Origin of the sequence: Alcanivorax nanhaiticus, from assembly GCF_000756665.1 — a bacterium.
In the GTDB taxonomy this organism is placed as follows: domain Bacteria; phylum Pseudomonadota; class Gammaproteobacteria; order Pseudomonadales; family Alcanivoracaceae; genus Alcanivorax; species Alcanivorax nanhaiticus.
The window spans coordinates 171,221-228,891 of record NZ_ARXV01000006.1 but is presented as its reverse complement, the minus strand read 5'-3'; the positions used below and the strand labels follow the sequence as shown (position 1 = coordinate 228,891).

Below are 57,671 nucleotides of genomic sequence, written 5' to 3'. Positions count from 1 at the left end.
GGGCCAGTGCATTCATAAGGGCGAAGTCTAGCGCATTGAAAACCTAAATCAAAATAAATTGATATAGGTTTTGGCGTTACCTCAACCCGCTGCACGCCCCACGCATCACGCAAAACCGGCGGGCCTTGCTGCTTCCTGGTGCGTGGAATGGGAGGGGCGAGTGACGAGAAGCGAGTTTCGAAAGGCAAAATGCGGGTTTGGGATCTTCGAAACTCGTCTCTCGCAACTCGAAACTGGCTTTTGTAAGGGCTTACTTCTCCCCAGCCGACAGATAGCGGAGTTCAGCATTTGCCCGCGGCCAGAGCATGAGGGACAATAGCGCCCCTTTTCAGCCACCAGTCAGTTTGGAGCCCTGCATGTCCAGTGCCCCCGCCAGCCGTGATCTCGCCAATGCCATCCGTGCCCTGAGCATGGATGCGGTCCAGAAAGCCAACTCCGGTCACCCCGGCGCCCCCATGGGGATGGCCGATATTGCCGAGGTGCTGTGGCGCGGTTTCCTGAAACATAACCCCCAGGATCCCAAATGGGCCGATCGTGATCGCTTTGTGCTGTCCAACGGCCACGGCTCCATGCTGCTGTACTCCCTGCTGCACCTGTCCGGTTACGGCGTCAGCATTGAGGACATCAAGAACTTCCGTCAGCTGGGCAGCCCCACTGCCGGTCACCCGGAATACGGCGATGCGCCTGGCATCGAGACCACCACTGGTCCGCTGGGTCAGGGTATTGCCAATGCTGTCGGCATGGCGCTGGCGGAAAAAATGCTGGCGGGTCAGTTCAACCGTGACGGCCACACCATCGTGGATCACAACACCTACTGCTTCCTGGGTGATGGCTGCATGATGGAGGGGATCTCCCATGAGGTGGCATCTCTGGCTGGTACCCTTGGCCTCGGCAAGCTGGTGGCTTTCTATGATGACAACGGCATTTCCATTGATGGTGAGGTGGAAGGCTGGTTCACCGATGACACCGTAGAACGTTTCCGCGCCTACGGCTGGCAGGTCATTCCCAATGTGGACGGCCACGACCCGGTAGAAATCCGCACTGCCATCGAAACCGCCCGTGCCAACCCGGATCAGCCTACCCTGATCTGCTGCAAGACCATCATTGGTTTTGGCAGCCCTAACAAGCAGGGCAAGGAAGAATGTCATGGTGCGGCTCTGGGTGATGAAGAAATCGCCCTGACCCGCAAGCAGCTGGGTTGGGAATATGGCCCATTCGAAATCCCGGCGGACATCAAGAATGCCTGGGATGCCTGCGATGCCGGTGCTGCCGCCCAGAGCGAATGGCAACAGCGTTTCGATGCCTACAAGGCGGCCTACCCGGAACTGGCTGCCGAGTTCGAGCGCCGTATGGCCAGTGAGCTGCCAGCTGATTTCGCTGAAAAAGCCGACGCCTATATCCGCGAGTGTCAGGAAAAAGGCGAGAAGGTCGCCACCCGTAAGGCCAGCCAGAACGCGCTGGATGCATTTGGCCCGCTGTTGCCGGAACTGGCGGGTGGCTCTGCGGACTTGGCCGGCTCCAACAACACCATCTGGAAAGGCTGCAAGTCCATTACCGCAGACGACGCCAACGGCAACTATATCCACTATGGCGTTCGCGAATTCGGCATGACCGCGGTACAGAACGGTCTTTGTCTGCATGGCGGCCTGCGCCCTTACGGTGGCACTTTCCTGGTGTTCATGGAGTACGCCCGTAACGCTGTGCGCATGGCGGCACTGATGCACCAGCCCAACATTCTGGTCTATACCCACGACTCTATTGGTCTGGGTGAAGATGGCCCGACTCACCAGCCCATTGAGCAGATGGCCAACCTGCGCCTGACGCCGAACATGCGCACCTGGCGCCCCTGTGACACGGTGGAATCCGCCGTCTCCTGGAAAAAAGCGATTCTGCGTCAGGAAGGTCCGTCTTCCCTGATCTTCTCCCGTCAGGGCCTGCCCTGCATGGAGCGTGGCAGCGAGCAGCTGGCCGAGATCGAAAAAGGGGGCTACACCCTGCTGCAGACCGGTGAAGGCACCCCCGACGCGATCATCATTGCCACCGGTTCCGAAGTGGAGCTGGCGGTGAATGCGGCCCAGGCACTGAGCGGCAAGAACATCCGCGTGGTGTCCATGCCCTGCGTGGAAGAGTTTCTGGCCCAGGATGCGGCCTACCAGGAAAGCGTGCTGCCATCTTCTGTACGCGCCCGTGTGGCGGTGGAAGCGGCCATTGCCGATTACTGGTACCGCTTTGTGGGGCTCGACGGCAAAGTGGTCGGCATGACCAGCTTTGGCGCCTCGGCTCCGGCCGGCGATCTGTTCAAGCACTTCAACATTACTGCCGAAGCGGTACAGCAGGCAGTAGAGAGCCTTCTGTAATGAAAGGCGGTTTTACCACAGAGGGCACAGAGGTCACCGAGATAAACAGCCGGCACTGCGGTCGGCATCAGCAATGTTTTTACTCTGTGTTCTCCGTGACCTCTGTGGTGAAAATGCTTTTGGCTGAGCGCCTATGAGAGTGGCTATCAACGGCTACGGCCGGATCGGTCGCTCCTTTGTCCGTGCCCTTGCCGAGCGCGAGGGCGCTGGCTGGCAGGCACCTTTCAGTCTGGTGGCAATCAACGACAAGGGCCGGCCGGAAGACCTGCTCTACCTGACCCGCTACGACACCACCCATGGGCGGTTGGCGGAGCCGGCGGAACTGATCGAGGGCATGCTGCGTATCGGTCAGCAGGCGCCGCGTCTGTTGGAGCAGCCGAAGCCGGAGCTGCTGCCCTGGGGTGAGATGGATGTGGATCTGGTGCTGGAATGCTCCGGCCATTTCCGGAGCCATGCCGGTGCATCGCGCCACCTTCAGGCAGGCGCCAAAAAAGTCATTATTGGTGCCGTGCCGTTTGATCAGGCGGATCAAGTGGTGGTGTACGGCGTGAACCATAAAACGGTTTCCGCCGACCATAAGGTATTGTCGGCGGGCTCCTGTACCACCCATTGTATTGCCCCGCTGCTCTCGCGACTGGATGACAGCTTCGGGGTGCAGCAGGTGTTGATGAAAGAAATCCATGCCTATACCTCGGACCAGACCCTGCTGGATCATGTCCACCGGGATCCGCGCCGGGGGCGGGCTGGAGCGCAGAACATCGTGCCTACCACCAGCAGTGCTATCGGCGCGGTGCAGCAAGTGCTGCCGCAGTTGGAAGGCAAGATCAGCGGCAGCTCGATCCGCGTGCCGACGCTGAACGTGGCCATGGTGGAACTGACCCTGCGTCTGGAACAGACCCCGGATGCCAAGGGTCTCAATGAATGGTTATACCAGCAGGCAACAGCGTCCGATGGCCTGATTGGCTACAATGACGCCCCGCTGGTGAGTGTGGATTTCAACCACCGCCCTGAATCCGCCATCGTCGATGTGACCCAGACCCGGGTGCAGGGCGATATGGTTCAGGTGGTGGCCTGGTATGACAACGAATGGGGCTATGCCTGCCGCCTGCTCGACTGGGTGGCTGCCATGGCCGAATCAAAGCAACACTGATCGACATACAGCTACCCCCGTGGGTGGCCTGAATGAGGTAAGAGAACGATGAACTTCAAGCGCATGACCGACCTGGATCTGGCAGGCAAACGCGTTCTGATCCGTGAAGACCTGAACGTGCCGGTGAAAGGCGGCAAGGTCACCAGCGATGCCCGTATCCGTGCCTCCCTGCCGACCATTGAGCATGCCCTCAAGGCCGGCGCCAAGGTGATGCTGATGTCTCATCTGGGTCGCCCCACGGAAGGGGAATACGCTGAAGAATTCTCTCTCAAGCCGGTGGCAGAGCACCTGGGTCAGTTGCTGGGCCGTGAAGTGCCGCTGGTAAAAGACTGGCTGGACGGTGTTGACGTCGACGCCGGTCAGGTGGTGCTGTGCGAGAACGTTCGCTTCAATAACGGCGAAAAGAAAGATGATGAGGCGCTGTCACAAAAGATGGCGGCGCTGTGTGATATCTATGTAATGGATGCTTTCGGCACCGCACACCGTGCCCAGGCCTCTACCCATGGGGTTGGCAAGTTTGCGCCGGTGGCCTGTGCTGGCCCTCTGTTGGCCAACGAACTGGATGCACTGGGCAAGGCGCTGCAGAACCCGGAGAAACCCCTGGTCGCCATCGTTGGTGGTTCCAAGGTGTCCACCAAGCTGGAAGTGCTGGAAGCGTTGTCTGACAAAGTGGATCAGCTGGTAGTGGGTGGCGGTATTGCCAACACCTTCCTGGCGGCAGCCGGTCACCCGGTGGGCAAGTCCCTGTACGAAGCTGATCTGATTGAGGCGGCAAACAAGATTGCCGAGAAGGTACACATCCCGATTCCGGTGGATGTTGTCACCGCCAAGGAATTTGCCGAGTCAGCCGAAGCCGTTACCAAGAAGGTAGATGAAGTGGCTGAGGATGACATGATCCTCGACATCGGTCCGCAGACAGCACACATCGTTGCCGCGCTGATGAAAGAGGCCAAGACCATCATCTGGAACGGTCCGGTGGGCGTATTCGAATTCGATCAGTTTGGCGAAGGCACCCGTGAAATGGCGGAAGCCATTGCCGATTCCGATGCCTTCTCCATCGCTGGCGGTGGTGACACCCTGGCCGCCGTGGACAAGTACGGCATCAGCGACAAGATCAGCTACATCTCCACCGGTGGTGGTGCCTTCCTGGAATTCGTGGAAGGCAAGGTGCTGCCGGCGGTAGCCATGCTGGAAGCACGGGCGAAAGATTGATTCAAGGTCGGACGCCTGAAGTCGGACGTTTGACGGGTTTTCAAGGCAGGGCGTAGTCGTCCTGCACAGGAATAGACGAAGGGGAAACGAAAATGGCATTAGTAAGCATGCGTCAGCTGTTGGATCACGCAGCCGAGTTTGGCTACGGCGTTCCGGCTTTCAACGTGAATAACCTGGAACAGATGCGCGCCATCATGGAAGCGGCAGACAAGACCGATTCCCCGGTGATCGTGCAAGCCTCTGCCGGCGCGCGTAAATATGCTGGTGCTCCCTTCCTGCGTCACCTGATCCTGGCTGCAGTGGAAGAGTTTCCGCATATCCCTGTGGTCATGCATCAGGATCACGGTACCAGCCCGGCCGTGTGCCAGCGTTCTATCCAGCTGGGTTTTTCATCAGTCATGATGGACGGCTCTCTCGGTGAAGATGGCAAGACGCCCACCGATTATGAGTACAACGTAGACGTGACCCGTCGCACCGTAGAAATGGCTCACGCCTGTGGCGTATCCGTGGAAGGCGAGCTGGGTTGTCTGGGTTCCCTGGAAACCGGTGAAGCCGGCGAAGAAGACGGTATCGGTGCCGCGGGCAAACTGACCCACGACCAGATGCTCACCGATCCGGAAGAAGCGGCTGACTTCGTACAGAAGACCAAGGTAGATGCCCTGGCCATCGCCATTGGTACCTCCCACGGTGCCTACAAGTTCACCCGTCCGCCCACCGGCGACATCCTGGCCATCGACCAGATCAAGGCGATCCACCAGCGTATTCCGGACACCCACCTGGTAATGCACGGTTCTTCTTCTGTGCCGCAGGAATGGCTGGCCATCATCAACGAGTTCGGTGGCGAGATTCCGGAAACCTACGGGGTGCCGGTGGAAGAAATTGTGGAAGGTATCAAGCACGGCGTGCGCAAGGTGAACATCGACACTGACCTGCGTCTGGCCTCTACCGGTGCGATTCGTCGCTTCCTGGCAGGTAACACCGCCGAGTTCGATCCGCGCAAATACCTGAAGGAATCGGTCACTGCCATGCGCGATATCTGTATCGCCCGTTATGAAGCTTTCGGTACCGCCGGCAACGCCAGCAAGATCAAGCCGATCAACCTGGAGACCATGTTCGAGCGTTACGCTGCCGGCGATCTGGACCCCCGCGTCAAGTAAGCCACGCAGAAGGGCACCACGCACCTTGCAATAGCGCGGTTGAGGTGGTTGCCAGCGAACAACAAAAAGGCCGCGCCCGAATATGGGTGCGGCCTTTTTTGTTGCGGAGGTAAACCAGGAAGAGGTTGGTTCGGAGCCGCTGTAGGAACGTAGCGTAGCGGAGTAACGCACGGAGTGCGGCCCCGGAGGGGTGAGCGCAGCGAATCACGAGCGTGGTCGCGATCCGAGCCTAAGCGAGGTAAGGATTCCAGAGACGAGTTTCGAGTACCGAGTTTCGAAAATCAAAAAACCTGACCCTGGCGCGAGATTTGGAGTTTGGCCTTTCGAAACTCGGTACTCGCAACTCAAAACTATTACCGCGTCGCCTTGATCTCCACCCCTTCACCACTCAGTACCAGCTCACCCAGATCATTCAAGACCGCGGTGTCGACACCTTTCAAGGCATCCATGAACTGCGATTCCAGTTCCATCAGTGGAGGCATACAGGCCTTCATGGTCATGCCGCCGGGCTGGATGGTGAACTGCTGGCCATCGTCGCTATAGGTAGCCATGTAATTGTTGCAGGCGGCGCGCCCGGCAAGCTTGCCGGCCTCGGGAAAGACCAGAGTCACGGTGGCATTGCCGACAGGTTTGCTGTTCAGGCTCTGTACCTGCCACGGCTCACCGCTGAGTTGTTCGAAGCTGGGCATGGCTTGAGCTCCTGTTTCGTTGCCGATCCCGTTGGAGCAGGCCGCAATAAGAGTAACGCTGGCTGCCAGCAGCCCCGAGCGAAGCAAATCTTTCATGGTCTTTCCCTTGTATCAATTCACCTGGTAGCGGGTTAGAGGTTGATGGCCAGAGAAAGTTTCTTTTTCCTGTGGTTCTTTGATGCAGCGCAAGACGAACGCCTGCTGATATTGACCCACAGCGAACAGCGCGGAGAATATGGCCAAGTGTCATGAATCAGGAATTTCCATGCTGAACGTCTTCCTCGAGTTTTATACCCAGCATCAATGGGTCGCCCTGCCGTTGGCCATGCTCTCGGCGGTAGGCGTCGGGTTGATGTGGATGGGGTGGCTGACACTGATGATTACTGCCTTTGGGCAGCGATTGTGGGTATGGGGCTTTGCCATCTTGCTGTTGCCGGTGCCCGCCTCGCAGTGTTTTGCGCTCAGCCATCGCGAGCTCAATCCGTGGGCCAACCGGTTGGTGCTGTGGGGGCTGTTGTTGTCCTTGCCGATTCTGGCATTGACTGCCTGGTGGGCCGCGCTGGCGTTACAGCAGCCGATGCCGGAGCCCATGTTCACTCATTGATTCTCTGTGGCGTGCGGTCGGGTTTGGCATAGCGCCAGCGCCCTTGTCTCCTTGTGAGGTGATAGCTGTCCAGACCTGACAGTGTGACAGTGCCCGCTTGTTCTACATCCACATAGCCATCCTCACCCATCAATCCCGTGGGTAACAGCACATGCTCGATGGTACCGATGACCAGCACCGTGCCATTCACCGCCAGATCCTGAATCTCCACCACTTTCATGCCCAGCCGAATCCTTGCTTCCTGCACAAAGGGCGCCGGAAAATCGTGGTGGTAGTCTGCCGTCAGTCCGGTAGCCTCAAATTCGGAAACCTCACGGGAATAGCGGGCGGAGGTTTGATGGGCGGCAGCGATGATTCCTTCATGTACGTGGTTGATGGTGTAGCAACCCGTTTCCTGCAGATATTCGAGGGTGTGCCGGTCAACTGAGTGGGGACGGATGATCATACCCATCAAGGCCGGGTCTGCACCCAGATGGAAGCAGGAGCTGACGATGCACAGGTTTTCCTGGCCGCTGCCGCTGCGGGTGCCCACCAGATTGGCGCTTTTGAAACCGGAAAGACTATTGATCAGGTTTGTCCGGGTTCGCTTTGGCAGTGCGTCCAGCGTCTGACTGGTGAAGTGCATGGTATGGCCCTGTATGGATCTTCGAATGGCGGCTGAGTAGGTCACCGCGTCATTCCTTGTCCTTTCGGCTATGCGGCTGGGGCCGTATTATCAGGAAACGCCGTGAGCAAACCGTGGAGACCCTGGCCTCACATGGACAACCCTTTTGATCGAGAGCACATCCAGCAGCACTGGACACCGCTGAACTGGGAAGCGTTTGACCCGCTGGATGAGTCAAGCCAGCGCTATATTGCCTACTATGGGCTGAACTTTGCCGAGAGTCTGCCGAGCCTGGAGCATGGCTTTGGTTATTTTGAAGCCGCAGGCCACCAGATCTCAGTGCATGCGTGGCGCCCCCCTGCCCCCCGTGGGACGGTGTTGGTATGTCATGGTTACTTTGATCACGTTGGGTTGTACCGGCATGTTATTGGCCACGTATTGGAGCTGGGCTACGCCGTGCTGGCCTATGATTTGCCTGGTCATGGGTTAAGTTCTGGCCCGCAGGCAGTGATTGACGATTTCCTCACTTACCGAAGTGTGCTTGAGCAGTGTCTGTCATTGGCGGGCAACCACTTTCCTCATCCCTGGAACGTTATTGCGCAGAGCACCGGTGGTGCCATCGTGATGGATTATCTGGCCAGCAGAGGAGAAGGGGAAGACAACCCCTTCGAGCACGTTATCCTGTTGGCACCGCTGGTGCGGCCATTCAAATGGGGCACGGGCCGCTGGCTGCATACGCTGATCAGTCCTTTTGCCAATAGCATCAAGCGGGTGTTTTCGATCAATTCCAATGATCCTGACTTTCTGGATTTTCTGGAAAACAAGGACCCTTTGCAGGCGCGTCGTGTCTCGGCGATCTGGGTGAGTGCGCTGAAAAAATGGCTTCCCGGTTTTGAAAAGGTGTCACACATTCATGTCTCGCCAATTGTGATTCAGGGGGATTTGGATGAGACGGTGGATTGGCGGTACAACCTGAATGTGATCCGAAGCAAGTTCAATGAGCCGCGGATTCACATATTACCCGGTGCACGACACCAGCTTGCCAATGAACATGCAGATTTCCGTGAGAAGATCTTTGCCATTATTGATCAGTATTTAGGCTGATGCTGACCTGGTTCCCGATTTTACTGTTTGTTACTTGAGGTGAATCGGGGTTTGGCACATGGTATTTGGCGAGGATTGAACCACAACATTTGCGTCATTCAGGCGTGAATCAAGGAGAGAAAAGCATGGATAAGAAAATATGGCTGGCAATGACTGCCGGTGCAGCAATGATGAGCCAGGTTGCCGTTGCTGATTTGAATGCGGGGATCAATGCAGCGGTCAATGCTGATGCGGATGCCAAGGCGGCAGAGCAGGAAGTGCGTGACAAGCGTGATGCAGCCAAGGCCGATGCCAAAGCTCAGAAAAAGGCCATGGAAGAAAAGCATGAAAAAATGAAAGACGATGCCAAGGCCAAGCGCGATGAAATGATGGACGATGCGGAAGCGCATGGCGAAGAAATGAAAGGCCATGGCAAGCGCATGGAAGATGAGGCTCGCGGCAAACGTGATGCCGCTATGGAAAAAATGGAAGAAAACAAGGCTGCTGCCAAGCAGCGTCATGAAGACGCCAAGCAGCGCGCCAGCGAAGCTGGTGCTCAAGCGGAAGTGGACGCTCAGGCTGAAGTCGATGCGGAAGAAGCGGAAGTGAAAGCCAAGGCTAATGCCAAAGCCAAGCCGTGGTATAACTTCTGGGATTAATTCCCAGGAAGCATAATAAAGGCCGCTTGTTAGCGGCCTTTTTTATGCTTCCTGCATAGCGGCGAACGAGAAAGCAGCGGCAAGGAGAGACATCCGAAAGAGCAGTGGCTGGCCTCACGTGTTGACGACGCTGTTATGGCATAGTGGGGTGAGCGATAACTGCGGGGCGGCGTTCCCGCGCTGGCATGCAAAGTGTTATTCAGAGTCTCCTTTATGACTGTGATCCGGGAGGACGTCATGGAAGTGAACAGAAATATTCCGTTCATTGCTGCGAGCTTGTTGGTGGCAGCTTTGGTTGTGTCGCCTGTTAGCGCGGCAGAATCGGAGACGGAGAAAGGGCGTTCGAACACTTCTGAAACTGCTGACTACTTGCGGCAGGAACAGTGGGATCGTGAGCAGCAGCAGTTACAAGATCATCGGGATGCCCAGCGTGAACAATCCAATGCTCGCCAACAGGATCTGCATAATCGCATCCAGCAGCGCCGTGACGACATGATCCGTGATCTGAATAAAAAGCCGTAAGCTACGAGCTACGAGCTACGAGCTACGCTCGATTGGATTAAGAAAGGTCGAAAAGTTCCGCAGATTCCGGAGTTTCTACGAAGCCGCTGTAGGAGCACCGCTTGAGGTGCGAACCGTGCGAAGCACGGAATCGACCGCAGGGCGATCAGGCATTTCCGGGCTCGACGGGTCTGTGAAGAAACCATCTCCCTTCGGTCGCCTCGCTCCGCGAGGTTCGCACCTCAAGCGGTGCTCCTACAGCGGGTTATAGAGAGTGTTTTGCTGAAGCCAAGGGGGGGCCTTTTTGTGTCAGGCGTGTTGCGTCGCTTTAATACTGATTCACGCTGCCGTTTTCGCCTACCAGCACTACATTGGCCGGACGCTTGGCGAACAGGCCGTTGGTGACCACGCCGACAATGTTGTTGATTTTCTCTTCCAGCTCGATGGGGTTGAGAATATCAAGGTTGTGAACATCGAGGATGATGTTGCCGTTATCGGTGACAAAACCATCGCGATATTGCGGCTGGCCACCCAGTGCGACCAGTTTGCGCGCTACATGGGAGCGAGCCATGGGGATGACTTCCACCGGCAGCGGGAACTTGCCCAGGCGTTTCACTTGCTTGGAACCGTCCACGATGCAGATGAATTGATCGGCTACTGCAGCAACAATCTTTTCGCGGGTCAGTGCGCCGCCGCCGCCCTTGATCATCTCCCGGTGGGCATTCACTTCGTCAGCACCGTCCACATACACGGGCAGGCGGTCTACGTCGTTCAGAGATACCACCTCGATGCCATGGCCCTTGAGGCGTTCGGCAGTCGCTTCAGAGCTGGCAACAGCGCCCTTGATGCGGTCTTTCATGGTGGCCAGGCCATCAATAAAAAAGTTGGCGGTGGAGCCGGTGCCGACACCAATGTATTCGCCTTCGGGCACAAAGCGCAGGGCCGCTTCGGCCACCTGCTTCTTCAGCGCATCCTGATCCATGAGCCTGTCCTGTCATGCTGATGAGTGTGTGATGAGCCGGAATTATAGGGCAGCAAGGGCGTGGACTCGACCCCGACCTATCGCAATTCCCCATGCCAAGCCCTAGACTATGACGCTTCTGTCATCCTTGTGCACTGACCAACCCGGAAGCCTACATGCTGGACAAATACGTCAAACGGATACTGCAATCACGCGTTTACGACGTGGCGGTGGAAACGCCCATTCATGCAGCGCCGTTGATTTCCAAGCGAATTGGCAACCGGGTACTGCTCAAGCGGGAAGACCTGCAGCCGGTGTTCTCCTTCAAGTTGCGTGGTGCTTATAACAAGCTGTGTCAGCTCAGCCAGGAGCAGCTGGACCGTGGCGTGATTTGTGCCTCAGCCGGTAATCATGCTCAGGGCATGGCGCTGGCCGCTACCTCCATGGGGGTCAAGGCCACTATCGTGATGCCGCGTACCACGCCGGACATCAAGGTGAATTCGGTGCGCAATCATGGTGGCAAGGCGGTACTGCATGGCGATAGCTTCGATGAGGCGCTGGCTCATGCTCGGGTGTTGGAGGAAAAAGGGGGGCTGACCTTTGTGCACCCTTATGATGACCCCGATGTTATTGCGGGCCAGGGAACGGTGGGCATGGAATTGCTGCGACAGCTCAGCGGCGATCTGGATGCCATCTTCATTCCGGTGGGTGGTGGTGGCCTGGCGGCGGGCATCGCCGCCTACGTAAAGTACGTGCGTCCGGATGTGAAGATCATCGCGGTGGAGCCGGAAGATGCGGCTTGTCTGAAGGCGGCGATGGATAACAAGCGCCGCGTGATTCTCAAGGAAGTAGGCTTGTTTGCCGATGGCGTTGCAGTAAAGCAAATCGGCAAGGAAACCTACAAGATCCTCAAGGACAATGTGGACGAGGTGGTCACCGCCACCACCGATGAGATCTGTGCATCGATCAAGGACTCCTTCGAAGATACCCGAGCCATCTGTGAGCCTGCCGGGGCGCTGGCGCTGGCGGGTCTGAAAAACTGGGTGGCGAAACATGGCGTGAAGGACAAGACGCTGGTGGCGATCCAGAGTGGGGCGAATGTGAACTTTGATCGTTTGCGCCATGTCTCCGAGCGCGCCGAGCTGGGTGAGCAGCGTGAGGCCCTGTTGGGCGTCACCATTCCCGAGAAACCGGGAGCCTTCCGCGCCTTCTGCCAAGCCCTCGGGCGCCGTGGTATCACCGAGTTCAACTATCGCTATAGTGATGATCGGCAGGCCAACATCTTTGTGGGGATTCAGCTCAAGCCCGGAGGAAAGGCGCTGCAGGCGTTGCTGCAGGAGCTGACCGACAAGGGTTATCCGGTGGTGGATATGAGCGGCAACGAGATGGCCAAGCTGCATATTCGCCATCTGGTCGGGGGGCATACTTCCCGGCAGGATCTGCACGAGCGGCTGTTCCGGGTGGAATTCCCGGAGCGTCCGGGAGCCCTGATGGCGTTCCTGCAGTCGCTGGGCGGCAAATGGAATATCAGCCTGTTCCATTACCGCAATCACGGTGCAGCCTACGGCCGGGTGCTGGTGGGTTTCCAGGTGGAAGAGGGTAAAGGTGGCCAGTTGTTGGCCGACTTGAAGAAAGTGCCTTATCCCATGGTGGAAGAGAGCGACAATCCAGCCTATCGACTTTTTCTTAATTAAACGCGGTTTCCTCGGGAACCGGGTAGGCAGTGGGTGGTCACACACCCCCGGGCACGCTGTTTTTCACGCCTTGGCTGTTCATGACTATGCATCTAGATGCATTTTGTGAACCAGTTGACCAAGGGTTATGACGTAGTTCTGTTAAGAAGCGTCAACAGAAGCGGGTAACTACTTGACTTTACTTGTTTGAATGGTCAAATTTTGACCCGGTTGGCATTTTCTGACGGTCATTACGATTACAGTGACTGTCCTGTTAATACTTTTAGGTCAGATTTTTCTGACAGCTGTACCACTTTGGGGAATAGAAAAATGAAAAAGAAGCCGGACGCCCTGGTGCTACTGGCAATCGTTTTCGGGCTGGGAGTGCTGGTCAGCAGCATTACCCACGGTGGCAATGAGCCTGATTATCAGCATTACGCTGACAGTGCAGGCATTGTGGTCACTCAGAGCCAGCAGTAACGATCTGATCTACCGGCTGGTCCCACGGGGCCAGCGGTAGCGCGCCTTCCTCTACACACTGAAAATCATAACCTACCGCCAACAGTCTGGGACGACGCGGTCGTCTTGCCAGATCCGCTAGCGTGCGGTCGTAATATCCTCCTCCCATTCCCATTCGATACCCTGCACGGTCAAAGGCCACCGCCGGTAGCAAAATCACGTCCAGCGCCCAGAGGGCTCGGCCTCGCTTGAGCAGGGCGGGTTCAGCAATGCCGTATTGGTTGGGGCGCATGGGGTGACGTGTTTGCCAGAGGCGAAAACGCAGATGCCCCGGACGCAGCGGGTCCAGCCAGGGAAGATAAGTGCTGGAGTGGTGCAGACGTGGATGGCTCATGGCTGGCATCAGATCCAGCTCACCTTCATTTGCCAGATACAGGGCAATGTGGTGGGCAGGACGGTGCTGCAGGGCGCGGGCAAGGGCGGGACCAGTGCGCAGGGACGCGCGACGGCGCTGGCCTGCGGTCAGTTGCCGGCGACGCTGACGTAGTTGTCGGCGCAACTGCTGACGCTGCTGTCGTTGTGCTGGCGAGAGTGGCTGTTGTTCAGGCATCCGGCCTCGAGCGTCAGGCATCTGGCAAAGAAATAAAGGGTGCTTCCCGGTCCGCCGCTGCGGGCTTGACCCTTGAACCGTATGGTTCAAGGTGGCGGCATCAACCTTGCCCTCAGGCTTTCCGCTCATTGGGCGGACATGCACACGGACACGGCAATATTTGCCTCCGGGTATTACGTTATCGGCTCAGGGACATGGCCCTCTGGCGTACGAGCCAGGAAACACTCGAAGTCATTATAACAGTGGTGTGAGTGGGCGACAGTCTTGACAGGGCAGAAAGGCAGTTAACAGTTAATAGTGAATAGTTAACAGCTGAATTCAAAAGCGGAACCCCTGCTACGAAGCCGCGCAGGTTGGAAATTGCCGAAAGGCAATCTCCGACATGGCGTTAAAGGGTGGCAAAGGATTGGTTTCGAGAAACGAGTCGCGAGTTTCGAAAGGCGACAGCCGTGGGCAGAATGTGAGGTTTTCGCAACTCGAAACTCGTTACTCGCTTCTGAGATTCGGTTGAAGCCAGCGATGGGGCGGTTACAGCTTGCGGCGGGCGTCTTCGAAGGCCTGGATTTCGTCTTCCAGGCGGCCTAGCAAGGCTTGCACGCGGGCTTCGCTCTCGGAATCCTGACCAGCATTCTTGCGGGCATTGAGCAATTCGTGGCTCATGTTCAGGGCGGTCATGATCGCGATCCGCTCCAGACCGATCACATTGGCATCACGGACTTCGCGCAGCTGGGTATCCAGATAGCGGGCGGCCGCCAGCAGGTTGTCCTGCTCGCCTTCCGGGCAGGCAACACGATACTCCTTGTCGAGAAGGTGGATCACCAGGGAGTTTTCGTTAGACATGTTCCAAGGCACCGCGATTGCTAGATGGGTAAGAAGTGGCAGGATGCCACGCTCAGGATTCCTGCTCCAGGGATTTCAGGCGAGAAATGATCGCCTCGACCTTGTTACGGGCTACGTCGTTCTTCTTCAGCAGCTGGGCGCGTTCTTCCACCAGTTTGGCCTCCCGTTCATGAAGGGCCAGATTTTCCTGACGCAGCCGCGAACTGATTCGCAACAGTTCATCGACGCGGGTTTCCAGTTGCTTTAGTTGTTGTTCCGTCGTCATGGCAAAATGGTCGTGGTTCGCCTAAGGTGTGGGCCGGTTACAGGCCCGCGTCCCCTGCACCTCACCGGGAATTGCCAAAAGCTGGCACCCCCTCCCGATTGACAGGCTGTTTCAACTATAGGTGTGGGGTTGACACGGGTCAACGAAATTGAATGCTGATAGCCACTTAGCGCACACTTTTCATGGCTTTCTTCAGGAAGCCCGAGATGCCTGCAGATAACGGAACATCCCATGTCCAACCAGATTGATTTCGAGGTACTGGCCCAGTCCCTGGCGGCGGCCGGTATCGCTCACTCTCCCAGTGAACTACAGGGGCTGGCTGCCGGCTTGTTGGCCACCGGCCATGGCGGGCGCGATGAAGAGTTGCTGGGGGTGCTGGCTTCCCATGTGGATTTTGAGCCGGGCCAGCAATTTTCCACCGAACTGGGTGCCATGCTGGTGGGGGTTCGTGACGAGCTGGCGGGCGGGTTTGCCGGCACCGGGCTGGAGCTTCACCTGCTATTGCCGGGTGATGAGGAAGATCTGGGGCTGCGGGTAGCCGCTATTGCCCAATGGTGCGAGGGCTTTCTGGTCGGCTTTGGTACCGGATCTGCCAATACCCATGACAAGGATCTGTCGCAGGGCATTCAAGAGGCTTTGTCCGATCTGGCTGCCATCAGCCAGGTGGAAACGCCGGATGAATCCGGGGACGAGGAAGAGGACATGTTCGAGCAAGTGGCCGAGCATTGCCGCATGGCGGCACTGATGATTTACACTGAGCTTGTCATGCGCCCGCAAGCCAAGTCAGGCGAGACACCGCCGGCGCCACCGACCAAGCACTGATTACATCGTCTCCCGCATATTCAGGAGGGATTTTGAGCATCAATCGCCAGGAATTTGCCCGTCGCCGTCAGGAATTGATGGGCATCATGGGCCCCAACAGTATTGCCATTCTGCCGGCTGCACCGGAACACATCCGTAACCGGGATGTGGAGTATCCCTACCGTCCCAGTAGTGATTTCTGGTATCTCACCGGCTTTGATGAGCCGGAAGCGGTGATGGTACTGATGCCGGGCCGGGAGCACGGCGAGTACGTGATGTTCTGCCGGGAGCGGGACCGCACCATGGAAATCTGGAATGGCTATCGTTCCGGGCCGGAAGGGGTGGTGAATGACTTCGACGCGGATGATGCCTTCCCCATCGGAGATATCGACGAAATTTTGCCGGGGCTGCTGGAAGGCCGTGAGCGGGTCTACTACGACCTGGGCATGGATGCGGAATTTGATCGCCGTCTGATGGGCTGGGTGAACAGTATCCGTGACCGGGTACGTTCCGGTGCCCAGCCGCCGGGTGAATTTGTGGCGCTGGCGCACCATCTGCATGACATGCGTTTGTTCAAGTCGGCGGCTGAAATCAAGCTGATGCGCAAAGCCGCAAGCATTTCTGCCGGGGCCCATGTGCGAGCGATGCAGGCGGTGAAGCCGGGCATGATGGAATATCAGCTGGAGGCGGAATATATCCACGAGTTCATGCGTCACGGCTCGCGCAGCCCGGCCTACCCGAGCATTGTGGGGGGCGGGGCCAATGGCTGCATCCTGCATTACATTGATAACCGTCAGAAGCTGAAAGAGGGCGATCTGGTATTGGTGGACGCAGGTTGTGAACTGGAGATGTACGCTTCGGACATTACCCGTACCTTTCCGGTGAATGGTTCCTTCAGCAAGCCCCAGCAAGCGCTTTATGAACTGGTGCTGGCCAGCCAGTATGCCGCGATTGAAGCGACCCACCCGGACAATCACTGGAATGTGCCCCACGAGCAGGTGGTGAACATTCTTACCCAGGGCTTGCTGGATCTGGGCTTGCTCAAGGGTGAGTTCAACGAACTGGTCGAAACCGAAGGCTACCGTCGTTTCTTCATGCATCGCACCGGGCACTGGCTGGGGCTGGATGTGCATGATGTGGGCGATTACCGGGTGCAGGATCAGTGGCGCCAGCTGGAGCCGGGTATGGCTTTGACGGTGGAGCCGGGCCTGTATGTGGCGCCGGATGACGACACAGTGGATGAGCAGTGGCGCGGCATCGGCATTCGCATCGAAGACGATGTGGTCGTCACCAAGGACGGCTGTGAGGTGTTGACTCACGAGGTGCCGAAGGATGTGGCGGAGATTGAGCGCTTGATGAAAGGCGGTTGAGGGTAGTTAACAGTTAATAGTGAACAGTTAACAGCTAACTTCAAAAGCGAAAACCCTGCTACGAAGCCGCGTCGGAGTGGCGGGGTTGCATAGCCTGTTTCGAGTAACGAGTCGCGAGTTTCGAAAAGCGGAGCTTTTAGCCTTTCGTTACTCGGTACTCGCAACTAGTAACTCGCCCTTCGGGTTCGCGCCTCAGGCGGCGCTCCTACAGTAAAAGTGGACATTGAAATGACGCAACAACCTCTGGTGATCGTTGGCGGCGGGATGGCGGGGGCCATGCTGGCGTTGTTGTTGCGTCGCCATGGCGCAGGCAGTGTGGTGCTGGTGGAAAGTCATCCGCTGACGTTGCCTGAAGCGCCGCCGTTGACTCCCAGCTTTGATGCGCGCAGTACTGCGCTGTCGGCGGGCACATTGGCGGTATTGGATGATCTTGGTCTGGGTCAGGCCATTCGTGAACACGCCGCTGGGATTGGCACGGTGCATGTGTCCCGACAATCCCGGCTCGGGTTGACCCGTATGTCTGCACAGGAAGAAGGCGTCGACCAGCTTGGGGTGGTGGTGGAAAACCGCTGGCTGGGTTTTGTGTTGCTGGGGGCGCTGTTCGGTGATGACGCCATTACCGTGCGTGCACCGGATACCTTGTCCGGCATTCGTCGCCTGGAGCATGGCTATCAGGTTTCCCTTTCCAGTGGTGATGTCCTGGAAACGCCCTTGCTGATCGCGGCCGATGGTGCCCGTTCGAAGACCCGTGAGTGGCTGGGTATCAGCGCCCGCGATCATGACACCGGGCATGATGCCCTGATTGCCAACCTGTCCCTGGCAGGCCCCCATAGCGGCATTGCTTACGAACGTTTCCTCAACGATGGTCCGCTAGCCCTTTTGCCCCTGCCAGATCAGCGTTTCGCTCTGGTGTGGACCGGTCCGCGTTCGCAAGTAGAGCAGTGGATGGCCATGGGAGAGGCAGAAGTAATGGCAGAGTTGCAGTCCCGTTGTCCGGCGGAGGCACCGCGCCTCACCGGTATCGGCGAGCGGCAGCGTTATCCGCTGGTGCTGACAGAGGCGTGTGCGCAAGTGGTTCCTCACGCAGTAGTGGTGGGCAATGCGGCTCATACCCTGCACCCGGTAGCCGGGCAGGGATTCAATCTGACCGTGCGAGATCTGCTGGCGCTGGCACAGACTGTCGGCGGCAGTGACCAGCCCGGCAGCCTGACCACCCTGCAGGCCTATGCGCAAAAACGGGAAAAGGATCAGGCCCTGATCAGTCAGGCATCCCGTTGGGTGCCGGAATTGTTCCGTGTACAGCAACCGCTGTTTGCCCATAGTCGGCAGTTGGGGTTGGTGGCGCTGGATATTCTGCCGGGGCTGCGGAGTGGGTTTGCGAAACGGGCGATGGGGCTTTGAAAAGCAGTTAATAGTTAACAGTGAATAGCGAATAGCTGAATTCAAAAGCGGAAACCTTGCTACGGAGAGGCGTCGGCGTTGCGGGGTGGAACAACAGTTTCGAGTTATGAGAAACGAGTTTCGAAAATCTGAAAAACGGTTTTGCTTTTCGCAACTCGAAACTCGCTTCTCGTGACTTGGTTTAGCAATAGCTGAATGGCGGAGGTTGCCTGATGGCGTCTGCGTGTGTTGGAAAGGATCTATGACGGGCGTTAACGAACAACACATCATTATCGTTGGCGGTGGCATGACCGGTGGGTTGCTGGCGGTGCTGTTGGCGGAGGCCGGGTTGCGGGTGACGGTGCTGGATGGGGCGCCGGTGCCGGTGATGCCAACGGGGGATGCCCAGTTGCGGGTGTCCACCCTGACCGAAGCCAGCTACTGGTTACTGCGTAACACCGGTGTCTGGGATTGTCTGGATCCGGGCCGGGTGCAACCCTACAGCGCCATGCAGGTGTGGGATCAGGACGGTACCGGTGAGGTGTGTTTCAGCGCCGAGGAAGCGGGTGCCGAGACACTGGGTTGGCTGTTGGAAAATGGCCATTTGACGGCGGCGTTGTATCAACGGGCACAAGCACTGCCGAATCTGGACTGGCGTTGCGGTGCTGCGGTTGAGGGCGCGCGCCGCGGTGAAACGGGTTGGGACGTAATCTGCGGCAATGAACGTCTGCAGGCGGATCTGCTGGTGGGTGCCGACGGTGCCCGCTCACAGGTGCGTGACTGGGCGGGAATCAGTGGCGGCGCTTCCGACAGCGGTCATCATGCTCTGGTCGCCACCATTGGCACGGCTTTGCCGCACGGTGGGTGCGCCCGTCAGGTGTTTATGGAATCCGGGCCGCTGGCCCTGCTGCCCCTGTACAGTGATCCGGCCCAGGGTGAGCAACGACAGTGCTCGATTGTCTGGTCTGGCTGGCCTGAGCGTATTCGTGAATTGCAGCAGTGCGATGCGGCACGTTTTGCCATGGAGCTGCAGGCGAGCGTCGCGGATACGCTGGGTGAGGTGACCCTGTTGAGTGAGCGTGCGGTGTTCCCGATCCAGCCGCGCCACGCCAGTCAGTATGTGGCTGCTGGCCTTGCGCTGGTGGGCGATGCTGCCCATGTGATTCACCCGCTGGCAGGGCAGGGTGTGAATCTTGGCTTGCTGGATGCGGCGGTGCTGGCAGAAGAAGTACGACAGGCCTGTGAAAAGGGGCTGGGTTGTGCGGATGCTCATGCGCTGGCGCGCTATCAACGCCGTCGCCGCGGCGAAAATCTGGTCATGCAAAATGCCATGCGTGGCTTCCAGCAGCTGTTCGAGCAGCGTGCCCTGCCGCTGCGTTGGTTGCGTAATGCCGGCATGCGCATGGTGAATCAGGGAGGGCCGGTGAAGGGGTTCTTCGTTAACCGGGCGCTGGGAAGAAGCGCGGACCTGCCGGTGCTGGCCCGGGCTCCGCATCTGGCGAAAAATTCTGGCTAGAGCTTGGCGTAGAGACCTGCCATACTGCGAGACCAATTAAGAATCATTCTTGTTTGAATTCCCCGGACTGGAGTTAAGGGATATGCGTGTTATCGGTGTCGTAGCTGGTGCTGTTGTGGCGCTGGCGGGCCTGTGGGGCTGTTCAGAACCTGCCTCCGAGAACGAACTGGTGGTCTATACCTCCCGCAATGACCATCTGATCAAACCGGTGTTTGATGCCTATACAGAAGAGACGGGCATCACCATTCGCTATATCACGGACAATGCCTCCGCTCTGGCAGCGCGGCTGCAGGCGGAAGGTGAGCGTACCCCGGCAGATCTGTTGATCACCGTGGATGCCGGCAACCTGTGGAATGCGGCACAAATGGAACTGTTGCAGCCGGTGGAATCGGTGGTGCTGGATGCCAACGTGCCGGATAGCTTCACCGACCCGAACAAGCAGTGGTTTGGTCTGACCAAACGGGCTCGTACCATTGTCTATTCCACTGAGCGGGTGAACCCGGAAAACCTGTCCAGCTATGAAGCGCTGGCGGAGCCCGAGTGGAAAGGGCGTCTTTGTCTGCGCACTTCCAAGAAGGTCTACAACCAGTCTCTGGTTGCCACCATGATTGAGCGCCTGGGCGCTGAGCAGGCGGAAGCCGTGGTCAGTGGCTGGGTGGGCAACCTGGCCACCGATGTGTTCTCCAACGATACCGCCCTGATGGAAGCTATCGTCGCTGGGCAGTGCGATGTGGGCATAGTGAATACTTACTATTTTGGCCGCATGAAGCGTGATAACCCGCAGCTGCCGCTGTCCCTGTTCTGGGCCAACCAGGAGGTGAGTGGTGTGCACATCAATATTTCCGGTGGCGCGGTGACCAAATACGCCCCGCATCCGGAGCAGGCCAAGGCCCTGCTGGAATGGATGACCCAGCCGCAAGCCCAGCATCTGCTGGCGGAAATCAATCTGGAATACCCGGTGAATCCCACTGTGGAACCGGCAGAAGAAGTGCGCTCCTGGGGTGATTTCCGTGAAGACGACCTCAATGTCAGTGTGGCCGGAGCCCTGCAGGTTGAGGCGGTGAAGCTGATGGATCGGGCGGGGTATCGCTAACCGGTGAGGTCCCGCTTTTTGTCAACGCGTCGCTTCCCTGGAATCAGTAGCGCCAGTGCGGTAGCACTGGCGTTGCTGGTTCTGGTGCCGATCCTGGTGCTGTTGAGTGCCTGGCACCAGCAGCAATGGGAGACCTGGCAGCACCTGTTGGATACGGTGTTGTGGCGGCTGGTGGGCAACACCCTGCTGTTGATGGTGGGGGTGACGGTGGGCGTGCTGGCGCTGGGGGTCTCGCTGGCCTGGTGCGTTGCCACGCTGGATTTCCCCGGCCGTCGCTGGCTGGAATGGGCCTTGTTTCTGCCCATGGCCATGCCGGCCTATGTGCTGGCCTTCGTCATGGTGGACTTGCTGGATTATGCCGGACCGATCCAGAGTCAGCTGCGTGACTGGTGGCCCGCTCTGTCAGGGTTTAGTGCACGACACCCGTTCTGGGTAGTGGTGACCCTGACACTGGTGCTCTATCCCTATGTGTACATGCTGGCGCGGCTGGCTTTTCTGGCCCAGGGCCGGGCTGTGCTGGAGCAGGCCCGGATTCTGGGCGACAGCTCGCTGCGAGCCTTTTTCAAGGTGGCGCTACCGATGGCGCGCCCCGGTATTGCGGCAGGGCTGGCGCTGGCATTGATGGAAACCCTGGCCGATTTCGGCGCAGTGTCGGTGTTCAATTTCGATACCTTTACCACCGCCATCTACAAAAGCTGGTACGGCCTGTTCAACCTGCAGGCAGCGGCGCAGCTGGCATCGCTACTACTGTTGTTTGTGCTGGTGGCGCTGATGCTGGAGCGGCGTGGGCGTCGCCGTGCCCGTTACGGTGAATTGGGTGGTCGGCGGGTAATGCGGGTTCGGCCCCGGCTCGCCTGGTTGATCAGTGGCTTTGCATTCACGGTGCTTTTCCTGGCGTTTCTGTTGCCGGTCTCCCGGTTGCTGTACTGGGTGATTGGCACCAGTTTGCAGGGGGTGGATCTGCGCTTTGCCAATCTGGTGTGGCGCACCTTCCTGCTCGGTGCCATGGCGTCGTCGTTGGTGCTGGTGCTGGCCGGGTGGCTGGCGTGGGTGAAACGCCATCAACCTTCGCGGATGGTGTCGGCCTCGGTGCAGCTGGCCACGTTGGGCTATGCGTTGCCGGGCTCGGTGCTGGCAGTGGGCATCATGGTAAGTTTCAGTGCAGTGCAGGACGGCTTGCATCAGTTGGGATGGTCCGTGCCATTGGTAGGCGGGTTGATGGCGCTGGTGCTGGCCTATGTGGTGCGCTTTCTGGCAGTGGCCTTCGGCCCCGTGGAGAATGCCTTGCAGCAGGTGAAGCCTGGCCTGGTAGAGGCGGCCCGCACGTTGGGGGCCACGTCCGCAGAGGTGGGGCGGCGGGTGTACCTGCCAATGATGCTGCCCGGCCTGTTCACGGCGCTGTTGATGGTCGGTATCGATGTGATGAAGGAAATGCCGGCGACTTTGCTGTTGCGTCCCTTCGGCTGGGATACCCTGGCGGTCAGAATCTATGAATTGACGGCGGAAGGGGAGTGGCAGCGTGCCGCTGCCCCATCGTTAACCCTGGTCCTGCTTGGGCTGCTGCCGGTTATCTTGCTGACCCGGAAACGCTAACGCGGTTCGGGCCTGTTTCTGTATGTTCTCTCCTTTGATGTGTATGCGTGTGCATACTGGCTTTTTCTGAATCAAGTTCGCTCCTCTAATGCCTCTTTATTATTCGACTAATGCCAATGCATTAGCTTTTTGCATCTACTGCGTTTATTTATGTGAATATATGTAATTTTGGGGGTGAATTGAGACTTGGTTGTAAGGTAATGTTTCGGGAAAGTGGTACGTTAATACCATGTTTTGGGCAATTTTCTGCCTAGCTATTTGATGAAAAATAATAAAGCCCGTTCGGGTGAGTCTCTGGAGAGCTACATGACAAACAAGAAAGTGCTGCCCGCCATTCTGGCCGGGTTGGGGGTTGTGTCTGCGTTGCCGGCCATGGCAAGCATGGGGAATATCGGTACCACCTATGGTGTGCTGCCTTCGGATGTGGCCTCTGCCCAGGCGCTGTCTCTGTTCAATGGTCAGGTATCTGCGACTTACTACAACCCCGCCAATCTGGCCCGCGAGAGCCAGGGGGTACTGACCTCCGGTCTGATGCACGCCGACCATGAACTGCGTGCCAGCCCGGTGAGTGGCAGCCCTTTCATGACCACCCGTGATGGGGACGTACTTCAGGATGCGCCCTCCCAGCAAGTGCTGCTGGGGATGAAGACCGATCTCTCGAATCTTACCCAGTATGACCATCCGCTCTATCTGGGTTTCATGCTCGGGGTAGAGAAATACGGCGATGAAATGATGGCGTTTTCTTCCGGCACGGAACCCGGTGGCCAGTACCTGGAATATGGTCGCCAGCCCCTGTTTCTGAATCTGGGCGGTGGCACCCAGATCTGGCGTGGTCTGGATATGGGCTTTGCTGCCCGGATCACGTTGCACTCGGAAGCCGAGCTGATTGCCAGCTCCACCCTTGGCGGCAAGACCAGCTATGAAACCCTGAATGTCTCTGCGGTGCCGTCATTGCGACCGATTTTTGGCCTGAACATGGACTTCGGTGAAAGCTTCTGTGGCGACAGTGACGATTGCTGGATGAATGGTTTGGAGGCGGCATTCAGCTTCCGCGGTTATTCCAATTCCAGCACCAAGGTGGACTCCACCATCACTATACCTGGTACGGTGCTGGACCCGGGCATGAGCCTGGCAGTGAGCACCATTGATTCCTACCAACCGAATATCTACGCCGCCGGTCTGGCCTACGGCCGGGATCGCTGGCGTCTTGGGGTAACCTTGGAAATGCAGCAGTGGTCGGCGCTTGAGGATGAACTGGAAAGCGACACCATCAAGGATCAGGCGGTGAACGCCAGCGGTCCGGATCAGCTGCAGTTCAAGGACATCGTCGTGCCCCGCGTGGGCGGTGAATTCCGTCTCGATGACACTTACATGGTGACCGGCGGCCTGGCGTTCAGCGAATCGCCCATGGAGTCCAATGGCTCACTGGAAGTGAACTATCTGGACAATGACAAGTGGATTCTGGGGCTGGGCCTGACGGCAGAGTACAAGTCGGTGCCAGTGCTGGCATTCCCGGTGCGCCTGGATCTGGCCTATCAGTACCAGCAGCTGGAAAGTCGTGAGTTTGATCTCTACGACCAGCGCTCGCCAGCGTATCCACAATCCTATGAAACCGTAGAAGCCGAAGGGGATGTACATGTCTTCAGCGGTTCTATCACTCTGAAATTCTAGGAGGCATGACCATGAAACTGAAAGCGTTATGCCTGGCCACCTCCGCTGCCCTGCTGGCAGCCTGTGGAGGCGAGGCCGGAGACAAGCCCACATTTGAAAACTGGCAAATCGGTGATGTGTACTACAGCTATCCCTATGACGGCCAGGACAGCGTATCCCCAAAGACGCCGTTGATTCTGCGCTTTTCCCACAAAGTGAATGTGGATGGCAGCAACTTCATGTTGCTGAAGTGCCCGTCAGTGGGCGATGCCTGTGACGATACCGTAGATAACCGGGTGGCGCTGGGCGCACCGCAATCGGTGGGTGGTGGCAAGGGGGTGGTGATTCAGCCGGCCTCGCCGCTGGATCTGACCACGCATTACCGGTTGGTGCTCAACGATATCCAGACCAGCAATGGTGAGGCCCAGTTTGACGACGGCGGGCTGGATTTCGTTACCCGGATGTCCATTGATGGCCCCCTGTCGGAGCAGCAGCTCTCGCCGGACCTGGCGATCAGCAAGATCATTCCGGATGGCAGTCAGCTTCAATTCATGGATTTCTCCACGATTCGGCTGCAGTTCAACCAAAAGCTGGAGGTCTCCTCGCTGGTGTATGGTGATACCGATGTGGAAGGCACGGTGGAACTGGAAGGGCCAGAAGGGACAGTCCCCGCCACGCTGCTGGTCAAAGGCAATGCGGTCACCATCGACCCAACCTCAGACCTGGTCGCAGGCAAGAAATATACCCTCAAGTTGACGGATGCGGTGCGTGGAGCAACCCAGGATGGTTTGACCGGAGGTTATACCCAGACCTGGACGGCGCGTGATTCCATGCCCCGTGCCACTCTGGTTCAGGAAGTCGTCCCTGCCAGCACGGCGGCTACCGATCCTTGCAATAAGCCCGGTGCCCAGCTGGCCAAGCTGACCGGTGCGGCCATGAACTGCGTGCCGATCCAGTCCACCCTGTTGGGTGGCAGGGATGCCACGCTGCAATCCGGTGATGTGCATGCCGAGTTGGCGTTTCTGCCTAACTACCCGGACGTGTCTCCGTTGCGGATTGCCCGTAACAGCTTGCTCACCGGCAGCAATATTGAGGTCAAGGTTGGCGGCGATGTGCCTGCGGGTATCGAAACTGGTGCCATCAGCGTGACCTTCCTGTCGGATGCCTCCGGCTATCTGGTGCCCAACCCCTACAGCGATTCCCATCAGGCTCCCAAGCAGGTGAGGTTGTTCATGGACGTGGCCATGACCGCTGAAAACCCGGAAGCCAACGGCGGTTTGAGCCAGACCCTGATGCATGTCGAGCTCAACGGCATGGCGCTGGTGAATGATGGCCGCATGGAAATCGATGCGGTGGGTGCGGTGGAGCCGAAGGTGCTGGGCCAGGAAACCGCCTTCGGTTTGCTCAGCTTCCACATGAAGTCCTATGCGGATCAGGAGAACGCGCCTGCCCCAGTACCGGACATGACCTCGCCAAGCTTGCAATCCATGGTGCCGGCTGTCGATGGTAATGGCGTGGCAACGACGGCCCGTCCGGGAGACCCGGTGATCCTGAATTTTAACGAACCACTGGATCCCTCTACGCTGGTTGCCGGTGATTCGGTCACGCTAACCAGTGGCGGCGTTGCTGTTGATATGGATTGGGAGCTGGATGGGGCGACGCTGATTATTCGTCCGTCTGCACATCTGGCCATGGGCACCGACTACGCCGTTGCTGTCACTGGCAGCGTTACGGATTTGGCCGGCAATTCCCTCAATCCGGTCAATGAAACCTTCACGCTGCCGGCGGTGGTGGGTGATACCGCACCGCCCATCGTGCTGACCTCTTACCCCGGCTTCCCCTGTGCAACGGATAACGAGCACTGGGAAATCGAAGCGGGTAACCATGGTTTCTGTCAGGGTGGCAAAACGGAAGATGACCGTAATCCGGTGCCGTTAATGCCGGCAGACCGTTCTATCCGGGTGAATTTCTCCCAGGATATTGATCCGGCTTCTGTGGTGTTTGAAAACTCCGAAGCCTGCGGCGTAGGGAGTTTCAGAGTCGAAAAGGTGGAATCCGACCAAAACGGCCTGCCGATTCGTTACATGGATGGCGACAAGCGCAAATATAACTGCGAATCCGGTGTGACCGGGAAGCTGGAAGTGGGGGCTCGCAGTCTGGTTTTCACGCCGGATGAGCCATGGGAGGAAGGCGGAAACTACCGTTATCTCCTGATGAGTGTGAACGGCACCGGTGCCCAGCAGCCCAATGACTGCAGCAGTGGTGAGGCGATTTGTTCTGTATCCGGCAAGCGTTTGCAAACCGCCACACTGCGAGCCCCGGATGCGGACATGGGCGGTCCGAACATGCACCTGCATTTCACTGGTGCGGCGGTGACGGATTCCGTGTTCCAGCCGCTGCGTAATCTGCCCACCGCAGACCTTAACGGTAATGGCCGTTTCGATAGTGGTGAGCCGGGTTATGAGGGTGGCGTGCCGGGTGCCAATACGACAGCGTTGATTATCGACACCAGTAAAGGCGATGACGGCAGTGAGGGTGGATTGACCGACCCATCATTGATCTGTGCTTTGCCAGAGCAGTGCGGCATTCATGTTGTCGGCGGATTGAACTCGGAAGTCTTCGGTACCGCGACCTACACGGACCCGGTGTCCGGTGACGAAATGCAGGCAGTACGGGTGGGGCTCTATCCAACCCTGATCCAGGCCTCCTCGGTGACCCTCAAGGTCAAGATTCTGGGCTTGATCGACGAAGAAACGCCGACCGAAACCCAGTACATGCGGATGCGTTACAACTGTGTGGCCTGGCCCACGGATGCCGCCAACTATTGCGGCAAACAGAACCCGGATGGCAGTTATGTGTATGACGAAATCGACCGTCAGGGCCTGATTCCCGGCTGGATTGTGCCGACCGATAACGGGCCGGAGTTCCGCGCAGATGTGAACCTGTATCTGGATGCGCCGTACATGCACATTACGCTGGACGGTTCGCACAACCAGCACAGTTATCCCCTGACCATGAACCTGTCCGGGCCTGTGACCTTCCTGCCGGATGGCCGCATGGTGATTGAGCAGCTCAACTCCAACGACATGGCCGTAGATGTGAACCTGTCGGTGCTGTTCCTGAGTCCGAAGATCTACCTGAAAATCCCGGTGGGTGGCGTCAAGCTCCAGTATCTGGGTGAACCCATCAAGCAATAACGTGTGTGCCATTGAATGATTTTTGCCGGCCCTCGGGCCGGCTTTTTTGTGCCCGGGGTTTGGCTCCGGGCATTCTGGTGCCGTGTCTTCCACGACGGCTACCCCGTCGTATCCCTCCACTGTTGCAGCGTGTGGCCCTCCCTGAGCTTGGCAACATTCCGATTACACACCTTAACAAGTCCGCCAAGTCACACACCGTATCTCAACTATTCCCAACCTTTTCGCAACGGCTGTAGCACGACCGTTTTGTTTTACTTATTGCATATACACAGGCAGGAACAGGTCAGCTGGTGCATACCGTTCACCTGTTCTTCGCTGCAACAAGCCCACGCTGGTATCAGATGGGCAATAAGCCGAATAACAAACGCCGGAGAATTTGTATGTTCGTCAAATCCTTGAGCCGCCTGGGGGCAGCTACCCTGTTCTCGACCCTGATGACCGCCCCGGCATTCGCCGCTATGGGCAATACCGCCAATACCTATGGCATCCTGCCCACGGATGTAGGCACCGCCCAGGCGCTGTCCCTGTTTAATACCCAAGCCTCAGCGCTCTATTACAACCCCGCCTACCTGACACAGGACGAGCGTGGTGAGCTGACATTGGGGCTGTTGCACGGTGAGCACGAATTGGACATTAACAGCCTGGGCAACCCCAGTGGTGGCGGCGCTGCCGTGGTGCGTGATGGCTCCCGCGCCAATATTTCCGATACCCAGCAGCAGATCATTGCGCTGAAGACCGATCTGACGGATATCACCCAGTACGAACATCCTATCTACTTCGCCATCATCGCCGGGGTGGAAAAATACGGTGAAGAAATGCTGGCGTTCGAGTCCAAGAACTCGCGGGAAGGGCAAAGCCTGAACTACGGTCGTCAGCCACTTTTCCTCAATCTTGGTGGCGGTCTGGAGCTGGCCAACGGGATTACCACTGGTGCATCGGCACATGTTTCCTTGCGCAGTGAAGCGACCCTGATCGCCAGCGCCGACTTGAGTGGCAAAACCAAATACGAGGAGTTGAGCGTTCAGGCCAAGCCAATCATTCGGCCTGTGCTGTCCATGAATCTGGAATGGGACAAGATCTTCTGTGGTAAAGAAGACTGCGGTATCTGGACAGGTCTGGAAACCGCGTTTGCCTTCCGTGGCCATACCGAGGCTCGTACTGCAGTCGCATCCAATCTGACTATCCCCGGCACCGTCATTGATCCAGGTATCACGGTGTTGATTGATACCATCGATTCCTATCAGCCGGACATTCTCAGCGCTGGTGTGCTTTATCGTTTCTCAGACAAATTCCGTGCCGGTGTCACTGTCGAGCAGCAAAACTGGCAAGACCTGGAAGACGAGCTTGACCGCGATACGGTGAAAGATCAGGCCAATGCCGAGTTCAAGGACATCATCGTGCCGCGCGTAGGTGCCGAGTGGACCGTGAACAAGCACATGATTCTGTTTGGTGGTGTGGCGTATCAGGAAAGCCCGCTGGAAAGCATCCAGACCCCGGATGTGAACTACTACGACAACGACAAATGGATCGTCGGCGTGGGCAGTTCACTGATCATCCATAACCCACCGATTCTCGCCTATCCGGTTCGACTGGACTTTGGTTACCAGTATCAGATGCTGGACGAAAGAGAGTTTGAGCTGACCAGTACCCAGCCTGGCGTCACCAACCCTTATGAGCGTGTGAGCACCGAAGGCGATGTACATGTCTTCTCTGGCTCCCTGACCCTCAAGTTTTAACGGAGGTGCATCATGAAAAAGAACAATATTGCCCTCATCGCTACTGCCCTTGCCGCCACTGCTCTGGTCGGTTGTGGTGGCGATGACAGTGCCAGGGTCAGCTTTAATACCCCGACATTTGATCCGCGCAATCTGCACTACACCTATCCGCTGGATAACCAGCAGCAAGTGGCCCCGCGTGCCATTGTGGCGTTGCAGTTCAGCCATGCGGTGAGTCTGACCACCAACAATTTCTCCTTTACCGGGCCGGACGGTGATGTGCCGTTTACCCTGAGCTCGGTGGGTGAAGGCAAAGGCGTGGTGTTGACGCCGGTGGATGCACTGGCTCCGGCCAGTGAGTATCGGGTGGTCATGAATAATGTGAATGTGCTTGGCATTCCCACCACCTTTAAAGACGGCACCCTGAACTTTACCACTCGCGCTGCGCTGGAAGGCCCCTTGGCTACCCAGCGACTCAGCGACAGCTTTGAAGTGGCGTCCATGTTCCCGGATGACGGCCAGTTCAAGAGCATGGATTTTTCTTCTTTCCGGGTGCAGACCACCCAGCCGATTGATGCCAGTAGTGCGGTGTATGGCGATACTGTCAGCCTGATGAGTAACGGTGAGGTTGTCCCGGCACTGATGTTGGTAGGCCGCACGGGTATTACCGTGGATCCGAAAGACGATATGGTGCCCGGCCAAACCTATGAGTTGGTGATCGACGGCCTCAAGAATACCTCCGGCGATACCATTGCGGCCTTCAGTCACAGCACGGTGCCACAGGATACGACTTCGCCCACCACCGGCGAGCGCGCCGTATTGGTCACCAATGCGCCGCCGGCAGACAAGGATCTGGGTTGCCTTGATGACGGCGTGCGCCTGTCTGCCCTGACCGGCCAGCCGATCAACTGTGTGCCGGTGATTGGCACCCTGTTGCAGGACAAGACAGTGTCCAAGCAATCAGGGGATGTCTATGCCGAGCTCGCGTTTGCGCCCAATTTTCCGGACGTGACTCCACTGCGAGTGAAGCGCGGCGGTATTCTCAACGGCGATGCGCTGGAAGTCTTTATCGGTGGTGAGGTGCCGGTGGGGTTTGATTCCGGTGAAGTGACGGTGCAGATCATCTCGGATGCTACCGGCTACCTGTACCCCAACCCCAATGCGGACAGTGATCAGGCACCCAAGAAGCTGCGCCTGTTCATGGACATCGCTACCTCCACCGCAGATGCCCGCGCCAATGGTGCCTTTACCCAGAACATCATGCACCTGGAGTTGGTGGGGACCGGCCTGATCGAAGATGGTCAGCTGAATACTGATGCCATCACTGTGGTAGAGCCTCGGGTGCTGGGTGTGGAAAGCAGCTACGGCGTACTCAGTTTCCGCATGGAATCCTATCGCGATCAGGAAAATGCGCCTGCGCAGCCGCTGGATACGGTGAACCCGTTTGTCCCGGTCATGAATGGAGATAATGGTGCTGAGCTGTCCTGGCAGCCGGGCAATGTGGCCGACCGTATGGAACCGGGTGAGCCCATTGTGATCCATTTCAATGAAGCGCTGGAGCCGGATTCCATTATCCCAGGCACCACGCTGCAGTTGACCAAGGGTGGAGTTGCTGAACCTTTCAGTTGGGCGTTGAGCGGTAATGCCCTGGTGATTCATCCCGATCCGGCGGTGGAATATGGTGTGGAGTATGTGGTCACAACCACGCCGGAAATTACCGATCTGGCGGGTAACCCCCTGCAAATGCTGGACAGCCTGGAAGGCGATAACAGTCTCGACTTCACCTTGCCAGAGTATGTGATCAACGACCCCGGCGATGTGCGTCGCGGTCCTTTCGCGTCCACGGTCTATCCCGGTTTCCCCTGTGCCAGTACGGTGGCAGATCAGACGGCGATCGATTCTGGCTTCCAGGGCTCCTGTATCTCTTCCAGTGCGGAAGCTGAACAGGTTGTCGTGGATCAGATACCCATCGTGGATCTTCCGTCCAACCGTTCCATCATTGTGCGTTTTTCCCAGAACATGGATGCGTCCACGATCACACTGGGTAATACCTTCCTGGTAGAGAAAGACAATGCAGGCAGCTGGGAGCCGGTTGCCGGTGAGCTGAAGGTGGAAACGCGCAATGTGACCTTTACTCCGGAGCAACCGTGGGTAGAGGGAGCCCTTTACCGCTATGTGATGGCGGGTAATGGTGGCGGCACCGGGTGTGCGGGTATCTGTTCCGCTGACGGCCTTCCTTTCCAGAGTGCCCCTCTGCTGGGTGGCGGTCTGAAAGACGGTGGTCCGGACATGGAGATCCTGTTCAAGGGCGGCCCTGCTGCCAACACCATCTTCCAGGAACTGGCGAACTTGCCCAGTGCCGATGTGAACAACAACTTCCAGATCGACAGCGGTGAACCGGTGATCACCGGTGACACCCTGGATCCGGCAGATACCCCGGCCAATGCCACCTTCATCGTGCCACGGGGTACCGGTGGTGAAGGGTTGGTGTCCTATGCCAACACCGGTTGCGGGTTCGATGACACAGCGGGTGGCACGCCGACACAATGTGATAGCGAGAAGATCATGTATGTGACCGGTTTGCTGAACACCGAAATCCTGGACTTCGATGAAGTGGAGCAGGGTGTGCCAGTGGTGATTTACCCCACCACGGTGGCGCTCACTAACCTGGATGCCACCGCAGTGATTGGTGTGCAGCTAACTTCCGAAGGCACCCTGGATACCTTGCTGGGAAATATCCCGCTGATTGGTGACGCGCTGGCTGATGTGGTCAATGGTTTGCTGGATGCCTCCTTGGTTTCCGATCTGATTGAGGCTACCAACCTCGATAACATCGGTTTGATCCCGATTGATACCGCAACCGGTCCCAACATCATGCGGGTGCGCTATGAGCCGGAAGATCCGAATGACCCGAACAGCCCGCGTACGGTGCCGCCGGTGGGCTATATCGTGGAAACCCCGGATGGTCCGGTATTCCGTATCCCGTTCGATCTGCTGTTCGATGCGCCGGCGCTGAGTCTGCCGATTGGTCTTGAGCACAATGTGAAGAGCTTGCCGATTGATAATGTGGTGCTGGAAGGGCCGCTGGACTTCCTGCCGGATGGCCGCCTCTTTATCGGCCTGCAGAATCAGGCTCCGCTGGACGTGGATCTGGAGATCTCACTGGCCGGTTTTGAAGGCGGCAAGGTGACACTGCAAATCCCGGCTGGCGGTATCAACCTCAGCTATCAGAGCGTGTCCATCCAGTAACGGATACGCGTGCTGCGATTTCCTTTCGCATGACTGTCCTCGCCCCGGCTTGCCGGGGCATTTTTTGGTTCATCGCGGCGGAACCGCTGCTCCCACAAAGAAAGCGGCACCCACGCCGGAAATCTCCACCTGTGGGAGCGACGGTTCCGTCGCGATGCGACACCTCTTCTGGCACAACCGTGCCTGACGAGTGTCATCTTCCTAGTGGAACCCCGTTCACTATTTGAAAGTTTTTTACGAATTCGCTTCCCGGATTACACCGATTACCGCTTTTTTCCTATGTGAATAATTGTTCACCCCTGACAGGGTCTTGCCCGTGTCGCTATCCCGGCGACGTGAAAAGCAACAAGAACGTCAGGAGCATAAGAATGTCTGTTTCCTTTTCGGGACGTATCGCCGTCATGGCTGGCGGTGTGTTGATGCAGTCTGTTGCCTTGGGAAGTATGGGTAACATTGGTACCACCTACGGCGTACTGCCTTCAGATCTGGCCTCGGCCCAGGCGTTGAGCATGTTTAACAGCCAGGTTTCCGCCACCTATTACAATCCGGCCTATCTGGCCCACGACTCACGTGGTGAGCTGACCGTCGGGTTGATGCATGCGGAGCATGAATTGCGCGCCAACAGCCTTGGCGGTGCTGATGCTCCGCTGCGGCGCGGTGATGTATTGCAGGATTCCCCTGCCCAGCAGGTGCTGATTGGCATGAAGACCAACCTGACCTCGCTCACCCAGTATGGCCACCCTTTCTATCTGGGTTTCATGCTCGGGGTGGAAGAGTACGGTGAGGAGATGCTGGCGTTTGATTCCACCACGTCTCAGCAAGGTCAGTATCTGGAATACGGTCGCCAACCCCTGTTCCTCAATCTGGGTGGTGCTACCCAGGTGTGGCGCGGTATTGATGTGGGGGCCACCGCACGGATCACCCTGCACGCGGCGGCGGATCTGCGCGCCACGACAGACCTGGCCGGCAATACCCAGTACGAACAGCTGGATGTCTCGGCCAAGCCCTCCATTCGCCCGATTCTCAGCATGAACATGGATTGGGGAAAAACCTTCTGCGCAGAAGGTGACAACTGTTGGTTCGATGGCCTGGAAACCGCCTTTGCCTATCGCATGTATTCCAACACCCAGACCGAAGTGTCCGCCGATGCGATTATTCCAGGGGTGATCGGTGCGCCGGGCTTGCCTCTGCGTATTTCCACTCTGGATTCCTATCAGCCAAACATCCTCACGGGTGGCCTGCACTACCGGGCGGATCGCTGGCGTGCCGGTGTCACCCTGGAATGGCAGCAGTGGTCAAAACTGGAAGAAGAGTTCGAGGACGACACCATCAAGGACCAGAGCGTTAACGGTGATGTGGGACAGCTGAAATTCAAGGATATTCTGATCCCCCGCATTGGCGGTGAGTTCCAGCTTAATGAGGTGTTTGCGGTCACTGGTGGTCTGGCGTTCAGTGAATCTCCACTGGATTCTGATGCGTCTGTGGACGTGAACTATCTTGACGGCGACAAGTGGATTGCCGGCCTTGGCCTGACGGCAAAATTCGACGAGCCCTGGTTGCTGGCCTATCCGGTGCGCCTGGATGTGGGTTACCAGTATCAAAAACTGGAGTCGCGCACCTTTGATATCTACGACACCCAATCTGCGGTTTACCCGCAGCCCAGTGAGCAGGTGGAAGCGGATGGCGACGTGCATGTCTTCAGTGGTTCGCTGACCCTGAAATTCTGATAAGCGGAGGCTGTGATGATAATGCGTAGCGTATTACTGGTTGCCGCTGCCAGTCTGCTGGCCGCCTGTGGCGGTGGTGGCAGTGAACAGACAGTGGATTTCAGCGGCCGGGAAAAAGGTCATGTGTTCTACACCTATCCTGCCGATGAGCAGGCTGGCGTGTCAGTGCACGCGCCGCTGGTGGTGCAGTTTTCCGAACCGCCGGGGCTGGCAGAGAGCGATGTCACCCTGAATGGGCCGCAAGGCGCGGTCAATGTGGCGGTGTCCTGGGCCGATGGCGGCAGTTCGTTGGTGGTCACACCATCGGCACCGTTGGCGTTCAACAGCGAATACACCCTGGCGCTGGCAGGCATGACCCTGGAGGGCGTCGGTGGTGGTGCTCTGAATTTTGTCACCGGCTCTGCCAAGCGGGGCGCGGTGGAAGCGCAGCAGCAGGCGGCGGATTTTGTGGTCAGCCGCTTTTCGCCGGCAGAGAACCGTCCGCTGATGGATTTTTCCACCCTGCGACTCCAGTTTTCCCAACCGTTGGATGCGACCACTGTGGATTACGGCAGCTCGGTCACGCTGACCGACAACGCCGATAACGTGATTCCGGTATCGGTGCTCAGTGGAGGCAACCGGCTGACCATCGATCCGGTGGAAGACCTGACGCCGGGGAACACCTACACCCTGACCCTGACCAGCGACCTGGCCAGCGTGTTCGGAAACAGCCTGACCGGAGGCGCGAGCTACTCTCTGGTTCCTGAGGATTCGGCCCCCAGCGAAACGCTGGTGCTGGAAGCCATGGCAGCAGATCCCGTCAAAGGCTGTAATGAGGACGGCGTGACTCGGTCACCTTTGACCGGAGCCCCGATTAACTGTGTGCCGTTGGTGGCCAAGTTGTTGGGTGACACCACCGTGTCAAAGCTGTCCGGTAACGTGTTTGCCGATCTGGCGTACATCCCCAATTACCCGGATGCCGCGCCGCTGCGAATCAGTAAAGGTTCGCTGCTGGAAGGTGAGCCACTGGACGTGTTGATTGGTGGCTATCTGCCGGCCGGTTTTGATTCCGGTGATGTGACAGTGAGTTTTGTCTCCGATGCCAACGGCTACCTGTTGCCTACGCCTTACAGCCAGAGCCCCGAAGCACCGCGACGAGTGGAGCTAACCCTGGATCTGGCATTCTCCACCGCGGATTCCCGCGCCAATGGTGCCTTCACCCAGAGCCTGTTGCAGGTGGATCTGGTGGGCCGGGCCATTGTGGAAGAAGGGCGCATGGTGATCGATGCCGTTGGCGTGGTTGAGCCGGAAGTGCTGGGTATTGAAACGGCTTACGGTGTACTCAGTTTCCACATGGAATCCTATGCAGATCAGGAGAATGCGCCCCAGCCAGTGGCGGATATCAGCGGCCCGGTTCTACAGAGCTGGCAGCCGGGAGATTTTGCCGACCGCTTCCGTCCCGGTGACCCGATCATTCTCAATCTGAACGAAACGCCAGATCAGACCACCATTGAGCCCGGCGTGACGTTGATGCTGACTCAGCAGGGCAGCGCGGTGCCGTTTCAGTGGCAAGTGGATGGTGCTTCGGTGGTGCTGATGCCGGATCAACCCTTGAGCTTTGGGACGGAGTATCAGGTCGCGCTTACGGATGGTGTGCAGGATTTGCGCGGCAACCCGGCCAGCCCGGAAACCGTGACGTTCAGTATGCCGTCCTTCAGTACCAATGCACCGCGGTCGCCCAATGCCACCACCGTGTATCCAGGCTATCCCTGTGCGGTGGATCCCGCCAGCCGTGATCTGGCGGCAGGGGAGCAAGGGCAATGCGTCAGCAATACCCAAGGCCAGGCCGGGGATGTGCTGCCGCTGCCGACCCTGCCGGCCAACCGGGCCATCGCCATCCAGTTTTCCCAGGATATGGATACCAGCAGCATGGTGTTGGGCACCAGCTGTGATGATGGCAGTGTCCGCGTAGAGAAAATCGATGCTGCGGGTAACTGCCTTGAGGTGGTGCCGGCCACGTTGTCCCCGCAGCTTCGCGAGCTGACCATTATTCCCCAGGCACCCTGGGAGCAGGGCCAGCTTTATCGCTATGTGCTGGGATCTCACTCGGCGACCGGCTGTGGCCAGAACGTGATCTGCTCATCCGCGGGTATGCCCCTGCAAACCGCACAGCTGCTGGCGCCGGAGAGTGATGTCGGCGGGCCGGATTTGAGCGTTGCCTTCGTTGGCGCTGAAGCAACAGACAATGTGTTTCTGCCACTGCGCAATCTGCCCAAGACGGACGTGAACGCCAACTTCCTGGTCGACAGCGAGGAAACAGCCACTGTGGAAGTGCCTGCCGGTAGCGGCGTCTACCCGGTGCCTGCCAACGCGGCCCGGCTGGGCGTTACCGGCTACGGCGGGGCGGTGACCGGAGCCAATGTGGGGTGTGGTTTTACCTTGCTGCTGCAGCCGCTAAGCTGCCCGGACCAGAAAGATACCTACCTCAACGGGGGGATCAACGTGGATATCGTTGGCTGGGACGAGGCCGAGCAGGCGGTGGAAGTGACCCTCTACCCACCGGTTCTCTATACCACCAGCAAGGATGTCCATGCCCAGCTGGTTGGAGTGCCCACCTCTGTGCCGACCGGCCCGCTGGTGATGCGTGCCCGTTACCGGGATGACGGCACAGGGCGGCGTACCTTGCCACTGCAAGGCTGGATTCGTTATGACGAGGTGGAAGATCAGCTCACCTTTGATACCGCACTGGATCTGCTGCTGGATGCCCAGGAGATGGAGCCACTGGGTTTGCCTCTGCCGCACAATCTCTACAGCTATCCGCTGGATGATGTGCAGCTCAAGGGGCCGGTAGATTTCCTGCCGGATGGCCGCATGGTGATCGGTCTGGAAAGCCTCACCGCCAAGGACATCGACGTCAACATCGGTTCCGGGCTGGCCACCATTGACCTGGCCATTCCAGTGGGTGGTGTGAATCTGACCTTCCAGAGCGGCTCGATCAAGTAGTCGCCACCTTCTGTGATGCAGGGAGAAGCGGCGATGCCCGCTTTCTCCCTGTAAACAGGGCGTTTCTGTTGTTTCTCATTGCGCTTGTTTGGCCCGTGAGCCTATGCCCCCAAGCCTCGTCCCGATATAATTCCCCCTTCATTTGAACAGTGGTGGTGTTATGGGTCATCGCACAGCCTTGTACGACGCGCATGTGGCGGCAGGCGGCAAGATCGTGGACTTCGGCGGCTGGGATATGCCGATCAACTACGGCTCCCAGATTGAGGAGCATCATGCCGTGCGGCAGAAGGCGGGCGTCTTCGATGTATCCCACATGACCGTAGTGGATGTGGCCGGTGCTGGTGCCCGCGATTACCTGCGTCACCTGCTGGCCAACGATGTGGACCGTATTACCGAAGGTCGTGCCCTGTACAGCGGCATGCTCAATGAATATGGCGGCGTGATCGACGATCTTATCGTCTATAAACGCGACAATGACTACCGGCTGGTGGTAAATTGCGCGACTCGCGAAACCGACCTGGAGTGGATGGAAGCCCAGGCCGGAGGCTTTGCGGTGGATATCCACGAGCGTCCCGAGCTGGCCATGCTGGCAATCCAGGGGCCGCAGGCCCGTGAGCTGCTGGCCTCCCTGCTGGATGGGGCTCGTGCAGAAGCAGTGAATACCCTCAAGGTGTTCCACTTTGCACAAGCGAATGACTGGATGATCGCCCGCACCGGCTACACCGGTGAAGATGGCGTAGAAATCATGTTGCCCGCCGCCGATGCCGTGGCGCTGTGGGATCAGTTGCTTGCCGCCGGGGTGGCGCCTGCGGGTCTCGGTGCACGGGATACCCTGCGACTGGAAGCCGGCATGAATCTCTACGGCAACGACATGAACGACACCATCACTCCGCTGGAAGCGAACATGGGCTGGACCCTGGTGTTGAACGACCGGGATTTCATTGGTCGTCAGGCGTTGCTGAACCAGCAAGAGCGTGGTCATGCGGAGCTGGTGGGCTTGGTGCTGGAAGGCAAAGGCGTGCTGCGTGCCCATCAGAAGGTATTGCTCGCCAATGATGAAGAGGGCGAGATTACCAGTGGGACTTTTTCGCCCACCCTGGGCAAGTCCATTGCATTGGCCCGTTTGCCCGCAGGGGCGACAGGCAAAGTGGACGTGGAAATCCGCAACAAGCGTCAGCCTGCCCAAGTGGTGAAAGCCCCGTTCGTGCGCAACGGCCAGGCAGTTTACAAAGAAGTCTAGCAACACGCGGCACGCTTCACGTCGTGGAGCGGTCGCTGTAAGAACGTATCTGCACGCGATCGTTTCCTTTTCCGGTGTGATCGCGATAGTCAGGCGAGTGAGTTTAAAGTTTAAAGTTGAAATGCGGCGACAGGCCCGAGTGAAGTCGGGGTTTGTGTTTCGCGCTCAAACGGTGAGGCGCGGGCAGGGCATGGCAAACCAGGGTGCTCATCCCGCGCTTTTAAACTTTCAACTTTGAACTTTAAACTGATTCAATATTTTCCAGTGCGCATGCGTGAAGCATGTTGCGTGTAGCGACTCTCAAGGAGACAACAATGAGCGAGATCCCCGCCGAACTGCGTTATGCCAGCAGCCACGAATGGGCCAAAAACGAAGATGGTACCGTGACCGTGGGTATCACTGCCCACGCCCAGGATGCCATGGGAGATCTGGTGTATGTGGAACTGCCGGAAGTGGGTCAAGTCGTTGCCGCAGGTGATGAAGCCGGTGTGGTTGAATCCGTGAAAGCCGCTTCCGATATCTACGCGCCAGTGTCCGGCGAAATCGTGGAAATCAACGAAGCCCTTGAAGATGAACCTGAGCTGGTCAACAACGCCCCCTATGAAGGTGGCTGGCTGTTCAAGATCGCCATGAGCGAAGAAACCGATCTGGACAACCTGCTCACCGCTGACCAGTACCAGGCGCAGATCGAAAGCGAATAACGGCATTACCGTTATTCGCAGCTGCGAGCTTCTAGCTACTAGCTGCGAGTAAAAGATTTTTCTCGTAGCTCGAAGCTCGTGGCTCGTAGCTGATCCTCAACGCGTTTTCAGTGCTGAGGAACGCAAAGCCAACACCCAACCTATCCAGGTACCCCCATGCCGTATATCCCCCATACCCCCGACGACGTGCGCGCCATGCTCGACGCCATTGGTGCCGACAGCATCGAAGCCCTGTTCGATGAAATTCCCGCGCACCTGAAAGCCGCTGGCAAGCTGGATGCCTTGCCTGAAGGCTTGAGTGAAATGGACGTCACCCGCCTGATGAACGAGCGCGCCGCCATGGATGCAGGCGCCGTCAGCTTCATTGGCGCCGGTGCCTACCAGCATCACATTCCGGCAGCGGTATGGGAGATTGCCACCCGTGGTGAGTTTTACACGGCGTACACACCCTACCAGGCGGAAGCCAGCCAGGGCACCCTGCAGGTCATCTACGAATTCCAGACCCTGATGACACGCCTGACCGGCATGGAAGTGAGCAACGCGTCGGTGTACGACGGTGCCTCGGGTCTGTCTGAAGCCGTATTGATGAGCCTGCGTGCCAACCGCAAGAGCAAGTCACGCAAGGTGTTGGTTCCCACCGCACTGAACCCGCGTTACACCGCTGCCACCAAAGCCATCGTGGAAAACCAGGATGTGGCGCTGGAAATGGTCGGCTTCGATGCGGCTTCCGGTCAGACACCGCTGGATGCCCTCAAGCCCTATGAAGGCGAAGACTTCGCCGCGCTGGTCATCAGCCAGCCCAACTTCTTCGGTTCGCTGGAAGAAGTGGATGCGCTCACCGATTGGGCCCACGCCAACAACATGCTGGTGATCGGCGTGGTGAACCCCACCTCGCTGGCGCTGCTGACACCGCCGGGCGAATGGGGCAGTGAGGGCGCCGATATCGTGGTAGGTGAAGGTCAGCCGCTGGGCGTGCCGCTCTCGTCCGGTGGACCGTACTACGGCTTTATGTGCTGCAAACAGAAATACGTGCGCCAGATGCCGGGCCGGATCATCGGCCGCACCGTGGACATGGAAGGCAAGCAGGGCTTTGCCCTGACACTGCAGGCGCGCGAACAGCATATCCGCCGTTCCAAGGCCACCAGTAACATCTGTACCAACCAGGGCCTGGCCATGACAGCGTCTACCATCTACTGCTCCCTGCTGGGCCCGGATGGTCTGACCAACGTGGCGGCACACTGTCACACCAACACCCAGGCGCTGGCGGAAAAACTCACGGCGATCGAGGGTGTCGAGCGAGCCTTCACGGCGCCCACCTTCCACGAAGTGGTGCTGACCCTGCCGAAACCGGCAGCCGAGGTGCTGGCGGCGCTGGCCGAGAAAGATGTGCTGGGCGGTGTCAGCCTGGCAAAGGATTACGATATGGCCAACGCCATCCTGATCAACGCTACCGAAGTGCACAGTGAGAGTGACCTGGACCTGTTTGCCGCTGCAATGAAAGAGGTGCTGGCATGAGCGAGACCAAACTGATTTTCCAACTGTCCCAGCCCGGTCGTAGCGCCGTCTCCCAGGCACCCAAAGCGGTAGCGGAAGACAAGCTCAGCGCCATCCCTGCGCACCTGCGTCGCCAGCAAAAGCCGGCGCTGCCGGAAGTCTCCGAAATGCAGGTGGTGCGTCACTACACCAATCTTTCCAGCAAGAACTTCGCCATCGACAAGCAGTTCTACCCGCTGGGTTCCTGCACCATGAAGTACAACCCCCGTGGTGCCAACCGTGCGGCCATGTTGCCGGGCTTCCTGAACCGTCACCCGCTGGCCCCGGAAACCCACAGTCAGGGTTTCCTCAGCTGCATGTTTGAGCTGCAAAACTTCCTCAAGGAAGTGACTGGCATGAAGGGTGTGTCGCTGGCGCCCATGGCCGGTGCCCAGGGCGAATTCGCCGGGGTCGCCATGATCCGCGCCTACCACGAAGCCCGTGGTGACGAAGCGCGCACCGAAATCCTGATTCCGGAAGCGGCCCACGGCACCAACCCGGCCACCGCCGTCATGTGTGGCTACAAGGTGCGTGAAGTGCCCGTAGGCAAAGACGGCGACGTGGACCTGGAAGCGCTAAAGGCAGCGTGCGGCCCGCAAACCGCTGGTCTGATGATGACGAACCCGTCCACCTGTGGCGTGTTCGAGCGTCAGATCGAAGCCATCGCCAAAACCGTCCACGAAGCCGGTGGTCTGCTGTACTACGATGGCGCCAACCTGAACGCCATCCTCGGCAAGGTGCGCCCCGGTGACATGGGCTTCGACGTGATCCACATGAACCTGCACAAGACCTTTGCTACTCCGCATGGCGGTGGTGGTCCGGGTGCTGGTCCGGTGGGCGTGTCCGAGCGTCTGCTGCCTTACCTGCCCACCCCTATGGCCGGTCAGCGTGACGACGACAGCTACTACTGGGTCGACACCGACACCCTGCCCACCAGCATCGGTCACCTCAGTGCCTTTATGGGCAACGCGGGAGTATTGCTGCGTGCCTACTACTATGCCCGCTCCCTGGGCCGTGACGGCATGATCCGTGTGGGTGAGTTCTCCACACTGGCCGCCAACTACCTGCTCAAGCGACTGGAAGCCATCGGCTGCACCGCCGCGTACCCGGATCGTCGTGCCAGCCACGAGTTCATCCTCACTTTCGCCAAGGAAGCGAAAGAGCTGGGTGTCACCGCCATGGATATCGCCAAACGTCTGCTGGACTACAACCAGCACGCGCCCACCACCTACTTCCCGCTGCTGGTGCCGGAGTGCTTCCTTATCGAGCCCACCGAAACCGAAAGCAAGGAAGCCCTGGATGAGTTCGTCGACGCCATGGCCGCCATCATGGAAGAAGCGCGCACCGAACCGGACATGGTCAAGGAAGCGCCCTTCACCCAGCCGGTACGCCGCCTGGATGATGTAAAGGCAGCCCGTGAGCTGGATCTCACCTGGTCCGAGTAAGCAACTTGCCACCAGGCGTTCAGCTGCATGAAAAAAGCCCGGCGAAAGCCGGGTTTTTTATGCGAGTTTAGCCTCGGTCAAGCGGGCTGATTACCCCCAGTCCGCCCCGGTTCATCACATGAAGATAGCGCTCGGTGGTGGACACATCGCTGTGGCCCAGCAGCTCCTGAACCGTGCGGATGTCGTAGCCACTTTCCAGTAATCGTGTCGCAAAGGAATGTCGGAAAGTGTGAGGGCCGCAGAGCTTGACGAGGCCGACTTCTTGAGCTGCTTTCTTGATATGTTTGCGAATGGTGTCGGGATGATGGTGATGACGGCGAATGATCCCGGTTTGCGGATCTTTCGCAGGCTCGTTGGAGGGGAAAATGAACTGCCAGCCAAGCTGTGATGCTTCTCCAGAATACTTTCTGGCTAATGCATGCGGCATCCAGGCGGGGCCGACACCATTCTGTCGATCGTACTTGTAATAACTGCTGGCGAGATTTATCTGAAGCTTCAGGCGGTCATGAAGTTGATCAGAGAGAACGGTTATCCTGTCCTTGTTACCTTTTCCTTCCCGAACGATCAGTTGCCCCTGTCCGAAATCGATATCCTTGATACGAAGTCTCAGCGTCTCTGAAACCCTCAGCCCTGAGCCGTACATTAATTCAGCCATCAGTTTGAAGGGGTCTGATAGCTGCTCGATTACGGCGCGTGCTTCCTGGTCAGTAAATACAACAGGGGGCCGGCGATACTGTCGAGATCTGCGAAATTCCAGAGGAGGGAAGTCAATCTTAAGAAACTTTCGATAGAAGCAATTAAGGCTGTTGAGTGCGACTTTTTGCGTGGCGGGGCTGCATTGGCGTTGAGTTGCCAGGTAGGTGAGAAAGGCTTCAATCTCAGGGGTGCTCATCTCCCTCGGATGTCTAAGGCTGTGATAACGAATATATGTCACAACCCAGTGAACATACGTCTGCTCAGTCTGGTACCGATAATGATTGGCGCGAAGCCAGGAGCGAAATTGGTCAAGAAGCTTGACGGGCTTTTCTGGAACATAGACAGGGATATCTCTGGTGCGACTACTCATGCTGACCTCCATGTGTGATGTCAGATTGAGCTCACGATTAGCCCTGCTCAACGGAACGACGCCGTAATGGTTGTAAGAGATCTCTTAAAATTCGTTAAGTCATTGAATTCTGGTGTCCAGAACGGCTTAATCTGAGGGGCTGAGTACTGGAAATAACCCGCTCCTTCGAGTTTTGTCAGTTGGGAATTGTTCTCGTTTTTCCAATAACTGGCTGAGTAAATTGAGATTAAATGTATTTCATCGCTATCTTAGCGAAGAAATATGTCGAAAAAAGATATGTCGAACGATTCGACTGAATACGCTGTTAAATGTAATTTAAATCACTAAAAACGGAGAAATATTATGACAGATAAAAAAGCAGTTAAAACGGAAGAAGCGATAGAGGCAGAAATAACCTCTGTTCAAAATGAATTTGAAAGGCGACTTCGTGAAATTGATCCTGAATTAATTTCAAATATTAGAATTGGACGTGGCTTGAAGCTCCCAGACGGTGAAAGCTCTACATGGCATGATAACTGGAGAGATAAAGATCGTTGGGTGAAGTCTTTTGGTAAAGCAGGAAAATCCTCAGGTTTTGACTTCGATGATTTTAATAGTAACTTTCAGGAAGACGAATAGTGCGCCTGATCGTTGTACAGCCCACATCATTATGTAATTTAGACTGCTCGTACTGCTATGTTCCGAATAGGCAAGACAAAACAATGATGTCATTTGATGTCCTTGAAGAAATGATTAAAAATATTTTTAGCAGTTCATTTCTTGACGGACATAATGTTGAGTTTCTTTGGCATGCTGGCGAGCCGTTATTAGCGGGAATCAAGTTTTATGAGAAAGCAATATCTCTAATTGAAAAATACAATGTGAAAAATATTGAGGTGCATCAGTCAGTGCAAACCAATGCCATACCTATAACAGATCAATGGTGTGATTTTTTCGCGAAACATAACTTTAATGTTGGTATTAGCGTAGATGGCCCCAAGTTTCTTCATGATAAGAATAGGCGAAATTGGTCAAATAAAGGTTCATTTGACCAGGTTATGCGTGGTTTCTGTAAATTAAGGAGTCATGATATTGGGACTGGAGCTTTATGTGTCCTTACTCGAGAGCACCTTGATTACCCAGAGGAACTCTTCAAATTTTTTATTGAAAATGGGTTTGAGTCAGTTGGCTTCAATATAGAAGAAATTGATAATGCCAATTTAACATCTTCACTGAACTTGGACAAAAACATTATTAGTTCGGAAACGTTAATTAGATTCAGAACATTCTTTTCTAAGCTATACGATATCTGGCTCCCTTATAGTGGAAAATTTGATATTAGGGAGTTCCAAGATTTCTTCAATGTCTCCAATCTAAAGATTTCAGATTCTTCGTATGTCAGAGAGCCAGATGAGACTAAAAACCTAGGAATAGTTACAATCCATAAGAATGGAGATATTTCACCATTCTCGCCTGAGTTCGCAGGTGCGGAATCTGAAAAGTATAATAACTTCATTATTGGCAACGTCTTCGAAGACAAATTTGATGACCTGATGTTTAAAAATGAGTATCAAGTTATTTATAGGGATATTGAGAAGAAAAAAGAAAGCTGCCAAAAAGAATGCCAATATTTTTCCATTTGCGGTGGTGATTATGCATCAAACTCTTATTTTGAAAGTGGTGATATTTCACAGACACACTCAACTGCATGCAAGCTTCTTAGGCAAGAGTTAAGTGATATTCTTTTAGAAAAATTAATAAAGACTAAGTATGAGTCTGATGGTAAATATAGTATGGCCATTTAACAAAGCATTGCAGCGGACAATGTAGTTCCCCCGCTTTAGTGGACACCTTCTCCTAACCAGAGGAGGTGGCAAATGCCCCGATACAAGAATCCCAGAAAAACCTGGCAATACTCCGCAGACTTCAAGGTAAAGGCCGTCGAACTGAGCTATCAGGATGGCATCCAGGTTCAACAAGTGGCGGTAGGCTTGGATATTCACCCGATGATGCTGTCGCGGTGGCGAAAGGAGTACCGGGAAGGCAAGATCAAACCTGATGGCCGCAAGCGTGTAGATGTGATGAAAAACAAGAAACTCCCCACTGCTGAGGAATTGAGAGAGCTCGATCAGCTCAGGCGGGATAATGCCCGTTTGCAGAAGGAGAACGATCTTTTAAAAAAGTGGCAACGGTATCTGGCGGATCGACATCAGAGCGATTTGGATTCATCCAGGAACACAGACGACAACTAGGCGTCAGGTACCTTTGTGCGTGGTTGGGAGTGTCGCGCAGCGGTTTCTATGCGTGGCGAAAGCGTGAGGAGTCCCGGCGGTCTCGAGAGGATGCTGCTCTTCTCGAGAAGGTACGCCGAATCCATGAAGATTGCCGTGGCGTCTATGGAAGTCCGAGAGTGCATCAGGCCTTGCGTAAGAAGGGTATTCGAGTCGGTAGAAAGCGGGTTGAACGGTTGATGCGAGAGGCGTCGTTGGTCGGCAGAGTGGCCAAAATCTACCGCAGGGTGCCGGGTGTGGAGCGGTTCTACCAGCGTCACAAGAATCTTCGCCTGAACACGCCTGCGCCGACGGGGGTCAATCAGCAGTGGGTGGCGGATCTCACCTATATCAAGGTTCGGCAGGAATGGCGCTATCTGGCAGTGGTGCTGGATGTGTATTCCCGGAAAGTCGTTGGCTGGTCGCTGGGGAGCAGGAAAACAGCTGAGCTTACGCTACAGGCCTTGCGTCATGCGCTACGTGTTAGGAAGCCTGCACCGGGTTTGATATTCCACACAGATAGAGGTGTGGAATATGGCGCGTACTTGATCCAGAACGAGCTGGGCCGTCATGGCATTCGACCGAGCATGAACCGGCCAAAGCAATGTACAGACAACGCACATATGGAATCCTTCTTTCATAGTATGAAGGCGGAAGTGATCCATGGTGTAGCGTTTAAAGATGAGAAAGAATTGAGAGCGGTGCTATGTGGCTACATCAACCAGTTTTATAACCAGAAACGGTTACACTCTGGTATTGGCTACATGGCTCCGACAGAATACGAGAGAATGGCAGCGTGAAATGAAGTGTGTCCATTTTATCGGGGGAAGATCACAAGCCGCTGAATGCGGCGTTAGGCGGAAGGAATGAACATCGAGAAATTTTCAGAATTCTTGAAGTCTATCGAAGGTTTAGCTTCAAATTATCCATCTATATATGAAGGAGATAGCCTAATTTCATTATCACTCTATTTTTGGAGCTGGGATGAAATTCTAGATGGATTAGAGAAAAGAGATGAATGGGAGATATCTGATAATCTCATCCCATTTTACGGTGACTGGCATGACTTATTCTGCTTAAACACAGATGATGGGAAAATTGTTTCTATAAATGATGACAGAGAGATTCACTTCCAATGGAATGATAGTGCCAATTTCATATCTAGCTTATCATCAAAAGAAATCGAATCACCAAAAAGTACAGGGATAGTAAGTGGCCAACTGGACTTTTAGTCTATTTAGCAGGCAGCGCCTAACAAGGGCCAGCAGCGGACTGTCAAAAGTGTCACTTAAATTGCTGGCGCAATTACGCGCCACTTTTGCCAGCCGCTGTGGCCGGCGTTATGTTTTGGAGGAGTTCTGAGAGCGTTGAAGGTTTATTTAGCTGCGACCATCGTGCTGGCTTTTCTCCTTTTGGCAGCGGCGTATTCTGTTTCTATCTTTCTTAATTGGAAAACGGTTGCCGTTTATGAGTCACCTAATAGTCGGCTTGCTCTATATCATATGCAGTCGACATCTGAAGTGGGTCATGCTCCCTATGGAGATAACTTTGTGCTGAGTCCTTCATGGATGCCAGGCGGTCGGTATCTTGGAGTTACCATTTTGGCTGCTTATTGTCGTGGTGGGTCTGGTGTTAAATGGAATCGTCACGAAAAAATTTATATAGGCTGTGTGAAGAGTGGGGAGCTGCCGGTCACCTATGTAAGAAGGTATAAGGGCATTGAGGTGTCGGTGAATGAATAAAGGACTTAGGAACATAACAATGCCATGCATGCGACAAGCGCATGATGGTGGGCGTTAGCTTTCAGTGAGAAACAATGAAATTTAGCAGGATTACTGAAGAACAAGCTTATGCAAGAGTCGTGGAGGCAAAAAAATGCTTCATGACAAAGGGATTCAATGTAAGGAAATTGCCAATCATCCCTCAGTAAAGGAGCTTGAATTAAATCTGCTTAATTGTACTACTTCTGGCTATGGTTTAACTGGAGAGGGCGAGTCTTCGGCTTTACTGGAGAGGGCGAGTCTTCGGCTTTATTTGTGTCCAGCGCTGACGAAGGTTATGAAGTGTACGATATCTTCGTCGATATATTGTCACCGGGTGACACTAACGTAAACGAAATTTCAAAGTCACTTGGTAGGCTTAATCCCGAACATAAGCAGTGTGATATACGCGATCCAATCTCAATGGCAATCCTTTATCATTTAGAATTGTTCGGAAAACTACCAGAAAGGTATAAAAGATTTTCGGTGCACAGCTAACAAGCGGCTGTAGTCTTGCCGATGACTTGATGGCTGCTGACTCACAGCGGATGTGAGGATCCCGCCGTAGGCGCTGGCTCAGATTTGTGACATAAGTTTGGAGTTCTGCTAATGATGGGGTCGCAGGACTGCGGATGGGCTGGTCACGAACTCTACGTCATGTTGTGAGATAACGACAGGTATTGCTGCCTGGGCTTCGAATGCAGTGATGAACCACAAAAAAGGGCCTCTCCAGTGGAGAGGCCCTTTTTGTTTGGCACGCCCGAGAGGATTCGAACCTCTGACCTTTGCCTCCGGAGGGCGCCGATTGTGGTCGGTTTGGAGTGAGGTCGATGGGTCTAAATCGTTGTTCGTGAGTAACTTGCAGGCCGGGCGGAAGCTCAAAAAAATTCTTTTAACACCGCTAGTTACACGATTTATCCCAGGTTTGGGCACACACTTGTCAGGTTAGAGATGGCTCTAACTGGACAGAATGACCGCTGCTCCAACTGCTTATTTTCCAGTTTCACAGTTTACTATGCGAACTCCAAGCTCAGAAAAAATGTCTGGTTTTAACTGTCCGAAATTGGACAGTTGTCGAGCGGGGTAGTCCGAGAGTCCGCCTGTAGAAAGCTATATGTTGCGCGAGAGTATCACCCATCGGCACTCGTTAACAGTCAAGGCTTGGCCGCGTCGATGGGAGGGAGCTAGAAAAGCGAGGGAAAGCGACTTAGTCTGCACATCCGATTGAGTGGCCGTTGTAACGGTATGACTCGACATAGGCCATGCTTGTTAACTCTTGTATCAACCGGAGAGACTGGATTTGAGCCGTCGCTGCGAATGTGCCTTCCTGCTGTTTTTCGTTATTAGTGGTTTCCCAACCAGCCTGAAGGCAGAAGTCGTGAACCTGTCCTGGGATAACGACCTGCTTACCGGAACCGATCGCGGCTATACAAACGGGGTACGCTTTTCGTATCTGACAGACACCGCTGACGAGAACGATGGAAAGTCGGCAAGATTTGCCCGGGTTCTGCGTGATGAGCTGCGCTTTCTGCCAGGTATTGGAACTGTCGATTCAAAGCAGGCGGTAAGCCTGAGTTTGCGGCAATTCATGGTCACACCTGAAGATATTACGGTTGAAGATCCGCAGTTCGACGACATTCCCTATGCCGGCCACCTGTCGCTCAGCGGCACACTATGGAGCTGGAACGCCGATACGATTACCGGCTTTGGTGCTCACATTGGTGTTATTGGGCCCGAAAGCGGTGCCGAGTCGGTTCAGAAATGGGTGCACAAAGCCACGGGAAGCGACAAGCCGCAAGGGTGGGGGAATCAGCTTGGAACCGATGTGGTGGGTGGCATACAGGCTGCGCATGGCCGAAAACTCCTGCAACTCGGGCAGGGCGGCAACATTGAACAGCGTGTGTCGGTGATCGGATCCGGACTACTGTCGAGTTTTCGAACCTCCGCTAAAACCGGGTTGGTCTGGCAGCTTGGCAGAAACCTTCCTATAAATTTTGTACCGGACTACGCTGGTACCTCCTCAACCATCGCTTTGCCGGGCTCGTTCAAGGATTCGGGCAGTAGCTGGTCCGTGTATGTGGGGCTGGGTGTGGAGTATGTAGGCTATTCCTACATCGACGACAATGCCGGGGCTTATCGTTTTGACGAAGGGCCGCTGATTGGTCAGCTTGGTCTGGGCGCTACCTGGCAGTGGGATCACCTGCTGGCCGCGGTCACATTGCGTGCCTCGACCAGCGAAGACGAGCGCCATAAAGACAACTTCAGCTTTGGAACACTGTCAGTTTCTTGGGCATTGTAGAAAGGTTGGTTTTGACCGTTGCTTACGGGATGTGGTGGCGCTTGTTCCTGCTGTTAAACATAAGCGAACATTTGCGTCAACCCACTTCAGCCCCAAAAACCAAACAAACGAACTGACTTCCATCCGAAGCCCGATTTTGCAACTCCGGGCGCACCTAATGCTGAGTCAGGGTCATAGGGTGAGCGAGAGAGGACTCGAAGGTTCGGAAAACCCTTTGTCAGGAGTGCCCTGGCGGGTCAAAGTTTCTCCCCCCGCCAACTTGGCTCAAAGCAGTCCGAAAACCGCCCGTAAATCCGGTTCCGCCGTCACTTCTGCTGTGGTTTGCAACGTTTTTTGAAGTTCTTTCAGATGCTGTCCATTTCTTCCCCCTGTGTTCCCTCAACTCTTCCCACTTCCAGCAGGTCCACCAGTTCGTGGCGTACTCCGCAATTGCAGCTGGCCAGCCACCGAATGCCGTACATGGCCAAAACGGATGAGGGGTGCGTGGTTGGGTGCGACACCACTATGGTCAGCGCGTCATTGCGCGCGTGGCTGATGGTGAGAATGGCCAAAGCGTGGACAGCTGTATCGACAAACTGAGGTCTTCACTTTGTTAGGCGGCCTGCTCTTCGTAGGCGCATTTAGTTTCGGCGCCTGCAACAAACACGTCCCGCCTGGACTTGATACTGACCAAGTGTTCTGGAGCCAGGCGCTGAAGCACCTTTCGGGTGCTGGTCCGACTCTTCAAGGCAATTGCGTATGCATCTACATGGGTGGATTCCTCTACTCGCCAATCGGCCTTTGTTTCGGATTCAGCATGATTATTCTGATTTTAAATTGCATACAAAAAATCAAGTATCCAAGCACAAGCGTGAATGCCCAAGCGTGGTGCGGGAATCTATTTGTGGGCTACAAAAGTGTGCATTAAAAGCGCTTTTCAGTGCGTTAGTCTCACGATATAAAGCCGCGGGCTCTTCATTAGTCATCGCCACTTATGGTTTCTGGCATGAGGTTTGCATTTTTGTATACAAGGTAAAAATTAATGGGATACATATTTGTTTTTCTGTTTAGAGAGGAGAAGTGAATTATGAAGTGGCCCTTCGGAACAACGTCCGGATTCGGAAAGCTGGTTGCGGCCGGCGCGCTCAGTGTCAGTATGGTGGTCCCTCAGTGGGCGGTCGCGAATGAGAGGGCCCGCACGCTGGTGGTTGCCAGCCCGTCAACACCCCAGAGTCTGGACAATGAATACGATGTCAGCCTGGGCACGATCGATGTGCTCGGCGCCATGTACGACTACCTAGTTGATTACGAAAAAATTGCTGATCCCAATGTACCGGGTGTCCGGCGCGAAGACACCGGGGTCTATGAAGACCGGGTTGGTGGCCTGGCCTTGGAAGGAAAGCTAGCAGAGAGTTGGAGCATATCGGAAGACGGCACCCGCGTCACCTTCAAGTTGCGCGAAGGTGTTAAGAGTCATTGGGGGAACGAGCTGTCTGCGCAAGACGTCAAATGGACCTGGGACCGTAAATTTGCGTTGGCTGCGCAGGGCAGCTTCTACACGTCCGTAATCGGTTTGGAAAGCCCGGACAGCGTGACGGTGGAAGGGCCCCTGACGGTTGCGTTCCAGCTCAAGAGTCAGAACCCGCTAGCGCTGAAAATCCATGCGATTCTCGGCAACCCGATTTACGACAGCACCAAACTTCAGGAAGTGGGGGGCAGTGACGACCCGTGGGGCACCGAGTTCCTGAAGAACAACAGTGCCGGTTTCGGCCCATACAAAGTCAGCCAGGTTGTTCGCGGTCAGCAGGCGGTCCTGGAAGCGCACGACGGATACTGGGGCGAAGCGCCTTACATCAAACGCGTGATCATTCGCGAGATTCCGAGTTCTGCCAGTCGTCTGTCACTGCTGAAAGGTGGCGCGGTGGACATTGCCCAGTTCCTGCAACCGCGGGAATACCTCTCCCTTCAGGACGAAAGCGGCATTACCGTCGATTCGGTGAATGCTTCTTACATGACCTGGATGATCCTCAACTCCGAGGTGCCGCCGCTGGACAACAAGCTGGTGCGTCAGGCCATCAACTACGCTATCCCCCGGGAAGAAATTCTCGAGGCGGTGTACTACGGCTACGCCACCAAGCAGACGGCGCCAGTGCCCAGCATATACGCTATGGCGGACAGCTCCTTCTTTGACTACGACTACGATCTTGAAGCGGCCAAAGAATTGTTGTCCGAAGCCGGCTTTGAGGACGGCTTTGAAACCACCATCTCCTTCAACGCAGGCAATCCCGTGCAGGAGCCGATTGCGACCATCATTCAATCATCGCTGCGCAAGGTGGGTATCGATGTAACGCTTGAGAAGCTGCCCGCGGGCGTCTTCTACGAGAACGTCACCAAACGTCAGAAGCCGATTATTTTCTACCAGGACGCCCCCTGGGCGCCGGATGTGGGCTATGGCTCTTACCTGTTCTTCCACAAGGACAGCTTTCCGAATTACAGCAACTACGTGAATGAAGACGTCTCCGGCATGATCGAAAGCGCGATGGCGACCATCGATGACGCTGAGCGTGAGCCCCTGCTGACTGAGGTTCAGAAGCAGATCATGAGCGACGCACCGTGGGCATTCATTGCCTATCCCAAGTACGTGCTGGCGCACAAGAGTGATCTGAAGGGCTTCACGTATTACTCGTCGAACAATCTGCGTTTCCAGGACTTTTACAGAGAGTGAGCTAGGTAGTTTTGATGAAAAACACAGGTGTCAGTATTCCGACCGTTAACCGGCGTGCAGCAGCGACTGGGTTCCTGGAGACGTTATTCGACGTATTCCGGGTTCGGCCTTCCTTCGCCGTTGGCTACGCCATTGTCTTTCTGAGTATCGCGGTTGCAATATTGGCACCCTGGCTGGCGCCATATGATCCGATACAGACCAATGGTTCTATGGCGCTCCGGCCGCCCAGTGCAGAGCACTGGTTCGGCACGGATGCGGTGGGTATGGATATCTTTTCCCGTACCCTGTACGCACCACGCGTGGACATTACCATCGCGTTGTTTGGAACAACCATCTCGGCCCTAATCGGTAGTCTGCTGGGCGCCTGGGTCGGCTATTTCTCCAACACCAGAAGCCTCAACTCCAAAATTGGGTTTGTGGTGATGCGCATCGCCGATGTGATGCAGTCCTTCCCGGTGTTCGTTTTTGCCATCGCCCTGGTGGCCAGCCTGGGGCAGAGCATGTCCAGCGTGGTGGCGGCGATTGCGTTTGTGAACACGCCCATCTACCTGCGCCTGATGCGCTCCCAAGTGGTGGTTATCCGGGAACGCCTGTTTGTCCAGGCCGCGATTGTTGCCGGTATTTCCGAGTTGAAGATCATTATCCGCCACATCCTGCCCAACGCCATGGGCCCGATTATGGCGCAGTTCAGCGTTAACATCGCCTGGTCCATTCTGCTTACCGCCGGTCTGAGCTTCATCGGTGCCGGTGTCCGTCCACCGACGCCGGAGTTGGGGAGCATGATTGCCGGTGGGTTCCAGAACATAGTCACCGGTCAGTGGTGGCCCTCGGTGATCCCTGGCAGCGTACTGGCGGTCATCGTGAGTGGATTCACGCTGGTGGGTGCCAGCATTGAGACCCTGACGAACAAGGACAAGATGAAGAAACTGTCCCTCGACATCGCCATGCACAAACGGGGGGAGAGGTAACGCTATGAGTAGTATCAGAAGTTTTCTGCTGAACCGTCTGGTGTTCGTGATCCCACAGCTTTTCGGCATCCTGATGATCGCGTTCTTCCTGGTGAAGACCATTCCCGGGGACCCGGCCGTGCTGATGCTGGGGCCAAACGCAACCGACGCGTCCGTGGCGGCGCTGCGCACCAAACTGGGCCTGGATCAATCCGTGGTTCAGCAGTTCTGGATCTTCGTCACCAACCTGGCCAAGGGCGATCTCGGGACTTCCTGGCAGACGACCCGCCCGGTGCTGGAAGACCTATTCCAGCGCTTCCCGGCGACCCTGGAGCTGGTCACCTTCGGGCTGTTGTCCGCGATTCTGATCGGCATCCCCATGGGGCTTGCCTCGGCGCTCAAACTAGGCATCTGGGGCAAGATTTCCAACACCTACGGCCTGATTGTGGGGGCCTTACCGGACTTCTGGCTCGGGCTGGTGATGATTTTTGTGTTCTACACCCTGTTGCAGTGGGCACCGGCGCCGTTTGGCCGCATCGACATGATCGTGATCCCGCCGGCTACGGTGACCGGCAGCATGGTGCTGGACAGCCTGATCGCCGGAAACTGGGAGGCGCTGGTGTCTGCACTGCAACACCTGCTGCTACCCGCGCTGACGCTGGGCATTGTGGCCTCCGGGCCTATTCAGCGAATGACCCAGTCGATGGTCGAGAGCACGCTGGATGCCGGTTTCAGCCGCTATCAGGTGATCTCGGGGCTGCCCACCCAGATGGTGGTCAAGAACGCTCTCAAAAACGCGCTGCCCTCCATCATCACCATCATCAGCGTGCTGTACGGCTACCTGCTCGGCGGGGCCGTGCTCGTCGAGACGGTCTTCAGCTGGGGCGGTGCAGGCCAATACGCGGTGCAGGGTGTTCTGAACTCCGACGTTTTCCCCGTCCTTGGGTTTGTGCTGTTCGCGTCGATTTTTTCCTTGCTCGTCTATTTCATCGTGGACGTTCTCTATTTTCTGATTGATCCCAGGGCAGGCAGTTAACATGAGCGTGGCAGTGAAAATAAGTGAAAGTGCATTGACGGCCTCCGAGAGCCCGTCTCGGGACCAGGATAAGCCAGTTGTGAGTGTCCGTAGCCTGTCGGTGGAGTTTCCCAGACTATCTGGCGCGCCAACGGTGGCGGTTCGCGACCTTGATCTGGACATTCGTCCTCAGGAAGTTGTCGGGCTGGTCGGGGAGTCCGGTGCCGGCAAAACCACGCTGGCGCGCTCCCTGCTGGGGCTTCCCCCCTCGCCGGGCCACATCACAGCCGGACGCTTTGTCTTTGACGACAAAGACATCTTCGGGCTGTCCGCCGAGGGCATCCGCCAGGTGCGAGGGCGTGATATCTCCATGGTCGTGTCCAACCCGAGGGATGAACTGAACCCCTTGAAACCAGTGGGGGAACAAATTGCCACGGTGGCGCGGGTCCACCTCGGGCTGAGTCGCCGGGAGGCGCGGCAGCGGGCGTTCGATATTCTGAAGGCGGTCCAGATTCCGGACCCGGAACGACGGATGAAAGCCCTGCCGCACGAGCTGAGTGGGGGTATGGCTCAACGTATTGTTATTGCCATTGCGCTGGTGTGTTCGCCGCGCTTCATTGTGTCTGACGACGCCACCTCCGGGCTCGACGTGACCGTACAGGCACAGATTCTCCAACTGCTCAAAGAGCTTATTCTGAAACGGGACAGCTCACTTCTTTTCATCACGCGGGATATTGGGGTTGCCGCGCATTTCTGTGATCGCACCGCCATCATGTTCAAGGGCGAAATCATGGAAATTGGCGGTCGGGATAGCCTGTTCCTGACGCCCCGGCACCCTTACACCATTGGATTGATGTCGGCCTTCTGCCACAACGACCGGCTCCGGCAGGTGTGGTCTACCCAGAACGAACAGATTGAGGTACCGGCCGGGCACGGCGGGTGCCCCTATGCCGACCGCTGTCCGAACGCCAGTCAGACCTGCCTGGACCAGCGGCCGGAACTGAAACAGGTGGCCGAGGGCCATTACGTACGATGCCACTACGAGGTTGCACGATGACCGAGCTGCTCTCTGTCGCCAATATCAAGAAAAGTTTTGCCGTGGCCGGAACGCGTAAGCGGGTCCGCGCGGTCAATGACGTGAGCTTTACCATCGCACCAGGCGAGACGCTAGGCCTGGTGGGAGAAAGCGGGTCCGGTAAGAGTACGGTTGGCCGCTGCATCATGGGGCTGACCGAGATCGACGAAGGCCAGATCGTTATCGATGGCGATCTCAGCACGGGGCGCAAGGACGGCGGGCGTCAGGCCCGCGCCAAGTCCCAGATCGTGTTCCAGGAACCGGGCGAATCCCTGAACCCGCGCCTGAGCATTTTCCGGTGCATTGAAGAGCCCCTGTTACCGGTCAATCGGGATCGCCAGCTGCGCGCCGCTCGGGTGCGGGCGATTGCTGAAGAAGTGGGGCTGAGCGATGAGCTTTTGCGGGCATCGCCCGGCGATCTCAGTGCCGGGCTGTTACAGCGGGTGGCCATTGCACGGGCCATGGTGACCAACCCGAAACTGCTGGTGCTGGATGAGCCAACCTCGGCGCTGGACCCGTCCGCCCGTGCCGAAATTATCTCACTGTTGAACCGGCTCCAGGCGGAGCACAAAACGGCGTATCTCTTCATATCGCACGATCTGAACACCATCCGATTCATCAGTGACCGTGTGGCCGTGATGTACCTCGGTCAGATTGTGGAACAGGGGGATGCGGCCAACTTGTTCTCAACGCCGCGCCACCCCTATACCTCCGGTCTTCTGTCCGCCGTGTTGCTGCCCAATCCTCAGTTCGTCCAGCCTGCGCCGATCCGTCTGGAGGGGGAGATCCCCAGCCCGATTGATCTGCCCCAGGGCTGCTTCCTGGCTTCCCGTTGCCCGCTGGCTGACGACGGGTGCCGGCAAAAGCCGGTGGCCATGGAAATGCCGGAGCGCCGGCACGAAGTGCGCTGCATACACCACCAGAAGGTGGCGGACATGTACCTGAACGAGGCGAATTCTGACGTATACGCTGAGTTTCAGAACGTGTCCGAACAGATTCTCAGTGTCGGGCTTCCTGAGAGGGCTAGTGCCCGTCAGACAGTCTGAACGTGTTTTTTGATCCAGCTAACGGAACAGGTGTTTTATGAGTGATCATGGTAAATGGGTCAGCCGGGGCAAAGGCATCCGCTTCCGCGTCGGCCTGAGTGACAACGTCCCCGTTATCGACTTTTCCCGGGTGCTGTCCGGCGACCTGGCGGAGCGCAAGGCGCTGGCGAAGGAGATCCGTGAGGCGGCGACCAATGTCGGGTTTTTCTACCTGAGCAACCACGGCATTTCCGAGACAATCATCGATAACGCGAAGGCGGCCATGGCGGCCTTCTTCGATCTGCCACATGACGAAAAAATGAAGATTCACTACAAGAACTCCCCGATTCACCGAGGGTACGTCGGTGCCGGGAACATTAAATCGGACCGCGAGAAGCGCGGAACGGACATGCACGAGGCGATCGAGTTGGCGGAAGACCTGCCTGACACTGATCCGGATTACCTGCGTGGCTCCAAATTTCACGGGCCCAACATCTGGCCCGAGAAACCGCCGGAGTTCCGAGATGCGCTGGCGACCTACTTTGAGGCTCAGCTAGAGCTAGGCCGTCGCATGCTCAGTGCGTTTGCACTGGCACTGGATCTGGATGAGGATTTTTTTGAGCCCCTATATACCCGACCGATGTCGCGCCTGAGAGCCTGCTTCTATCCGCCCCAGGATCCTGACTGGGACATCAAGCAGTTGGGTATTGGCGCCCACAAGGATTTCGAGATATTTACCACCGTCTGGGCCGATCAGCCCGGTCTTCAGGTTCTGGCTACGCATGGCGACTGGATAGACATCCAGCCTAAAGCGGGCACGTTCGTCATCAACATCGGTGACCTGATGCAGCGTTGGACAAACGACATTTTCCTTTCACGTCCTCACAGGGTAATAAACCTGAACACGGAAAAACGTTACTCGCTAGCACAGTTTTTTGGGGTCGATTACGATGTGGAGTTTGATGCATTTCCTACCATCAAGGCGGCGGAACAGCGCGCCAAGTACCCATCGATTTCCTGTGGTGCACACATTGAGGAGCGAGTGGGAAAGGCCTACTACAGCGAGACCTGATAGACCCTCTTCATTCGTTTATGTGCACAAACGACGTATACAATGGTGGACGAGATTGGTTCATTAACCATGGGAGAGCAGAATGAGCGGTAGTCGGCAGATTGGGAAAACTGCCCGAAATGGCAGGGACCAGGCGTCAGACACCAGGTTCGGCAAAACGGCAGGTAACAGGCTGGATGCTATCTATCGGTCGATATCCGAAGCCATCATCCAACACCGTTTGAGGCCTGGTGCGCGCCTACGAGAGGATGCGCTCGCAGAGGTTTTTGGGGTCAGCCGTACCGGAATTCGGAAGGTTCTCCAGCGTCTTGCCCTTGAGCAATTGATCACCCTGACACCACGGCGAGGAGCCAGCGTGACGCGGCCGTCGGCAGATGAAGCCAGAGAGGTGTTCGAGGCCCGCCTTGTGGTGGAGTGTGCTTTAATGGAGGCAGCGGCGACTC

Annotated in this window: 47 protein-coding genes and 1 other RNA gene (2 of these 48 running past the window's edge); 39 read left to right on the top strand and 9 right to left on the bottom strand. The window is 56.6% G+C overall.

Annotated elements, in window-relative coordinates; all coding sequences use genetic code 11:
* Positions 1-16 carry the 5' portion of an ArsR/SmtB family transcription factor gene (locus Y5S_RS09615; protein ID WP_035232495.1) on the bottom strand. Its footprint begins 968 nt before the window's first position, so only the first 16 of its 984 coding nucleotides appear in the window; it begins with the start codon at positions 14-16; its stop codon lies beyond the left edge, outside the window.
* 340 nt (positions 17-356) lie between these two features.
* On the opposite strand from Y5S_RS09615, the gene tkt reads away from it, so the two are divergent.
* From tkt to fba, 4 genes are all read left to right on the top strand, one after another.
* Entirely contained in the window at positions 357-2,357 is a 2,001-nt protein-coding gene (gene tkt, locus Y5S_RS09610; protein WP_035232492.1) for a transketolase, read from the top strand.
* Between the two features lie 133 nt (positions 2,358-2,490).
* Entirely contained in the window at positions 2,491-3,507 is a 1,017-nt protein-coding gene (locus Y5S_RS09605) for a type I glyceraldehyde-3-phosphate dehydrogenase (RefSeq protein ID WP_035232490.1), read from the top strand.
* Positions 3,508-3,555: 48 nt separating this feature from the next.
* Positions 3,556-4,719, top strand: coding sequence for a phosphoglycerate kinase (locus Y5S_RS09600; RefSeq protein ID WP_035232488.1), 1,164 nt, complete (start codon positions 3,556-3,558; stop codon positions 4,717-4,719).
* Between the two features lie 92 nt (positions 4,720-4,811).
* Entirely contained in the window at positions 4,812-5,876 is a 1,065-nt protein-coding gene (gene fba / locus Y5S_RS09595) for a class II fructose-bisphosphate aldolase (protein ID WP_035232487.1), read from the top strand.
* A 353-nt stretch (positions 5,877-6,229) separates the two neighbouring features.
* Here the strand turns inward: fba and Y5S_RS09590 are convergent, their stop codons facing one another.
* The gene (locus Y5S_RS09590; RefSeq protein ID WP_231552663.1) at positions 6,230-6,661 is read right to left on the bottom strand and encodes an META domain-containing protein; all 432 of its coding nucleotides are present in this window, start codon (positions 6,659-6,661) and stop codon (positions 6,230-6,232) included.
* A gap of 169 nt (positions 6,662-6,830) precedes the next feature.
* Here Y5S_RS09590 and Y5S_RS09585 point away from each other — a divergent pair, with 169 nt between their 5' ends.
* Positions 6,831-7,169: a hypothetical protein gene (locus tag Y5S_RS09585; protein WP_035232483.1), complete on the top strand. Its 339-nt coding sequence runs from the start codon at positions 6,831-6,833 to the stop codon at positions 7,167-7,169.
* Here Y5S_RS09585 and Y5S_RS09580 read toward each other — a convergent pair.
* Complete coding sequence (locus Y5S_RS09580; protein WP_035232621.1) at positions 7,159-7,794, bottom strand: flavin reductase family protein; 636 nt, start codon at positions 7,792-7,794, stop codon at positions 7,159-7,161. The two genes, Y5S_RS09585 and Y5S_RS09580, sit on opposite strands and share 11 nt — an antisense overlap.
* 102 nt (positions 7,795-7,896) lie before the next feature.
* On the opposite strand from Y5S_RS09580, the gene Y5S_RS09575 reads away from it, so the two are divergent.
* The 3 genes from Y5S_RS09575 (at position 7,897) to Y5S_RS09565 (ending at position 10,037) form a co-directional block, all read left to right on the top strand.
* Positions 7,897-8,877 carry an alpha/beta hydrolase gene (locus tag Y5S_RS09575; protein WP_231552662.1) on the top strand — a complete coding sequence of 327 codons (981 nt, stop codon included), beginning with the start codon at positions 7,897-7,899 and terminating at the stop codon, positions 8,875-8,877.
* 125 nt (positions 8,878-9,002) lie between these two features.
* Positions 9,003-9,515 carry a hypothetical protein gene (locus tag Y5S_RS09570; RefSeq protein WP_035232481.1) on the top strand — a complete coding sequence of 171 codons (513 nt, stop codon included), beginning with the start codon at positions 9,003-9,005 and terminating at the stop codon, positions 9,513-9,515.
* A gap of 237 nt (positions 9,516-9,752) precedes the next feature.
* Positions 9,753-10,037 carry a hypothetical protein gene (locus Y5S_RS09565; RefSeq protein WP_035232480.1) on the top strand — a complete coding sequence of 95 codons (285 nt, stop codon included), beginning with the start codon at positions 9,753-9,755 and terminating at the stop codon, positions 10,035-10,037.
* A 307-nt stretch (positions 10,038-10,344) separates the two neighbouring features.
* Here the strand turns inward: Y5S_RS09565 and rpiA are convergent, their stop codons facing one another.
* Complete coding sequence (rpiA, locus tag Y5S_RS09560) at positions 10,345-10,998, bottom strand: ribose-5-phosphate isomerase RpiA (RefSeq protein ID WP_035232476.1); 654 nt, start codon at positions 10,996-10,998, stop codon at positions 10,345-10,347.
* Between the two features lie 134 nt (positions 10,999-11,132).
* Here rpiA and ilvA point away from each other — a divergent pair, with 134 nt between their 5' ends.
* Positions 11,133-12,671 (top strand): threonine ammonia-lyase, biosynthetic, encoded by a 1,539-nt coding sequence (ilvA, locus tag Y5S_RS09555; RefSeq protein ID WP_269319442.1) that lies wholly within the window; start codon positions 11,133-11,135, stop codon positions 12,669-12,671.
* Between the two features lie 309 nt (positions 12,672-12,980).
* A complete protein-coding gene (locus Y5S_RS19695) occupies positions 12,981-13,130 on the top strand; it encodes a hypothetical protein (RefSeq protein ID WP_156107692.1) in 150 nt (49 codons plus the stop codon).
* Here Y5S_RS19695 and Y5S_RS09550 read toward each other — a convergent pair.
* The 4 genes from Y5S_RS09550 to Y5S_RS09540 all read right to left on the bottom strand — a co-directional run bounded on the left by Y5S_RS09550 (position 13,111) and on the right by Y5S_RS09540 (position 14,824).
* Positions 13,111-13,719, bottom strand: coding sequence for a 5-formyltetrahydrofolate cyclo-ligase (locus Y5S_RS09550; protein WP_052041503.1), 609 nt, complete (start codon positions 13,717-13,719; stop codon positions 13,111-13,113). The two genes, Y5S_RS19695 and Y5S_RS09550, sit on opposite strands and share 20 nt — an antisense overlap.
* A 39-nt stretch (positions 13,720-13,758) precedes the next feature.
* A non-coding RNA gene (gene ssrS, locus Y5S_RS19305) (6S RNA) lies at positions 13,759-13,943 on the bottom strand.
* Between the two features lie 304 nt (positions 13,944-14,247).
* On the bottom strand, positions 14,248-14,559 hold the full coding sequence (locus tag Y5S_RS09545) for a cell division protein ZapA (protein ID WP_035232472.1): 312 nt from the start codon (positions 14,557-14,559) through the stop codon (positions 14,248-14,250).
* A gap of 52 nt (positions 14,560-14,611) precedes the next feature.
* Complete coding sequence (locus Y5S_RS09540) at positions 14,612-14,824, bottom strand: TIGR02449 family protein (RefSeq protein WP_035232471.1); 213 nt, start codon at positions 14,822-14,824, stop codon at positions 14,612-14,614.
* 231 nt (positions 14,825-15,055) lie between these two features.
* Here Y5S_RS09540 and Y5S_RS09535 point away from each other — a divergent pair, with 231 nt between their 5' ends.
* The 16 genes from Y5S_RS09535 (at position 15,056) to gcvPB (ending at position 42,016) form a co-directional block, all read left to right on the top strand.
* A complete protein-coding gene (locus tag Y5S_RS09535) occupies positions 15,056-15,646 on the top strand; it encodes a UPF0149 family protein (protein WP_035232470.1) in 591 nt (196 codons plus the stop codon).
* Between the two features lie 32 nt (positions 15,647-15,678).
* A complete protein-coding gene (gene pepP, locus Y5S_RS09530) occupies positions 15,679-16,995 on the top strand; it encodes a Xaa-Pro aminopeptidase (protein WP_035232469.1) in 1,317 nt (438 codons plus the stop codon).
* 228 nt (positions 16,996-17,223) lie between these two features.
* Complete coding sequence (locus tag Y5S_RS09525; protein ID WP_035232615.1) at positions 17,224-18,396, top strand: FAD-dependent monooxygenase; 1,173 nt, start codon at positions 17,224-17,226, stop codon at positions 18,394-18,396.
* A 241-nt stretch (positions 18,397-18,637) separates the two neighbouring features.
* Complete coding sequence (locus Y5S_RS09520) at positions 18,638-19,891, top strand: UbiH/UbiF/VisC/COQ6 family ubiquinone biosynthesis hydroxylase (RefSeq protein WP_035232468.1); 1,254 nt, start codon at positions 18,638-18,640, stop codon at positions 19,889-19,891.
* A gap of 82 nt (positions 19,892-19,973) precedes the next feature.
* On the top strand, positions 19,974-20,984 hold the full coding sequence (locus tag Y5S_RS09515) for an extracellular solute-binding protein (RefSeq protein WP_035232467.1): 1,011 nt from the start codon (positions 19,974-19,976) through the stop codon (positions 20,982-20,984).
* Positions 20,985-21,002: 18 nt separating this feature from the next.
* Positions 21,003-22,577, top strand: coding sequence for an ABC transporter permease (locus Y5S_RS09510; protein WP_197055125.1), 1,575 nt, complete (start codon positions 21,003-21,005; stop codon positions 22,575-22,577).
* Positions 22,578-22,883: 306 nt separating this feature from the next.
* Positions 22,884-24,248, top strand: a complete 1,365-nt coding sequence (locus tag Y5S_RS09505; RefSeq protein ID WP_035232466.1) for an OmpP1/FadL family transporter — start codon at positions 22,884-22,886, stop codon at positions 24,246-24,248.
* 11 nt (positions 24,249-24,259) lie between these two features.
* Entirely contained in the window at positions 24,260-27,424 is a 3,165-nt protein-coding gene (locus Y5S_RS09500; protein WP_035232465.1) for an Ig-like domain-containing protein, read from the top strand.
* 380 nt (positions 27,425-27,804) lie between these two features.
* Positions 27,805-29,160, top strand: coding sequence for an OmpP1/FadL family transporter (locus Y5S_RS09495; protein WP_035232464.1), 1,356 nt, complete (start codon positions 27,805-27,807; stop codon positions 29,158-29,160).
* A gap of 12 nt (positions 29,161-29,172) precedes the next feature.
* Positions 29,173-32,388 carry an Ig-like domain-containing protein gene (locus Y5S_RS09490; protein WP_035232463.1) on the top strand — a complete coding sequence of 1,072 codons (3,216 nt, stop codon included), beginning with the start codon at positions 29,173-29,175 and terminating at the stop codon, positions 32,386-32,388.
* A gap of 368 nt (positions 32,389-32,756) precedes the next feature.
* Complete coding sequence (locus Y5S_RS09485) at positions 32,757-34,115, top strand: outer membrane protein transport protein (protein WP_035232462.1); 1,359 nt, start codon at positions 32,757-32,759, stop codon at positions 34,113-34,115.
* Between the two features lie 15 nt (positions 34,116-34,130).
* Entirely contained in the window at positions 34,131-37,097 is a 2,967-nt protein-coding gene (locus Y5S_RS09480; protein ID WP_153498652.1) for an Ig-like domain-containing protein, read from the top strand.
* Positions 37,098-37,257: 160 nt separating this feature from the next.
* Entirely contained in the window at positions 37,258-38,337 is a 1,080-nt protein-coding gene (gcvT, locus tag Y5S_RS09475; protein ID WP_035232461.1) for a glycine cleavage system aminomethyltransferase GcvT, read from the top strand.
* Positions 38,338-38,651: 314 nt separating this feature from the next.
* Positions 38,652-39,038: a glycine cleavage system protein GcvH gene (gcvH, locus tag Y5S_RS09470; RefSeq protein ID WP_035232460.1), complete on the top strand. Its 387-nt coding sequence runs from the start codon at positions 38,652-38,654 to the stop codon at positions 39,036-39,038.
* Positions 39,039-39,194: 156 nt separating this feature from the next.
* Positions 39,195-40,553: an aminomethyl-transferring glycine dehydrogenase subunit GcvPA gene (gene gcvPA, locus Y5S_RS09465; RefSeq protein WP_035232459.1), complete on the top strand. Its 1,359-nt coding sequence runs from the start codon at positions 39,195-39,197 to the stop codon at positions 40,551-40,553.
* On the top strand, positions 40,550-42,016 hold the full coding sequence (gcvPB, locus tag Y5S_RS09460) for an aminomethyl-transferring glycine dehydrogenase subunit GcvPB (protein WP_035232458.1): 1,467 nt from the start codon (positions 40,550-40,552) through the stop codon (positions 42,014-42,016). Before gcvPA ends, gcvPB begins: the two co-directional genes overlap by 4 nt.
* Before the next feature lie 67 nt (positions 42,017-42,083).
* Here gcvPB and Y5S_RS09455 read toward each other — a convergent pair whose 3' ends face one another.
* Positions 42,084-43,082, bottom strand: coding sequence for an integron integrase (locus Y5S_RS09455; RefSeq protein ID WP_035232457.1), 999 nt, complete (start codon positions 43,080-43,082; stop codon positions 42,084-42,086).
* A 342-nt stretch (positions 43,083-43,424) separates the two neighbouring features.
* Here Y5S_RS09455 and Y5S_RS09450 point away from each other — a divergent pair, with 342 nt between their 5' ends.
* From Y5S_RS09450 to Y5S_RS09385, 13 genes are all read left to right on the top strand, one after another.
* Complete coding sequence (locus Y5S_RS09450; RefSeq protein WP_035232456.1) at positions 43,425-43,700, top strand: hypothetical protein; 276 nt, start codon at positions 43,425-43,427, stop codon at positions 43,698-43,700.
* Positions 43,700-44,866: a cyclophane-forming radical SAM/SPASM peptide maturase GrrM/OscB gene (gene grrM / locus Y5S_RS09445; RefSeq protein WP_197055124.1), complete on the top strand. Its 1,167-nt coding sequence runs from the start codon at positions 43,700-43,702 to the stop codon at positions 44,864-44,866. Before Y5S_RS09450 ends, grrM begins: the two co-directional genes overlap by 1 nt.
* A 72-nt stretch (positions 44,867-44,938) precedes the next feature.
* Positions 44,939-46,131 (top strand): IS3 family transposase gene (locus Y5S_RS19465; RefSeq protein WP_156107690.1). Its coding sequence is split into 2 segments (ribosomal slippage): positions 44,939-45,227 and positions 45,227-46,131, totalling 1,194 coding nucleotides; the frame shifts between segments, so codons are not numbered across the junction.
* A gap of 66 nt (positions 46,132-46,197) precedes the next feature.
* Positions 46,198-46,563: an SMI1/KNR4 family protein gene (locus Y5S_RS09430; protein ID WP_035232454.1), complete on the top strand. Its 366-nt coding sequence runs from the start codon at positions 46,198-46,200 to the stop codon at positions 46,561-46,563.
* Between the two features lie 135 nt (positions 46,564-46,698).
* On the top strand, positions 46,699-47,073 hold the full coding sequence (locus tag Y5S_RS19690) for a hypothetical protein (RefSeq protein WP_156107688.1): 375 nt from the start codon (positions 46,699-46,701) through the stop codon (positions 47,071-47,073).
* Positions 47,074-48,367: 1,294 nt separating this feature from the next.
* The gene (locus Y5S_RS09425; RefSeq protein ID WP_197055123.1) at positions 48,368-49,390 is read left to right on the top strand and encodes a lipid A deacylase LpxR family protein; all 1,023 of its coding nucleotides are present in this window, start codon (positions 48,368-48,370) and stop codon (positions 49,388-49,390) included.
* 1,066 nt (positions 49,391-50,456) lie between these two features.
* On the top strand, positions 50,457-52,094 hold the full coding sequence (locus tag Y5S_RS09415; protein ID WP_035232452.1) for an ABC transporter substrate-binding protein: 1,638 nt from the start codon (positions 50,457-50,459) through the stop codon (positions 52,092-52,094).
* A gap of 14 nt (positions 52,095-52,108) precedes the next feature.
* On the top strand, positions 52,109-53,062 hold the full coding sequence (locus tag Y5S_RS09410) for an ABC transporter permease (RefSeq protein WP_052041500.1): 954 nt from the start codon (positions 52,109-52,111) through the stop codon (positions 53,060-53,062).
* Between the two features lie 4 nt (positions 53,063-53,066).
* A complete protein-coding gene (locus Y5S_RS09405; RefSeq protein ID WP_052041499.1) occupies positions 53,067-54,077 on the top strand; it encodes an ABC transporter permease in 1,011 nt (336 codons plus the stop codon).
* Positions 54,078-54,156: 79 nt separating this feature from the next.
* Entirely contained in the window at positions 54,157-55,113 is a 957-nt protein-coding gene (locus Y5S_RS09400) for an ABC transporter ATP-binding protein (protein ID WP_035232598.1), read from the top strand.
* Positions 55,110-56,177: an oligopeptide/dipeptide ABC transporter ATP-binding protein gene (locus tag Y5S_RS09395; protein WP_052041497.1), complete on the top strand. Its 1,068-nt coding sequence runs from the start codon at positions 55,110-55,112 to the stop codon at positions 56,175-56,177. Before Y5S_RS09400 ends, Y5S_RS09395 begins: the two co-directional genes overlap by 4 nt.
* A 37-nt stretch (positions 56,178-56,214) precedes the next feature.
* A complete protein-coding gene (locus tag Y5S_RS09390; RefSeq protein WP_052041496.1) occupies positions 56,215-57,228 on the top strand; it encodes an isopenicillin N synthase family dioxygenase in 1,014 nt (337 codons plus the stop codon).
* 82 nt (positions 57,229-57,310) lie between these two features.
* Positions 57,311-57,671, top strand: the beginning of a protein-coding gene (locus tag Y5S_RS09385) for a GntR family transcriptional regulator (protein ID WP_035232451.1). The gene runs 404 nt beyond the window's last position; 361 of the gene's 765 nt are visible here — the first part of the coding sequence; the start codon lies at positions 57,311-57,313; the stop codon falls past the right edge of the window.

Coding starts and splice junctions, on each gene's coding strand:
- tkt (WP_035232492.1), top strand. CDS start 357: ATGTCCAGTGCCCCCGCCAGCCGTGATCTCGCCAATGCCATCCGTGCC.
- Y5S_RS09605 (WP_035232490.1), top strand. CDS start 2,491: ATGAGAGTGGCTATCAACGGCTACGGCCGGATCGGTCGCTCCTTTGTC.
- Y5S_RS09600 (WP_035232488.1), top strand. CDS start 3,556: ATGAACTTCAAGCGCATGACCGACCTGGATCTGGCAGGCAAACGCGTT.
- fba (WP_035232487.1), top strand. CDS start 4,812: ATGGCATTAGTAAGCATGCGTCAGCTGTTGGATCACGCAGCCGAGTTT.
- Y5S_RS09590 (WP_231552663.1), bottom strand. CDS start 6,661: ATGAAAGATTTGCTTCGCTCGGGGCTGCTGGCAGCCAGCGTTACTCTT.
- Y5S_RS09585 (WP_035232483.1), top strand. CDS start 6,831: ATGCTGAACGTCTTCCTCGAGTTTTATACCCAGCATCAATGGGTCGCC.
- Y5S_RS09580 (WP_035232621.1), bottom strand. CDS start 7,794: ATGCACTTCACCAGTCAGACGCTGGACGCACTGCCAAAGCGAACCCGG.
- Y5S_RS09570 (WP_035232481.1), top strand. CDS start 9,003: ATGGATAAGAAAATATGGCTGGCAATGACTGCCGGTGCAGCAATGATG.
- Y5S_RS09565 (WP_035232480.1), top strand. CDS start 9,753: ATGGAAGTGAACAGAAATATTCCGTTCATTGCTGCGAGCTTGTTGGTG.
- rpiA (WP_035232476.1), bottom strand. CDS start 10,998: ATGGATCAGGATGCGCTGAAGAAGCAGGTGGCCGAAGCGGCCCTGCGC.
- Y5S_RS19695 (WP_156107692.1), top strand. CDS start 12,981: ATGAAAAAGAAGCCGGACGCCCTGGTGCTACTGGCAATCGTTTTCGGG.
- Y5S_RS09550 (WP_052041503.1), bottom strand. CDS start 13,719: ATGCCTGAACAACAGCCACTCTCGCCAGCACAACGACAGCAGCGTCAG.
- Y5S_RS09545 (WP_035232472.1), bottom strand. CDS start 14,559: ATGTCTAACGAAAACTCCCTGGTGATCCACCTTCTCGACAAGGAGTAT.
- Y5S_RS09540 (WP_035232471.1), bottom strand. CDS start 14,824: ATGACGACGGAACAACAACTAAAGCAACTGGAAACCCGCGTCGATGAA.
- Y5S_RS09535 (WP_035232470.1), top strand. CDS start 15,056: ATGTCCAACCAGATTGATTTCGAGGTACTGGCCCAGTCCCTGGCGGCG.
- Y5S_RS09525 (WP_035232615.1), top strand. CDS start 17,224: ATGACGCAACAACCTCTGGTGATCGTTGGCGGCGGGATGGCGGGGGCC.
- Y5S_RS09520 (WP_035232468.1), top strand. CDS start 18,638: ATGACGGGCGTTAACGAACAACACATCATTATCGTTGGCGGTGGCATG.
- Y5S_RS09515 (WP_035232467.1), top strand. CDS start 19,974: ATGCGTGTTATCGGTGTCGTAGCTGGTGCTGTTGTGGCGCTGGCGGGC.
- Y5S_RS09505 (WP_035232466.1), top strand. CDS start 22,884: ATGACAAACAAGAAAGTGCTGCCCGCCATTCTGGCCGGGTTGGGGGTT.
- Y5S_RS09500 (WP_035232465.1), top strand. CDS start 24,260: ATGAAACTGAAAGCGTTATGCCTGGCCACCTCCGCTGCCCTGCTGGCA.
- Y5S_RS09495 (WP_035232464.1), top strand. CDS start 27,805: ATGTTCGTCAAATCCTTGAGCCGCCTGGGGGCAGCTACCCTGTTCTCG.
- Y5S_RS09490 (WP_035232463.1), top strand. CDS start 29,173: ATGAAAAAGAACAATATTGCCCTCATCGCTACTGCCCTTGCCGCCACT.
- Y5S_RS09485 (WP_035232462.1), top strand. CDS start 32,757: ATGTCTGTTTCCTTTTCGGGACGTATCGCCGTCATGGCTGGCGGTGTG.
- Y5S_RS09480 (WP_153498652.1), top strand. CDS start 34,131: ATGATAATGCGTAGCGTATTACTGGTTGCCGCTGCCAGTCTGCTGGCC.
- gcvT (WP_035232461.1), top strand. CDS start 37,258: ATGGGTCATCGCACAGCCTTGTACGACGCGCATGTGGCGGCAGGCGGC.
- gcvH (WP_035232460.1), top strand. CDS start 38,652: ATGAGCGAGATCCCCGCCGAACTGCGTTATGCCAGCAGCCACGAATGG.
- gcvPA (WP_035232459.1), top strand. CDS start 39,195: ATGCCGTATATCCCCCATACCCCCGACGACGTGCGCGCCATGCTCGAC.
- gcvPB (WP_035232458.1), top strand. CDS start 40,550: ATGAGCGAGACCAAACTGATTTTCCAACTGTCCCAGCCCGGTCGTAGC.
- Y5S_RS09455 (WP_035232457.1), bottom strand. CDS start 43,082: ATGAGTAGTCGCACCAGAGATATCCCTGTCTATGTTCCAGAAAAGCCC.
- Y5S_RS09450 (WP_035232456.1), top strand. CDS start 43,425: ATGACAGATAAAAAAGCAGTTAAAACGGAAGAAGCGATAGAGGCAGAA.
- Y5S_RS09430 (WP_035232454.1), top strand. CDS start 46,198: ATGAACATCGAGAAATTTTCAGAATTCTTGAAGTCTATCGAAGGTTTA.
- Y5S_RS09415 (WP_035232452.1), top strand. CDS start 50,457: ATGAAGTGGCCCTTCGGAACAACGTCCGGATTCGGAAAGCTGGTTGCG.
- Y5S_RS09410 (WP_052041500.1), top strand. CDS start 52,109: ATGAAAAACACAGGTGTCAGTATTCCGACCGTTAACCGGCGTGCAGCA.
- Y5S_RS09405 (WP_052041499.1), top strand. CDS start 53,067: ATGAGTAGTATCAGAAGTTTTCTGCTGAACCGTCTGGTGTTCGTGATC.
- Y5S_RS09395 (WP_052041497.1), top strand. CDS start 55,110: ATGACCGAGCTGCTCTCTGTCGCCAATATCAAGAAAAGTTTTGCCGTG.
- Y5S_RS09390 (WP_052041496.1), top strand. CDS start 56,215: ATGAGTGATCATGGTAAATGGGTCAGCCGGGGCAAAGGCATCCGCTTC.